This is a genomic window from Actinomycetospora sp. NBRC 106378, from assembly GCF_030269685.1.
Lineage (GTDB): Bacteria > Actinomycetota > Actinomycetes > Mycobacteriales > Pseudonocardiaceae > Actinomycetospora.
The window spans coordinates 285,906-342,930 of sequence record NZ_BSTT01000003.1 but is presented as its reverse complement, the minus strand read 5'-3'; the positions used below and the strand labels follow the sequence as shown (position 1 = coordinate 342,930).

The 57,025-nt window shown below is 74.2% G+C and carries 53 protein-coding genes (1 of these 53 running past the window's edge); 16 read left to right on the top strand and 37 right to left on the bottom strand.

Translation table 11 applies throughout. The features are described from left to right. Together QSK00_RS09995 and QSK00_RS09990 are read right to left on the bottom strand one after the other, a co-directional pair. Positions 1–1,507, bottom strand: the 5' portion of a protein-coding gene (locus QSK00_RS09995; protein WP_285590127.1) for a cytochrome c oxidase assembly protein. 335 nt of this gene lie to the left of the window's left edge; only the first 1,507 of its 1,842 coding nucleotides appear in the window; its start codon is at positions 1,505–1,507; its stop codon lies beyond the left edge, outside the window. Next, complete coding sequence (locus QSK00_RS09990) at positions 1,504–1,935, bottom strand: hypothetical protein (protein ID WP_285590126.1); 432 nt, start codon at positions 1,933–1,935, stop codon at positions 1,504–1,506. The genes QSK00_RS09995 and QSK00_RS09990 overlap by 4 nt, the downstream gene beginning before the upstream one ends. Positions 1,936–1,994: 59 nt before the next feature. Here QSK00_RS09990 and QSK00_RS09985 point away from each other — a divergent pair, with 59 nt between their 5' ends. Continuing rightward, complete coding sequence (locus QSK00_RS09985; RefSeq protein WP_285590123.1) at positions 1,995–4,199, top strand: heavy metal translocating P-type ATPase; 2,205 nt, start codon at positions 1,995–1,997, stop codon at positions 4,197–4,199. A 13-nt stretch (positions 4,200–4,212) separates the two neighbouring features. On the opposite strand, the gene QSK00_RS09980 is transcribed toward QSK00_RS09985, so the two are convergent. Next, positions 4,213–4,959, bottom strand: a complete 747-nt coding sequence (locus tag QSK00_RS09980) for an RDD family protein (RefSeq protein WP_285590121.1) — start codon at positions 4,957–4,959, stop codon at positions 4,213–4,215. Between the two features lie 35 nt (positions 4,960–4,994). On the opposite strand from QSK00_RS09980, the gene QSK00_RS09975 reads away from it, so the two are divergent. Then, the gene (locus tag QSK00_RS09975; RefSeq protein ID WP_285590119.1) at positions 4,995–5,960 is read left to right on the top strand and encodes a stage II sporulation protein M; all 966 of its coding nucleotides are present in this window, start codon (positions 4,995–4,997) and stop codon (positions 5,958–5,960) included. 69 nt (positions 5,961–6,029) lie between these two features. Here the strand turns inward: QSK00_RS09975 and QSK00_RS09970 are convergent, their stop codons facing one another. The 5 genes from QSK00_RS09970 to QSK00_RS09950 are packed head-to-tail and all read right to left on the bottom strand — an operon-like array spanning position 6,030 to position 11,132. Then, positions 6,030–7,352 (bottom strand): DUF58 domain-containing protein, encoded by a 1,323-nt coding sequence (locus tag QSK00_RS09970; RefSeq protein ID WP_285590117.1) that lies wholly within the window; start codon positions 7,350–7,352, stop codon positions 6,030–6,032. 13 nt (positions 7,353–7,365) lie between these two features. Next, positions 7,366–8,316: an AAA family ATPase gene (locus tag QSK00_RS09965; RefSeq protein ID WP_285590115.1), complete on the bottom strand. Its 951-nt coding sequence runs from the start codon at positions 8,314–8,316 to the stop codon at positions 7,366–7,368. After that, positions 8,313–9,386 carry a DUF4350 domain-containing protein gene (locus tag QSK00_RS09960; RefSeq protein ID WP_285590112.1) on the bottom strand — a complete coding sequence of 358 codons (1,074 nt, stop codon included), beginning with the start codon at positions 9,384–9,386 and terminating at the stop codon, positions 8,313–8,315. Before QSK00_RS09960 ends, QSK00_RS09965 begins: the two co-directional genes overlap by 4 nt. After that, positions 9,383–10,003 carry a DUF4129 domain-containing protein gene (locus QSK00_RS09955; RefSeq protein WP_285590111.1) on the bottom strand — a complete coding sequence of 207 codons (621 nt, stop codon included), beginning with the start codon at positions 10,001–10,003 and terminating at the stop codon, positions 9,383–9,385. The genes QSK00_RS09960 and QSK00_RS09955 overlap by 4 nt, the downstream gene beginning before the upstream one ends. A 7-nt stretch (positions 10,004–10,010) precedes the next feature. After that, a complete protein-coding gene (locus tag QSK00_RS09950; RefSeq protein WP_285590108.1) occupies positions 10,011–11,132 on the bottom strand; it encodes a hypothetical protein in 1,122 nt (373 codons plus the stop codon). Positions 11,133–11,203: 71 nt separating this feature from the next. Here QSK00_RS09950 and QSK00_RS09945 point away from each other — a divergent pair, with 71 nt between their 5' ends. Next, positions 11,204–11,815 carry a putative glycolipid-binding domain-containing protein gene (locus QSK00_RS09945; RefSeq protein ID WP_285590107.1) on the top strand — a complete coding sequence of 204 codons (612 nt, stop codon included), beginning with the start codon at positions 11,204–11,206 and terminating at the stop codon, positions 11,813–11,815. 44 nt (positions 11,816–11,859) lie between these two features. Continuing rightward, positions 11,860–12,519 carry a TVP38/TMEM64 family protein gene (locus QSK00_RS09940; RefSeq protein ID WP_285590104.1) on the top strand — a complete coding sequence of 220 codons (660 nt, stop codon included), beginning with the start codon at positions 11,860–11,862 and terminating at the stop codon, positions 12,517–12,519. A gap of 78 nt (positions 12,520–12,597) precedes the next feature. On the opposite strand, the gene QSK00_RS09935 is transcribed toward QSK00_RS09940, so the two are convergent. Then, the gene (locus QSK00_RS09935) at positions 12,598–12,915 is read right to left on the bottom strand and encodes a hypothetical protein (protein WP_285590102.1); all 318 of its coding nucleotides are present in this window, start codon (positions 12,913–12,915) and stop codon (positions 12,598–12,600) included. Between the two features lie 43 nt (positions 12,916–12,958). Further along, positions 12,959–14,467 (bottom strand): FAD-dependent oxidoreductase, encoded by a 1,509-nt coding sequence (locus tag QSK00_RS09930; protein ID WP_285590099.1) that lies wholly within the window; start codon positions 14,465–14,467, stop codon positions 12,959–12,961. A gap of 116 nt (positions 14,468–14,583) precedes the next feature. On the opposite strand from QSK00_RS09930, the gene QSK00_RS09925 reads away from it, so the two are divergent. Next, a complete protein-coding gene (locus tag QSK00_RS09925) occupies positions 14,584–16,035 on the top strand; it encodes an NAD-dependent succinate-semialdehyde dehydrogenase (RefSeq protein ID WP_285590097.1) in 1,452 nt (483 codons plus the stop codon). 69 nt (positions 16,036–16,104) lie between these two features. Then, the gene (locus tag QSK00_RS09920; protein ID WP_285590095.1) at positions 16,105–17,571 is read left to right on the top strand and encodes an NAD-dependent succinate-semialdehyde dehydrogenase; all 1,467 of its coding nucleotides are present in this window, start codon (positions 16,105–16,107) and stop codon (positions 17,569–17,571) included. 42 nt (positions 17,572–17,613) lie between these two features. Here the strand turns inward: QSK00_RS09920 and QSK00_RS09915 are convergent, their stop codons facing one another. Beyond that, a complete protein-coding gene (locus QSK00_RS09915; RefSeq protein WP_285590093.1) occupies positions 17,614–17,757 on the bottom strand; it encodes a hypothetical protein in 144 nt (47 codons plus the stop codon). On the opposite strand from QSK00_RS09915, the gene QSK00_RS09910 reads away from it, so the two are divergent. Together QSK00_RS09910 and QSK00_RS09905 are read left to right on the top strand one after the other, a co-directional pair. After that, positions 17,756–18,091, top strand: coding sequence for a hypothetical protein (locus QSK00_RS09910; RefSeq protein ID WP_285590091.1), 336 nt, complete (start codon positions 17,756–17,758; stop codon positions 18,089–18,091). The two genes, QSK00_RS09915 and QSK00_RS09910, sit on opposite strands and share 2 nt — an antisense overlap. A 191-nt stretch (positions 18,092–18,282) precedes the next feature. Next, complete coding sequence (locus QSK00_RS09905; RefSeq protein ID WP_285590089.1) at positions 18,283–19,011, top strand: TSUP family transporter; 729 nt, start codon at positions 18,283–18,285, stop codon at positions 19,009–19,011. Positions 19,012–19,500: 489 nt separating this feature from the next. Here QSK00_RS09905 and QSK00_RS09900 read toward each other — a convergent pair whose 3' ends face one another. From QSK00_RS09900 to QSK00_RS09870, 7 genes are read right to left on the bottom strand one after another with little or no spacing between them, the layout of a single operon-like run. Beyond that, positions 19,501–20,490, bottom strand: coding sequence for a DUF3616 domain-containing protein (locus QSK00_RS09900; protein ID WP_285590087.1), 990 nt, complete (start codon positions 20,488–20,490; stop codon positions 19,501–19,503). Continuing rightward, a complete protein-coding gene (locus tag QSK00_RS09895) occupies positions 20,487–22,013 on the bottom strand; it encodes a PH domain-containing protein (protein ID WP_285590085.1) in 1,527 nt (508 codons plus the stop codon). The genes QSK00_RS09900 and QSK00_RS09895 overlap by 4 nt, the downstream gene beginning before the upstream one ends. Beyond that, positions 22,010–22,501 carry a PH domain-containing protein gene (locus QSK00_RS09890; protein WP_285590083.1) on the bottom strand — a complete coding sequence of 164 codons (492 nt, stop codon included), beginning with the start codon at positions 22,499–22,501 and terminating at the stop codon, positions 22,010–22,012. Before QSK00_RS09890 ends, QSK00_RS09895 begins: the two co-directional genes overlap by 4 nt. Before the next feature lie 27 nt (positions 22,502–22,528). Next, positions 22,529–24,184: a glutamate--tRNA ligase gene (locus QSK00_RS09885; RefSeq protein WP_285590081.1), complete on the bottom strand. Its 1,656-nt coding sequence runs from the start codon at positions 24,182–24,184 to the stop codon at positions 22,529–22,531. Between the two features lie 10 nt (positions 24,185–24,194). After that, complete coding sequence (locus QSK00_RS09880) at positions 24,195–25,379, bottom strand: SPFH domain-containing protein (protein ID WP_285590079.1); 1,185 nt, start codon at positions 25,377–25,379, stop codon at positions 24,195–24,197. 2 nt (positions 25,380–25,381) lie between these two features. Next, positions 25,382–25,813, bottom strand: coding sequence for an NfeD family protein (locus tag QSK00_RS09875; protein WP_285590076.1), 432 nt, complete (start codon positions 25,811–25,813; stop codon positions 25,382–25,384). Between the two features lie 25 nt (positions 25,814–25,838). Next, the gene (locus tag QSK00_RS09870; RefSeq protein ID WP_285590620.1) at positions 25,839–26,630 is read right to left on the bottom strand and encodes a DUF3097 family protein; all 792 of its coding nucleotides are present in this window, start codon (positions 26,628–26,630) and stop codon (positions 25,839–25,841) included. A 244-nt stretch (positions 26,631–26,874) separates the two neighbouring features. On the opposite strand from QSK00_RS09870, the gene QSK00_RS09865 reads away from it, so the two are divergent. Further along, positions 26,875–27,666: an Rv1486c family protein gene (locus tag QSK00_RS09865; protein ID WP_285590073.1), complete on the top strand. Its 792-nt coding sequence runs from the start codon at positions 26,875–26,877 to the stop codon at positions 27,664–27,666. 69 nt (positions 27,667–27,735) lie between these two features. Here QSK00_RS09865 and QSK00_RS09860 read toward each other — a convergent pair whose 3' ends face one another. After that, positions 27,736–28,806 carry a ferrochelatase gene (locus QSK00_RS09860; RefSeq protein ID WP_285590068.1) on the bottom strand — a complete coding sequence of 357 codons (1,071 nt, stop codon included), beginning with the start codon at positions 28,804–28,806 and terminating at the stop codon, positions 27,736–27,738. A 145-nt stretch (positions 28,807–28,951) separates the two neighbouring features. Here QSK00_RS09860 and QSK00_RS09855 point away from each other — a divergent pair, with 145 nt between their 5' ends. Next, positions 28,952–29,659 carry a M50 family metallopeptidase gene (locus QSK00_RS09855; RefSeq protein WP_285590063.1) on the top strand — a complete coding sequence of 236 codons (708 nt, stop codon included), beginning with the start codon at positions 28,952–28,954 and terminating at the stop codon, positions 29,657–29,659. Positions 29,660–29,882: 223 nt separating this feature from the next. Here QSK00_RS09855 and fabI read toward each other — a convergent pair whose 3' ends face one another. From fabI to QSK00_RS09825, 6 genes are all read right to left on the bottom strand, one after another. Continuing rightward, positions 29,883–30,650, bottom strand: coding sequence for an enoyl-ACP reductase FabI (fabI, locus tag QSK00_RS09850; protein ID WP_285590061.1), 768 nt, complete (start codon positions 30,648–30,650; stop codon positions 29,883–29,885). A 30-nt stretch (positions 30,651–30,680) separates the two neighbouring features. Next, complete coding sequence (fabG, locus tag QSK00_RS09845) at positions 30,681–31,385, bottom strand: beta-ketoacyl-ACP reductase (RefSeq protein WP_285590058.1); 705 nt, start codon at positions 31,383–31,385, stop codon at positions 30,681–30,683. Positions 31,386–31,497: 112 nt separating this feature from the next. Then, complete coding sequence (locus tag QSK00_RS09840; protein WP_285590056.1) at positions 31,498–32,466, bottom strand: VWA domain-containing protein; 969 nt, start codon at positions 32,464–32,466, stop codon at positions 31,498–31,500. Next, the gene (locus QSK00_RS09835; protein ID WP_502872023.1) at positions 32,466–33,623 is read right to left on the bottom strand and encodes a DUF58 domain-containing protein; all 1,158 of its coding nucleotides are present in this window, start codon (positions 33,621–33,623) and stop codon (positions 32,466–32,468) included. The genes QSK00_RS09840 and QSK00_RS09835 overlap by 1 nt, the downstream gene beginning before the upstream one ends. Next, positions 33,620–34,708: an AAA family ATPase gene (locus QSK00_RS09830; protein ID WP_285590055.1), complete on the bottom strand. Its 1,089-nt coding sequence runs from the start codon at positions 34,706–34,708 to the stop codon at positions 33,620–33,622. The genes QSK00_RS09835 and QSK00_RS09830 overlap by 4 nt, the downstream gene beginning before the upstream one ends. A 52-nt stretch (positions 34,709–34,760) precedes the next feature. Continuing rightward, positions 34,761–36,083: an NlpC/P60 family protein gene (locus tag QSK00_RS09825; RefSeq protein ID WP_285590054.1), complete on the bottom strand. Its 1,323-nt coding sequence runs from the start codon at positions 36,081–36,083 to the stop codon at positions 34,761–34,763. A gap of 341 nt (positions 36,084–36,424) precedes the next feature. Between QSK00_RS09825 and QSK00_RS09820 the strand changes: the two genes are divergently transcribed. Beyond that, a complete protein-coding gene (locus QSK00_RS09820; RefSeq protein WP_285590053.1) occupies positions 36,425–39,259 on the top strand; it encodes an aconitate hydratase in 2,835 nt (944 codons plus the stop codon). Positions 39,260–39,316: 57 nt separating this feature from the next. Here the strand turns inward: QSK00_RS09820 and QSK00_RS09815 are convergent, their stop codons facing one another. Together QSK00_RS09815 and QSK00_RS09810 are read right to left on the bottom strand one after the other, a co-directional pair. Next, on the bottom strand, positions 39,317–40,027 hold the full coding sequence (locus tag QSK00_RS09815) for a hypothetical protein (RefSeq protein ID WP_285590052.1): 711 nt from the start codon (positions 40,025–40,027) through the stop codon (positions 39,317–39,319). A gap of 58 nt (positions 40,028–40,085) precedes the next feature. Then, a complete protein-coding gene (locus QSK00_RS09810) occupies positions 40,086–40,934 on the bottom strand; it encodes a siderophore-interacting protein (RefSeq protein WP_285590050.1) in 849 nt (282 codons plus the stop codon). A gap of 74 nt (positions 40,935–41,008) precedes the next feature. Here QSK00_RS09810 and QSK00_RS09805 point away from each other — a divergent pair, with 74 nt between their 5' ends. After that, complete coding sequence (locus QSK00_RS09805; RefSeq protein WP_285590048.1) at positions 41,009–41,458, top strand: hypothetical protein; 450 nt, start codon at positions 41,009–41,011, stop codon at positions 41,456–41,458. Positions 41,459–41,783: 325 nt separating this feature from the next. On the opposite strand, the gene QSK00_RS09800 is transcribed toward QSK00_RS09805, so the two are convergent. Genes QSK00_RS09800 through QSK00_RS09790 form a run of 3 tightly spaced genes read right to left on the bottom strand, consistent with a single transcriptional unit; the run spans position 41,784 to position 46,398 of the window. Further along, a complete protein-coding gene (locus tag QSK00_RS09800) occupies positions 41,784–43,352 on the bottom strand; it encodes a GMC family oxidoreductase (protein ID WP_285590046.1) in 1,569 nt (522 codons plus the stop codon). A gap of 5 nt (positions 43,353–43,357) precedes the next feature. Next, entirely contained in the window at positions 43,358–44,905 is a 1,548-nt protein-coding gene (locus tag QSK00_RS09795; protein WP_285590616.1) for an APC family permease, read from the bottom strand. A gap of 2 nt (positions 44,906–44,907) precedes the next feature. Continuing rightward, positions 44,908–46,398: an aldehyde dehydrogenase family protein gene (locus tag QSK00_RS09790; protein WP_285590614.1), complete on the bottom strand. Its 1,491-nt coding sequence runs from the start codon at positions 46,396–46,398 to the stop codon at positions 44,908–44,910. A 146-nt stretch (positions 46,399–46,544) separates the two neighbouring features. On the opposite strand from QSK00_RS09790, the gene QSK00_RS09785 reads away from it, so the two are divergent. The 4 genes from QSK00_RS09785 to QSK00_RS09770 all read left to right on the top strand — a co-directional run bounded on the left by QSK00_RS09785 (position 46,545) and on the right by QSK00_RS09770 (position 48,975). After that, positions 46,545–47,117: a TetR/AcrR family transcriptional regulator gene (locus QSK00_RS09785; protein ID WP_285590044.1), complete on the top strand. Its 573-nt coding sequence runs from the start codon at positions 46,545–46,547 to the stop codon at positions 47,115–47,117. 115 nt (positions 47,118–47,232) lie between these two features. After that, the gene (locus QSK00_RS09780; protein ID WP_285590042.1) at positions 47,233–47,400 is read left to right on the top strand and encodes a hypothetical protein; all 168 of its coding nucleotides are present in this window, start codon (positions 47,233–47,235) and stop codon (positions 47,398–47,400) included. Between the two features lie 35 nt (positions 47,401–47,435). Further along, on the top strand, positions 47,436–48,560 hold the full coding sequence (locus QSK00_RS09775; protein ID WP_285590040.1) for an FAD-dependent monooxygenase: 1,125 nt from the start codon (positions 47,436–47,438) through the stop codon (positions 48,558–48,560). A 25-nt stretch (positions 48,561–48,585) separates the two neighbouring features. Then, positions 48,586–48,975: a hypothetical protein gene (locus QSK00_RS09770; RefSeq protein ID WP_285590038.1), complete on the top strand. Its 390-nt coding sequence runs from the start codon at positions 48,586–48,588 to the stop codon at positions 48,973–48,975. Here QSK00_RS09770 and QSK00_RS09765 read toward each other — a convergent pair. From QSK00_RS09765 to QSK00_RS09735, 7 genes are all read right to left on the bottom strand, one after another. Further along, the gene (locus QSK00_RS09765; protein ID WP_285590035.1) at positions 48,956–49,912 is read right to left on the bottom strand and encodes a DMT family transporter; all 957 of its coding nucleotides are present in this window, start codon (positions 49,910–49,912) and stop codon (positions 48,956–48,958) included. The genes QSK00_RS09770 and QSK00_RS09765 overlap by 20 nt on opposite strands. After that, positions 49,881–50,402 carry a class I SAM-dependent methyltransferase gene (locus QSK00_RS09760; protein ID WP_285590033.1) on the bottom strand — a complete coding sequence of 174 codons (522 nt, stop codon included), beginning with the start codon at positions 50,400–50,402 and terminating at the stop codon, positions 49,881–49,883. The genes QSK00_RS09765 and QSK00_RS09760 overlap by 32 nt, the downstream gene beginning before the upstream one ends. Then, on the bottom strand, positions 50,402–51,385 hold the full coding sequence (gene egtD, locus QSK00_RS09755) for an L-histidine N(alpha)-methyltransferase (RefSeq protein ID WP_285590031.1): 984 nt from the start codon (positions 51,383–51,385) through the stop codon (positions 50,402–50,404). The genes QSK00_RS09760 and egtD overlap by 1 nt, the downstream gene beginning before the upstream one ends. Positions 51,386–51,542: 157 nt before the next feature. After that, entirely contained in the window at positions 51,543–52,301 is a 759-nt protein-coding gene (egtC, locus tag QSK00_RS09750; RefSeq protein WP_285590028.1) for an ergothioneine biosynthesis protein EgtC, read from the bottom strand. A 5-nt stretch (positions 52,302–52,306) separates the two neighbouring features. Further along, positions 52,307–53,641, bottom strand: a complete 1,335-nt coding sequence (egtB, locus tag QSK00_RS09745) for an ergothioneine biosynthesis protein EgtB (protein ID WP_285590025.1) — start codon at positions 53,639–53,641, stop codon at positions 52,307–52,309. Next, positions 53,638–55,014: an ergothioneine biosynthesis glutamate--cysteine ligase EgtA gene (egtA, locus tag QSK00_RS09740; RefSeq protein WP_285590024.1), complete on the bottom strand. Its 1,377-nt coding sequence runs from the start codon at positions 55,012–55,014 to the stop codon at positions 53,638–53,640. Before egtA ends, egtB begins: the two co-directional genes overlap by 4 nt. A 162-nt stretch (positions 55,015–55,176) precedes the next feature. Next, complete coding sequence (locus tag QSK00_RS09735) at positions 55,177–57,024, bottom strand: ABC transporter ATP-binding protein (protein WP_502872033.1); 1,848 nt, start codon at positions 57,022–57,024, stop codon at positions 55,177–55,179. Between the last annotated feature and the right edge of the window lies 1 nt (position 57,025).

Here is a 57,025-nt window from a genome sequence, read left to right as displayed (position 1 = left end):
GCGGCAGCTTCTGCCCGGGCGTCGGGTCGACGCCGACGACGACCCAGAAGAACAGGTAGCCCGCCGTCAGGAACCACGCGGAGATCGCCGGCATCAGCCAGCCCAGCGGCTGGAGCAGCGAGAACAGCGGGGTCAGGTAGAACGCGAACGGCGAGCCGACCAGGACGACGGCGGCGACGGCGGGGTGGGTCAGGAACCGCAGCAGCGGGGCGTCGAGCACGGCCTCGAGGCGGTCACGGGCGTCGCCCTCCTCGGGCAGCGCCCGACGGGCGAGCGAGACCGGCCCGCCCAGCACGAGCAGCACCGGGACCACGATGCTGACCAGCATGTGCTCGGCCACGTGCACGCTGAACAGGGCGTCGGCGTAGCGCCCGACCCCCGACGAGGTGGCCACCACCAGCAGCGCGCACCCCGCGAACCAGGACGCGGCCCGCCCGCGCGGCCAGCCGTCCACCCGTCGCAGCCACCGGGCGTAGACCACGACCAGCACCACCGCGAGCACCGCGAACCAGACGTCGAGCCGCCAGGCGCCGAGCAGCCGTCCGAGGGTCGGCGGGTCGGGGATGCCGAAGCCCAGCATCGCCTCCGTCGGGGTCGTGTGGAACGGCGCCTGCACCGGCGGGACCGCGCGGGTCATCGCCACCGACAGCCCGGTCACGACGGCGAGCAGCGCGAGTTCCGTGACCGCCAGGGTCCGCGCACCGCTGACCCGGCGGCGCACCAGCACGCCCAGCACCACGACCGTCACCGCGGCGGCAAGCAGCACGAGCACGCCGTACGCGGTCGCGAGTTCGCCCACCGACGGCACGAGCACGGCCGATGCGAGCACACCGCTCCCCACGGTCACCACAGCACACACCGTCGCCACGGCACCGCTGCGCGCGGGCGCGACCGGCGCCACCACCAGGGCCCCGAGGGTCCCCAGCCACACCGTCGCGGCGATCACGTGCAACGCGACCGCGGGCGTCCCGAGGTCCTTGCCGACCCCGTCGATCGCGTGCCCGGTCATCACCGGGCCGAGCAGCGTCAGGCACGCGAGCATCCCGGCGCCCAGCGTCGAGGACCACGTCCGCGCCTCGCGCACCCACACCGCGACGACCGCCGCGCCGACCGCGCACGCCAGCCATCCCACCGGCGCCGCGCGCACCACCATCCCGACGACGAGATCCGGCCCTGGGGCGACGAAGCCACCGGAGAGATCCGCGACGGTGAACACCGCCGTGCCCACCGCCAGGGCCGCCCAGGCCCACGCTGCACCCGAGGCGACACCCCGCGCCGTGGGCGAGAGCCCGGCGACACCCGGCGCCACCACCAGCCCGTGCACCAGCGCGCCGAGTGCGACCGCCGCCGCACCCGCCGTCAGGACCCGGAGCAGCGGCAGCCCGAGCTGGACGAGCTCGCCGGGGTCGGCGAGACCGAGGACCGGGTAGGCGGAGCGGCCGAGCAGCAGGGCGGCGACGAGGACCGTCACCAGCCCCGCGGCGCCCGCGGGCGCGACGCGCCTCACGGGTCGAGGCGGCCGGGGAACCGGGCCCGGTACTCGTCGAGGTGCTGGGACTTGCAGACGTGCTGTTCCTTCTCGTTGATCGCCTGGCGCATGCACTCGTCGAGCGTGCGGGCCTGCGAGGCGTGCAGGTAGGTCACGGCGGACTCGATGGTCGGCCACTCGATCGCCGTGCCGATCACCACGGCGATCAGGGCCACACCCAGCGCTGCCAGCGGCTTACCGCGACCTGACGCCCGACCGGACCGCACTCGCATGAGCGCGACGACGGCGGCCACCAGCGCGACGAGGCCCAGGGCCATCCCGCCCCAGCCGGTCCAGGCGCTGACCAGCGCCATCCCCGCCACGACCAGCGCGAACGTGGCCGCGCCCGTGGCACCGGCGCCGGTGTCGGTGGCAGCGTCCGGCGTGCTCTCGTCGGTGCTGGTCACGTCGACGATGGTGACACCAGGTGTGCACGCGCTCGCGCGGGGGGCGCATCATCGGGGGCATGACCGTCGCTGCACCCCGGGAGGACCAGAGCGAGGACTTCCTCCTCACGGGCATGACGTGCGCCGCGTGCGCGTCGCGGATCGAACGTCGGCTCAACAAGGTCGACGGCGTGATCGCGCAGGTGAACTACGCGACCGAGCGCGCGACGGTCACGCTGCGGCCCGACGTCGGGCGCTCCACGGTCGTCGACGTCGTCGCGAAGCTGGGGTACGGCGCGACGCCGCTCTCGGTTCCCGACGACGAGCTCGGTGACGTCACCGCCGCGCGCGACGACCGCGTGGCCGACCTGTGGCGCCGGCTCGTGGTCGCGGCCGTGCTGTTCATCCCGCTGGTCGATCTGCCGCTGGTCCTCTCGGTGCTGCCGCAGGCGCGGTTCCCGGGGTGGGAGTGGGTCGTGGTGGCGCTGGCGGCGCCCGTCGTCGGGTGGTCGGCCTGGCCGCTGCACCGCGCGGCGTTCGTCAACGCCCGGCACGGCGCCTCGTCGATGGACACGCTGATCTCGCTGGGCATCATCAGCGCGACCGTGTGGTCGTTGGGCTCGATCCTCACCGGGCACCTGCCCGACCCCGGCGCCGGTGCGCTCAGCGTCTTCCTCGACCCGGTCGGTCCGCTCTACCTCGAGGTCGCCGCCGCGGTGACGACGTTCGTGCTCGCAGGGCGCTACGTCGAGGCGCGGGCCAAGCGGTCGGCGGGCGACGCGTTGGCGTCGCTGGCCGCCCTCGCCGCGCGGGACGTCGCGGTGCTGCTGCCCGACGGGACCGAGGCGCGCATCCCGGCCTCCGCGCTCGCCGTCGGGACCCGCTTCGTCGTCCGGCCCGGGGAGAAGGTCGCGACCGACGGCACGGTGGAGAGCGGCGCCTCGGCGGTGGACCGGTCGATGCTCACCGGCGAGACCGTGCCGGTGGAGGTCGCCGCGGGCGACGCCGTGACCGGCGGCACCGTGGCGGTCTCCGGGCGGCTCGTCGTCACCGCCACGGCGGTCGGCGGCGCCACCCAGCTCGCCGGGATGATCCGGCTCGTCGAGTCCGCGCAGGCGTCGAAGGCGTCGGTGCAGCGGCTCGTCGACCGCATCTCGTCGGTGTTCGTGCCGATCGTGATCGGGCTGGCGGTGCTGACCGCGCTGGGCTGGTGGGTGGTCGGCGGTACCGCGGGTGACGTCTTCTCCGCCGCGCTCGCGGTGCTCGTCATCGCCTGCCCCTGCGCCCTGGGCCTCGCGACCCCGACCGCGATGCTGGTCGCGTCCGGCCGCGGCGCGCGCGAGGGCATCTTCCTCAAGAGCCACCAGGCGCTGGAGACCTCCCGTGTCGTCGACACGGTCGTGTTCGACAAGACCGGCACGGTGACGACGGGGGCGATGACCGTGCGCTCCGTCCACCTCGCCGAGGAGGATTCCCGACGGCGGGTGCTGGCCTCGGCGGGCGCGGTCGAGGACGCGTCGGAGCACGCCGTGGCACGGGCGGTCGTGGCGTGCGCCCGGGCGGAGGTGCCCTCGTTCCCGGCGGTCGAGGGCTTCGAGGCGCTGCCCGGTCTGGGCGCCCGGGGCGTCGTGGACGGGGTCGACGTCCGGCTGGGCAAACCGCTCGGGCCGCTGCCCTCCTGGGCCCCCGCGCCGGAGCCGGACTCGACGCTCGTCGTCGTGACCCTCGACGGGGTCGAGGCCGCCGTGCTCGAACTGGCCGACGAGGTGAAGCCATCGGCCGCGCCGGCGATCGCCCGCCTGCGGGCCGCCGGACTGCGGACGGTGCTGCTCTCGGGCGACCGCGCCGAGGCGGCGTCGGCGGTGGGCGCGGCCGTGGGCGTCGACGAGGTGATCGCCGACGTGCTGCCCGCCGGCAAGGTCGAGGCGTTGACGTCGCTGCAGTCCGGGGGGCGGCGGGTCGCGATGGTCGGCGACGGGATCAACGACGGGCCGGCTCTGGCGGCCGCGGACCTGGGGTTGGCGGTCGGAGCGGGCACGGACGTGGCCCTCGACGCGGCCGACGTGATCCTCGTGCGCGACGACCTGGGCGCCGTCCCGGACGCCCTGGACCTGGCCCGCCGCACCGCCACCACGATCCGTCGCAACCTCGTGTGGGCCTTCGGTTACAACGTCGCCGCCATCCCCCTGGCCGCGCTGGGCCTGCTGAGCCCGCTGATCGCGGGCCTCGCGATGGCGTTGTCGTCGGTGCTGGTGGTGACGTCGAGCGTGCGGCTGCGGAACTGAGTCCCCAGAATCCCTAGGCCCGGCGACGCCGCTCGGCCAGGACCGCCGTCAGGTAGGTCTCCGCGGTGATCCCCGACGGCGGGTCGGGCGCGACCCGGGCCGCGACGTCGGTCGCGAGGCGCTCGCCGAGCGTGCGGCGGACGTCGGGCGCGAGGTCGCCGGCTCGGGCGAGGAACTGCCGGGCGGCGAGCGCGAGGTCGTCGGGCAGGGCCGAGAGCTGCAGCGTCGACGCCCAGCCGGCGAGCGCGGGGTCGGGCTCGGGCAGGGTCGGGTGGCGCGTGGAGCGCGGGGCCCGGTCGCGCAGCACGATGGTCCCGGCGAGGAGGTCGCCGACCCGCTGGCCGCGCCGCGTGCACGCCGCCACCACGATCGCCACGACCCCGCCGGCCAGGCCGAAGTCGACGAACAGTCCGGCCAGGGCCCGGACGAGGGCCTGACGGAAGCGGATCGGCCCGCCGTCGTCGGAGACCGCCCGCAGCCCGAACGCCGCCTTCCCGGGCGTCCGGCCGCGGGTGAGCGTCTCCCAGGCCGTCGGCCACACGATGAAGGCGAGTACGGCGAGGACGACGCCGAGGGTGACCGCGAGCGCCTCGTCGACCTCGATCCCGGACACCACCACGCCGATCGTCACCGCGAGGAGCAGCGCCCCGACGATCACCAGGTCCAGGGCGAACGCGAGCGCGCGGCTCGGTAGCTTGGCGGGGGCGAGATCGAGTTCGACCGCCTCGCCGATCACGACGCCGGGGTCCGGTGGGGCCATGATCGGACATGCTGCCACCAGGAGGGGTACCGCGAGTGGACGTCGACGCCTACACCGACGCCCACCGCGCGGAGTGGGACCGCCTCGAGCGGCTGCTCCGGGGTCGGCGGCGGTGGAGCGCGGACGAGGCCGACGAGGCCCTGGACCTGTACCGCCGCACGGCCACGCACCTGTCGGTGGTGCGGTCCTCCTCCCCCGACCCGGCCCTGGTCTCGCGGCTCTCCTCGCTGGTCGCCCGTGCCCGGTCGGCGGTGCTGGGCACGAGGCCGTGGAGCTGGGCGACGGTGCGGCGGTTCGTCACCGAGGAGTTCCCGGCCGCCCTCGCCGCGTCCGCGCGGTGGTGGGTGCCGACGGCGCTGCTCTCGCTGGTCGTCATGGTGGTGGTCGGTGCCTGGGTGGCGGGGAACCCCGACGTCGCGGGCGCGATCGCCTCGCCGGAGGAGACCCGTCGTCTGGTCGACGAGGAGTTCGCCGCCTACTACTCGTCCGACCCCGCCACCTCGTTCGCCGCCCGCGTGTGGACCAACAACGCGCTCGTCGCCGCCACGTGCCTCGTCACCGGGGTGCTGGTGCTGCCGGTGCTGTGGGTGCTGTTCCAGAACGTCGTGAACGTCGGCATCTCCGGCGGCATCCTCGCCGCCAACGGCCGGCTCGACCTGTTCCTCGGGCTCATCACCCCGCACGGCCTGCTCGAGCTGACCGCCGTGTTCGTCGCGGCCGGGGCGGGGCTGAAGCTCGGGTGGTCGTGGATCGACCCGGGCCCGCTCACCCGCGCCGCGTCGCTCGCCCGGCAGGCCCGCACCACGGTGGGGATCGCGCTCGGGCTGGTCGGGGTGCTGCTGGTGTCGGGGGTCATCGAGGCGTTCGTGACCCCCTCCGGGCTCCCGACCTGGGCCCGCATCGGCATCGGGGTCCTGGCGTGGCTGCTGTTCGTCGCCTACGTGCTGCACGGGCGGCGGGTGCTGCGGACCCGCGTCGGCGTGCTCGACGGCGGGGTGTAGCGCTCGGACCTCGTGGGCGCGTCGATGGGGCCTTTCCTGCGTCCGGTGCACGCTGTGACGCAGTGCTGGCTAGAGCCGACCGCGCGCCTTCAACGCCAGGTACCGGTCCGCGACGGCGGGCGCGAGCTCGTCGGGCAGGGCGTCGACCACCTCGACCCCGCGGCGCTGCAACCGCCCCACGACGGCCCGCCGCTCCTCGGCCGCCACCGTGGCCGCCGCGGCCCCGTACACCGCCTCCCCCGAGCCCCGGCCGGCGGCGAGGGAGGCCACCACGGGGTCGGCCACGCCCGCCACGACCAGCGTGTGCCGGCGCAGCAGCGGCCCGAGCACGGGCTCCAGGCCCTCGGCCACCGCGGCGTCGTCGAGCCCGGTGAACAGGACGACGAGCGAGCGCCGGGACGCCCGGGTCAGCACGGTGGCGGCCAGCAGCCGCATGTCGGTCTCGACGAGCACCGGCTCCACGGACGCCAGCGCCGCCGTCATCGCGGGCAGCGGGTCCCGCGCGCCGACCACCGAGGCCCGCACGGCCCGGTCCACGGCGAGCAGGTCCACCCGGTCCCCGCCCCGGTGCGCCAGGGCCGCCAGCAGCAGGGCGGCGTCCAGTGCGGCGTCGAGCCGCGGCGCCTCGGTGCCGTCCTCCCCCGTCGCCGCGCCCGCCCCCACGAGCCCGGCGGAGGTCCGCCCCGTGTCCAGGACGACGAGCACGTGCCGGTCCCGCTCCGGGCGCCACGTCCGCACCACCGGCGACGACGACCGCGCCGAGGCCCGCCAGTCGATCGAGCGCACGTCGTCGCCGTCGACGTACTCGCGCAGGGAGTCGAACTCGGTCCCGGCGCCCCGGACCTGCACGGCACGGCGCCCGTCGAGCTCCCGCAGCCGCGCCAGCCGGGACGGCAGGTGCCGCCGCGACGCGAACTCCGGCAACACCCGCACCCGCCCGACCACGGCGCGGGACCCCTGCCGCGCCGCCAGGCCCAGCGGGCCCCACGCGCGGACGGTCACCACGGCGGACGCGTGCTCGCCCCGGCGCCCGGGCACCAGCGTCGTCGTGATCCGCCGCCGCTGTCGCGCGGGCACGTCGAGCGCCTGCCGGTCGGGGCGGGCCCCGCACGACGGCGGCCAGGCGTCGCGCACGACCCCCGTGACCCGTCGTCGGGAAGGGTTGACGACGACGAGCGTGGTCGCGACCTCCTCGCCCAGCCGCACCTGCACCAGGTCCTCGGCCCGCTCGAGCCGCAGCGCGGCGGGCGAGCCGGCCCGCGTCACGTCGATCACGACGGCGACGAGCAGCGCCGCCACGATCCCGAGCGCTCCCGCGAGCGACGGCACCAGCAGCGCGACGACGAGGGCGCCCGCCACGACCGCCAGCACGAACCGCCCGGAGACGGCCATCAGCCCCGGCCCGTCACCGCGGGACGGCCACCGAGTCGAGCACGCCGGTGACCACGCCGTCGGTGGTGACGCCCTCGAGCTCGGCCTCGGGACGCAGCGCGAGGCGGTGGCGCAGGACGGGGAGCGCCCAGGCCTTGACGTCGTCGGGGGTCACGTAGTCGCGACCGGCGAGCCACGCCCAGGCCCGCGCCGCCACCAGCAGCGCCGTCGCGCCGCGCGGGGACGCGCCGAGCGCGACCGACGGCGAGGTGCGGGTCGCCCGGCACACGTCGACGACGTACGCGAGCACCTCCGGGCGGGCCGCCACCTGTCCGACCGCCGTGCGCGCGGCGGTGAGGTGCTCCGCCCCGGCGACGGGGCGCACCATCGTCAGGTTCCGGGGGTCGAACCCGCCGGCGTGCCGCTCGAGCACCGCGATCTCGTCGTCGCGGCCCGGCAGGTCGAGCACGAGCTTGAACAGGAACCGGTCGAGCTGGGCCTCGGGCAGCGGGTAGGTGCCCTCGTACTCGACGGGGTTCTGCGTGGCGGCGACGACGAACGGGTCGGGCAGCGGGCGGGGCGTCCCGTCCACCGAGACCTGGAACTCCTCCATCGCCTCGAGCAGCGACGCCTGCGTCTTCGGCGGCGTCCGGTTGATCTCGTCGGCGAGGAGGAGGTTGGTGAACACCGGGCCGGCGCGGAAGTCGAACGCCGAGGTGCCGGCGTCGTAGACCAGCGACCCGGTGACGTCGCCGGGCATGAGGTCGGGGGTGAACTGCACGCGTCGGTTCTCCAGCGAGCAGGCGGCGGCGACCGCCCGGACCAGCAGCGTCTTCGCCACCCCCGGCACGCCCTCGAGCAGCACGTGCCGCCGGGAGAGCAGCGCGATCACCAGGCCGGTGACGGCGGCGTCGTGCCCCACCACCGCCTTGGCGACCTCGCCCCGCAGCGCGGTCAGGGCCTCGCGGGCCTCGTCGGGGGTCACGGGGTGCTCCTCAGCAGTTCGTCGAGATCGTCGGCCAGCCGGACGAGGGCGGCGTCGTCGGCCGGGTCCGGGCCGTCCAGGAGATCCTTCCCGACGTCGGGTGCGAGAGCTTCCGTGGGGGCGTCGGGCGGGAGGCCGCGCCGGGCCGCGAGCCGGCGCCGGGCGTCGGCGCGCAGCACCGCGGCGGCCCGCCCGCGGGCCCCGAGCCGCCGGTAGAGGGCGGCGCGGCCCCGGGTGGTCTCGGCGGCCGCGACCCGCACCGGCAGGCGTTCCGCCACGACGGGCCCCAGCCGCCGCCCCCGCCAGAGCGCCGCCGCGAGCCCGGCGAGCAGCAGCATCACCGTGCCCCACACGACGCCGCGCGGGACCAGGTCGGCGAGCGGGGCGTCACCCCCCGCACCCGGGTCGGGCAGGTACCAGAGCACCCGCGGGTGGGCGCCGAGCAGCGTCAGGGAGAGCGCGGCGTTGCCGTCGCGGTCGAGGGCGTCGTTGGTGAACGGCGTCGCGTCGCCCACCACGACGGTATGGCCGCTGACCGCGACCGGCGCGACCCCGTCGACCGGGTAACACCCGACGGCGGGCGGGTCCACCTCGTACACGGCACCGTCGAGGGTGAGCGGGCCGGCGGCGACCGCGGCGGGCAGGGGGCAGGCCGGGGCGGGGACGACGCCGGTGGTGAGCAGGTCCGGCGAGGGTCGGGTGACGCGGACGCCGGGCGCCAGGGCCTCGAGGGTGGGCGCGTCCGGGGCGACGAGCACGACGTCGGAGCCCGCGTGCGCCAGCGCCACCCGACCCGCCGTCCCCAGCCGCGCGGGGAACGCGACCAGCACCGTCGTGTCCGGGCCGGCGTCGACGACGTCCTCGGGCCGGGTCGCGACGTCCACCCGCACCCCCTGCTCGCGCAGCACCGTGACCAGCGCGCCGCTGCCCTCGGGGTCCACGCCGTCGGGTTCCAGCAGCCCCTGCCCGGCGCGGGCGCCGGCGATCGCGAGGACGACCGCCGCCAGGACCACGAGTGCGCCCACGACGACCGGACCGCGGGCCCGGCGCACCGGTCGGAGGAGGGTCACCCGGCGACCACCGGAACGTCGCGCACCGTGCGGTCGGCCGCCCGCATCCGGTCGACCGCCGCCGGGTCGCCCGGACGGCCGCCGTAGACGGTCTCGTCGAAGCAGCGGGCCGCGTCGGAGAGCGCCGCCGAGGCGGAGGGCAGCACCGCCGAGGCCTCGCGGGCCGCCTCGCCGGCCGTGCGACCCGGGCGTGCGGCGAGCACGTCGCGCTCCTCCAGGTCCCGGACGAGGGCACGCATCCACTCGCGGACCGCCTCGTCGTACCGGCCGGCCTCCGCGTGCTCCTCGGCACGCCCCCGGTGGTCGGCGGCGCTGCGCCCCGTGGCGTCCAGCGACACCGAGGCCGCGCGGGCCGCCCGCGACGACCGCCCGAGCCGCCATCGCACCACGACCACGACCAGCGCCAGCACGGCCACGACCAGCAGCACGCCGCCGGCACCCCCGAGCCGGTCGGCGGTGAGCAGGGAGACCAGGTCGTCGAGCCGCTCGAGCAGCCAGCGGCCGACCTGCTCGAGCAGCCCCGGCTCGCGCTCCCGGTACGCGGCCTTCGCGAGCTCGCGCGCCGCCAGCTCCCGCGCCTGGTCGGCGGTGGGCGTGAGCGGCGGCGGCGGGTTCACGACCCGCTCACGTCAGACCGTGCGCGGCCCGCTGCAGCTCGATGTCGAAGCCCTCGCGGCGCATGCGCTGGTCGATGTAGAGCAGACCCGTCACACCGGCCTGGAACGGGGAGGTCAGCGCGGTGCCGATGACGCTGCCGATCGAGGAGATCAGCAGCGGTACGAAGGCGTAGGGGCTCGTGCCCATCGCGCCCGCGACCGCGGCCGCACCGCCGGTGAACGGCACCCCGACGATGCCCGCGATGATCAGGACGATGACGTAGGTGAGCAGGAGCGTGCCGAGGATCGGCCAGAACCGGCCCGTGACCAGGTGCCGCGACCGGCCGAGCGCCGCGACCACGCCGGTGCCCTCGAGGACGTAGGCGGGCGCGGCGAGCGCGAGCAGGACACTCACGACGAGGGTCGCGACGGCGCCGACCAGCATCCCCAGGACGAGCAGGCCCGCGGCGAGGGTGGTCGCGCCGGCGAGGTACGCCACGCCCGCGGGGAGGAGGACGACGACGAAGGCGAGCAGGCTGACGAGCGCCACGAGCACGACGACGCCCAGCAGCCCGGGCAGCCGGGGTCGGGCGGCGTTCCAGCACTCGCGGGCGTCCACGGGGGCGCCGAGCACCGAGCGCGACAGCACCACGACGAGCAGACCGGTCAGCACGGTGTTCGCGAGCAGCCCGACGACGGCACTCGCGCCGAGCAGCGCCGAGGCGCCGCCGATGACGCCCGAGAGCCGGGCCAGGTCGGGCGTCGTGCCGGCCGGGCCGACGAACGCCTCGAGGGACTGCCCGTAGATCGCCTGGAACGGGGCCTGGATGAGCGTGGTGACGACCGCGACCACGGCGGAGACGCCGAGCACGACCTTCGGGTGCGCGCGGATGTACTGGAACGCCCCGTCGAGCAGCTCGCCGAGCGCGAGCGGGCGCAGCGGCACGATCCCCGGCCGCGGCGAGGGGACCGGCCCGCCGAAGCCCCAGGGGTCGCCGGCGGGCGGCGGGGTGCGGGGCGCGGCCGCGGGCGGTGGGGTCGGTCCGGTGGGGCTCTGCCAGCCGCCCGACGGTTGGTCGCCGGAGCGCGCAGGGTCCCAGGGCGGGACCGACCCGTCGTCCGCACGGCCACGGTCCTGCGGCTCGCTCACGGCGTTCCCTCCCCGTCCGAACGATCGACCTGATCGACTTCGTCCCCTCCCGATCGTGCCACGATGTCGCGATGCCCCTGGGGACCGCACTCTGGCGACGCCTCGACGAGCCGCACGGACTGGTGCACGGCGTCGTCTCGGAGATGGACCCGACCCCCGAGCAGCCGGACGCCGCGTTCCTCCTCGACGGTGCGGCCCTCGGGGCGGACTCCCCCGACGACACCGGCCCGATCGGCGAGCAGGCCGCCCCGCGCCCGTGGTCCACGCGGTTCTCGGTGGTGGTCGACGCCCGGTGGCAGACGCGGGCCTGCTTCCTCGAGGCGCTCGGGGGCGACGGGTTGGACCGGGTCACGCTCGGCGCCGACGCCCTGGGGCACTGGACGCTCGACGGGCGCACCTGGCCGGAGCTCGAGGGTTGCCACGACGTCGACGTCTCGGTGAGCCCGCTGACCAACACCCTCGTGGTCCGGCGGCTCGGCCTCGCGGTCGGCGAGGAGCGCACGGTCGACGTCGCCTGGGTCGACGTCCCGTCGCTCGCCGTCCGGCGGGTCGCGCAGACCTACCGCCGGGAGGCCGCGGACCGCTGGATCTACGCCGACCCGCTGTACGGGTCGTTCGCCTTCACCGTCGACGGGCTGGGGCTGGTCCGCGAGTACCAGGGGCTGTTCGCGCGCGTCGGCTGAGTAGTCTGAGGTCCCGTCGGGGGCCGCCGAGGGAGAGGACGGGCGTGCGCAACCGGACGCGGGGCCTGCTCGCACTCGGCCTGCTCGTCGTCGCCGTGGTGGTGGCGGTGGTCGTGCCGTTGCCGAGCCCGTCCGAACTGCGCGAGTGGGTGCTCGCCGTCGGCCCCACGGCGCCGCTGATCTTCTTCCTCGTGCACGCGATCATCACGACGACGCCCATCCCCCGCACCGCGTTCACGCTCGCCGCGGGGCTGATGTTCGGCCCGTTCTGGGGCATCACGCTCGCCGTGGCCGCGTCGATGGTGTCCGCGCTGGTCGGGTTCTGGATCGCGCGCCGGCTCGGGGGCCGGGCGATCGCCCGTCTGGGCCCTGCGCGCGTCCGGGCGCTCGAGGCCCGGCTCTGCGAGCGGGAACTGCTGACCGTCACCTCGTCGCGGCTGGTCGGCATCCCGTTCGCGCCGCTGAACTACACGCTCGGCGTGACCAGCGTCCGCTGGCACGCGTACCTGATCGGCACGCTGGTCGGACTCATCCCGGGCACGGCGGCGGTCGTCTTCCTCGGCGACGCGGTCAGCGGCGGGATCTCGCCGCAGTCCTTCATCGCGTTCGGGATCTCCGGCACCCTCGGCCTGATCGGGATCCTCGTCTCGGCCCGCGGTCGTCGGCGTCCTGCCGCCGTTCCCGACGACGACGGGTCCGCGTAGGCCGCGACCCCCCGTGGCAGGAAAGCGTCGTTGCTGTCGCCGGGCGACAACAACGACGCTTTCCTGCCCGAAGGGGTGCTAGCTGCCCGGAGCCGGGGCGGGCGCGCTGGTCGGACGCGGCTCGGTCTCGGAGGTCTGGGGCGCCGGGGTCGGCTGCACGCCCTCCGGGCCGGTGGACGGGCGCGGCGAGTCCGCCGGGGCCGGCGGGGCGACCGGGCCGGGCGTGATCTGCCCGGGCACCGGGGCGGGGCCGGGCGCCGGGAAGCCCTCGGTGGAGAACACGTTGGGGTTGGGCGGCGAGCCCGGCGCGGGCTCGGCGTCGTACACGCACCCCGACAGCACGGCCACCGAGGCCGCCGCGATGACCAGCAAGGACGCCACCCGTCGGGTCTGCACGCTGTCCCTCTCCTCGAGCTGTGAACGCCTGACGCGCCGCACCCTATCGCCTACGCCCCGCGAGGACGCCGCGTGGAGTGATCGACCGGACGGGCTCGGGCGCGAGTCCCTCCTCGCGCAGGATGTCGTTGGCGGCGAGCACGCCCGTCACCGCGGCGCGCTCCATGAGGGCCGACGGGACGTCGGTGGCCACCCAGTCCCCCGCCAGGCGCAGGCCGCGGGCGTCGGTGACGACGCCGGGCCGGCGCGCGTGATAGCCGGGGTCGAAGCCGGGCGCGTTCGCGTAGAGGTGGGCGTCGACGTCGAGCACCTCGAGGTCGGCGAACTCCGGCCACAGCCCCTCCAGCTCGCGGCGCATCTCGGCGACCAGCTCGTCGCGCGAGGCCTCGTGCGGGCAGGCGTAGGAGTGCAGCTCGATGACCGAGCCGCCGGTGCGCGACGCCCAGGCCGCCGACTCGGCCTCGATGCGGTGGAACAGCGTGACCGAGTCGAGGATGCGCTCGCGGGTCACGCCGGTGAAGTCGGCGTGGCGGGCGTCGACGTCGCCCCGGCACCACAGGCGGGCGACGACGTAGGGCTCGCCGCCCGGCAGCTCGGCCACCTGCCCGGCGAGCCGTGGCGCCGTCATCGCGAAGCCGGGTGAGCGGGCGAGCAGCGTGCGGGTGCCGGGGACGTCGGTGGCGACGACGAGGTGACGGGCGGTGCGCGACGGCCCGCCCTCCACGCCGACCGACCAGCCGCCGGGCCCGTCGACGACGACGGTGGCCCGCGCGTCGGTCGTCACCGTGGCGCCGTGCTTCTCCAGCAGCGCCGCGAAGGGGGACCAGATCGTGGCGTCGTAGTGGTCGGTCGGAACGTCCATCCCGAGGCCCTCGGGGTTGCCCGTGAAGTAGAAGTGGCACATCGCGAGGAACTCGGCGGCCGAGTAGCGCTGCTCGGTGTTGAAGAACGAGTGCGCGAAGACCTCGAAGAGCATCGCCCGGCCGCGCTCGGAGAAGCCGAAGGCGTCGAGCAGCTCGGCGGTGGTGCGGTGGTCGTGCTCGGCGAAGGTGCGCACCGGGTCGTAGCGCAGCATCGCGAGGGCCTCGCGGCCGTCGACCTTGCGCAGGTCGCGCAGCCGGAAGCTCGGCGACTTCCAGACCAGCGCCGCGAGGTTGGCCAGCGGCGTGGTGGGCAGGTCGGTGAAGTCCTCGGACTCCCACTCCCGGCTCTCCACCGGGTACCCGCCGACGTCGCGGAGGAAGGAGAGGTCCGGGTCGACGCGGCGCAGGACGTCGCGCAGCGTGTAGTACTGCCGGAAGAACCCGTGGTAGCCGTGCTCGACGGTGACCTCGGTCCCGTCGGGCAGCGTGCGCGGCCAGGTCCCGAGCCGGCCGCCGAGCCGGGGCGCCGCCTCGAGCAGCTCGACCGACATCCCCCGTTCGGCGAGGACCGTCGCGGCCGTCACGCCCGCAAGACCGCCGCCGACCACGACGACCGCACCACCCCCGCCGTCAGGAAGGCGCTGGGGAAGGTCCGGGCGGGGAGCGACCACGACGTGCGGAGCGAACACCTCGCCGAGGGTAGGGATCCCGGCGTACTCCCGCCGTCGCTGGCGGTTGTGGTCTCCCTCCCCGGGGCACTGCTGATCGGGGAAGGCGTAGCCGGGAGACGAGAGCAGGAGCGCCCGTGCAGGACAACGAGAAGGCCATCGTCGGAGCCGTCGGGACCGGGCTGCGGATCGGCGGGAAGTCGCAGGACACCGGCCGGACCTTCGGGGTGGAGGACCCCTCCACGGGCGAGACGATCGCGCAGGTCTCCGACGCCGGGCCCGAGGAGGGCCGTGCAGCTCTCGACGCTGCCGTGGCGGCCTCCGGGGAATGGGCGGCCACCCCGCCGCGCGAGCGCTCCGAGATCCTGCGCCGCGCCTACGACCTGCTCATCGAGCGCCGGGACGAGCTCGCCGTCCTGATGACGCTGGAGATGGGCAAGTCGGTCACCGAGTCGACGGCCGAGGTCACCTACGCCGCGGAGTTCTTCCGCTGGTTCTCCGAGGAGGCCGTGCGGATCTCCGGGGACTTCGCGACCGACCCCGCCGGCAACCGCATGCTCGTGATGCGCCGCCCGGTGGGCCCGTGCCTGCTCATCACGCCCTGGAACATGCCGCTGTCGATGGGCACCCGCAAGATCGGCCCGGCGATCGCCGCCGGCTGCACGATGGTGGTCAAGCCCGCCGACCTGACGCCGCTGACGATGCTCTACCTCGCGGACGTGCTCGCCGAGGCCGGGCTCCCCGCGGGCGTGCTCAACGTCGTGACGACCACCGACCCCGGCGGTGTCGTCGAGCCGCTCCTGCACGACCCGCGGCTGCGCAAGCTCTCCTTCACCGGCTCGACCGCGGTCGGGCGGAAGCTCCTGGCCCAGGCGGCCGACACGGTGCTGCGGACCTCGATGGAGCTCGGCGGCAACGCGCCGTTCATCGTCTGCGCGGACGCCGACGTCGACAAGGCCGTCGACGGCGCGATGGTGGCGAAGATGCGGATCATCGGCGAGGCGTGCGTGGCGGCCAACCGCTTCTACGTCCACGCGGACGTCGCCGAGGAGTTCACCGCGAAGATGACCGAGCGGATGGGCGCGCAGAAGGTCGGCCGCGGGACCGAGGAGGGCGTCCAGGTCGGGCCCCTCATCTCGGGCGTGCAGCGCGACAAGGTCGACGGGCTGGTGTCCGAGGCCGTGGCGGACGGCGCCACGGTGCGGCTCGGGGGCGAGGTGCCGGACGGGGAGGGCTACTACTACCCGCCCACGGTGCTCGCCGACGTCCCGCCGTCGACCCGGCTGGCGCACGAGGAGATCTTCGGTCCGGTGGCGCCGATCTTCACCTTCACCGACGACGACGAGGCGATTGGCCTGGCCAACGACACCGAGTACGGGCTGGTCGCGTTCCTCTACACCCAGGACCTGCGGAAGGCCTTCGAGCTCTCCGAGCGGCTCGAAGCGGGCATGGTCGGGTTGAACCAGGGCATGGTGTCCAACCCCGCGGCGCCCTTCGGCGGCGTGAAGCAGTCCGGTCTCGGTCGCGAGGGTGGCCGCGTCGGGATCGACGAGTACCTGGAGACGAAGTACGTCGCCGTGACGTTGTGAGTAGCGGACCGACGCGGCGGGCATCTGTGCCTGACCGAACGAGCACGAACGAGGAGATGAGCTCTTCAGATGAGCGACGCCGACCGTGAGCGACGGGTCATCGAGGACGTTCCGAAGAAGCTGCTGATCGGCGGCCGCGAGCGGGACGCCGCGGAGGGGAAGACCTTCCCCGTCGAGGACCCCTCCACCGGCGAGATCCTGTGCGAGGTCGCCGACGCCTCCCCCGAGGACGGCATGGCGGCGCTCGACGCCGCCGCGAAGAAGCAGGCCGAGTGGGCGGCCACCGCGCCCCGGGAGCGCGGCGAGATCCTGCGCCGCGCCTTCGAGATGATCACCGAGCAGGTCGACGACATCGCCATGCTCATGACCCTCGAGATGGGCAAGCCGCTCGCCGAGTCCAAGGCCGAGATCAGCTACGCCGCCGAGTTCTTCCGCTGGTTCTCCGAGGAGACCGTGCGGATCCAGGGCGAGTGGAAGGTCAACGCGACCGGCGCCGGCCGCGTGCTGGTCATGCGCCAGCCGATCGGCCCGTGCCTGCTGATCACGCCGTGGAACTTCCCGCTCGCCATGGGCACCCGCAAGATCGGCCCGGCGATCGCGGCGGGCTGCACGATGGTGATCAAGCCGGCCTCGCTGACCCCGCTGACCATCCTCAAGCTGGCCGACATCCTGGCGAAGGCGGGCCTGCCCGAGGGCGTGCTCAACGTCGTCACCACCAAGTCGACCGGCAAGGTGATGGGCCCGCTGATCGAGGACGGCCGGATCCGGAAGCTGTCGTTCACCGGGTCGACCGAGGTCGGGCAGAAGCTCATCGAGCAGTCGGCGAAGCAGGTGCTCAAGACCTCGATGGAGCTCGGCGGCAACGCCCCGTTCGTGGTCTGCGCCGACGCCGACGTCGACGCGGCGGTCGAGGGCGCCATGCTCGCGAAGATGCGCAACATCGGCGAGGCCTGCACCGCGGCCAACCGGTTCTACGTGCACGCCGACGTCGCGGAGGAGTTCACGAAGAAGCTGGTCGATCGCATGGGGTCGATGACCATCGGCCGCGGCACCGAGGACGGCGTCGAGGTCGGCCCGCTCGTCGAGGCCGACCAGCGCGACAAGGTCGCCGAGCTCGTCGACGACGCCGTGCAGAAGGGCGCGAAGGTCCGCACCGGCGGGGAGATCCCCAACGGCGCGGGCTACTTCTACCCGCCGACCGTGCTCGCCGACGTGCCGACCTCGGCGCGGCTGGTGAAGGAGGAGATCTTCGGCCCGGTGGCCCCGATCTTCACCTTCACCGACGACGACGAGGCCATCCGCGCGGCCAACGACACCGAGTTCGGGCTGGTCAGCTACCTCTACACCCGCGACCTGCAGCGCGCGATCCGGCTCTCCGAGCGCCTCGAGGCCGGCATGGTCGGCCTCAACCAGGGCATGGTCTCCAACGCCGGCGCCCCCTTCGGCGGGGTGAAGCAGTCCGGGCTCGGCCGCGAGGGCGGCGACGTCGGGATCGACGAGTACCTGGAGATCAAGTACGTCGCGATGAACGTGTGAGCACAGGTGAGCACTTCTCCGTGTCCTGGCACGGAGAAGTGCTCACCACGTGAACACGGCCGTCCGTCCGTCGGACGGCTCGACGCGGACGAGCGCGTCGTCCTCGGCGAAGACCTGGCCCACGGCGATGCGCTGTACGCCGTGCTCGTCGATCTCGACCCAGCCCGGCCCGATCGCCCGCACCATGAAGTCCACCTCGTCGCGGTCGCGCGTGGTGCGGGTGGTGGTGCTGCGGGTCGTGGGCCGCGTCGTGGGCTTCGACGGGCTGGACCTCGAGGTCGTCGGCTTCGGGCGGCTCGTCGACGTCCCGGCGATCAGGGCCATCGACCCCGCTCTCGACGGCTCGGACACCTCGATCGGCGTCCCGGTCACCACCGCCCGGCAGTGGCCGGCCGAGCAGCGGACGTCCGCGCTGCCCCCACCGCTGCCGCAGGCACCGAGGAGCAGCAGCCCCGCCACCCCGACGGCGAGCGCCGGCCGCCGGCCCGGCGGCGCACCGCGGTGCGGGGCGTGGGGTTGACCACCCTGCTGCTCACGGTCCGCGCTCTCCTTCCCGACGTCGGGTCGGGTCGACTGGGCTGAACGAATGGCCACGGCGCGCCTTCTCTCACCCTCGGTGTTGACTGCGCCCGAATGATGCCTCGATCCGCCGAGTGCGCACCAGATCCCAGTCACGCAACGTGCCGACCACGGAGTGCGAGGATGCCGGGCATGAGCCCCGTCGTGGTGGCCCTCCTCGTGGGGGTGCCGGTGATGGCGGGCGCGACCCTGCAGCGCACCACCGGCCTCGGGCTGGCCCTGGTGGGGGCGCCGTTCCTGGTCGCCGTGCTCGGGCCACGCGACGGGGTGTCGTTCGGCAACGCGCTGCAGAGCGTGCTCTGCACGTTGGTGCTGGTGCAGACGTGGCGGGACGCGCGCTGGTCGGCGGTCGGGCTGCTGCTGCTGGGCGCGGCGGTCGGGGTCCCGACGGGTGCGCTGGTGGCGACGACCCTGCCGGAGGCGCCACTGCTGGTGGTGGTCGGACTGCTGGCACTGCTCGGGGTCGGGCTGTCGGTGGTCCCGGCGGCCGGCGCGGCGCTGCGGGGGCCGGCCGGAGCCGTGGGCTCCGGCGTCGCGGCGGGCTTCGTCAATGCCACGGCCGGTGTCGGCGGGCCGCTGATCTCGGCCTACGGGACGTCCCAGCGGATCGAGCCGCGGGTGTTCGTGCCGACCGCGCAGGCGGTGCTGCTCGCCGTCAACCTGACCGCCCTGCTCGTCAAGGGCGTCCCCGCCCTGGCCACGACGACCTGGGTGGCCGGCCTCGTCGCCATCACCGCCGGGGTACTGCTGGGCGGGCCCGTGCAGCGGCGGCTCGACCCGGTGCTCGGGCGGCGCCTCATGCTGGCCGTCGCCGCGGTGGGCGCGGCGGCGACCGTGGTGCGGGGCCTGCTGGAGCTCTGAGGGCACGTCCCCGGCCACGAGGCGGCTCTGGCCGGCCGACGAGACGTCCCCTGTCGGGCCGCCCGTGGCCGCTCGGTGAGGCGGACAGGTGAGGCCTCGACCGGGCGCACTTCGCGAGTGGCCGGCGAGACGTCATCGGTCGGGCCGGGAGGCCCTCGGCCGACCGATGGGTGACACCTCGGGCGCGCGAGCGCAGGGGTGGGTCGCGCCCTGCGCGGGGCGCACACATCCGGCGGGGCCGAGTACTCGACGTCGCCGACCCTGACGCGGGACGCACACATCCGTGCCGGGCACGACGCGGCGTCGGGTCCGGCTGCGGTGTGTGCGGGACGCGCAGGGGTCACCGCATCCGGGCCGAGGTCCGGCCGCGGTGTGTGCGGGACGCGCAGGGGTCACCGCATCCGGGTCGAGGTCCCAGCGCAGTGTGTGCGGGACGCGCAGGCTGCCACCCGGCCACACCACCGACCACCCAGCCATCCGAGCGCGGGCTCAGGCCCCGCCGACGTCCAGCCCGCGCAGCACGTCCCCGGCCACGGTGTGCTCCCCGAGCCGGTCGGCGGACGGGCTGTCGTGCAGCACCAGCAGCGACCCCGGACCGAGCACGGCGATCGCCTCGGGGTGGTCCTCGCCGTCTCCGGTCACGAGCTCGCACACGGTCTCGACGTCCCCGGCCGGCACGGCGTCGGGCAGTCCCCGGGCTCCCCCGCGGATGCGCAGCACCCGCGCCGGACGGGACAGCACCATCGTCGGGCCGGCCAGGACGAGCAGGTCCGCGCCGTCGCGGAGCAGGTCGCGCACCCCGAGGCCGCGCAGGTCCAGGAAGTGCTTCCGGACGCCGAGCAGCGTCAGCTCGCCGTCGCCGTCCCCGAGGGTCAGTTCCAGGACCACGGCCCAGCCCCGGAGAACCGGGCCCCGCAGGCCGAGCAGGACCCGGTCCGGCGCGAGTACGGCGAGCCCCTCGACGTCGAACCCGTTGTCCTTGCCCGGGATGCCGACGAACGGCCCGAGGTGCTCGTCGTCGGCGAGCATCCCGAACAGACCGCGACGCCCCGACGGCAACCGGACCCCACCCGCCGTCGGGAACCCCTCGGGGCCCAGCGGGAGGCGCGCCAGCACCCGGCGCGACTTCTCCCCCGACACGCGGGCGAGCCGGGCCGCCACCTCCGTCGGCGGGGTCCCCTGCCTGACCCGCCTGCGCTTCGCCGAGAACGAGCCGGTGACCCAGACGTGGGAGTCGGTCACGTCGATGCCCTCGACGTCCACCTCGTCGCCGGGATCGCCCGGGAGGTCGACGAGGTCCCCGAGAGGCAACTCCACCGGGTCGCCCCAGTCCTCCTCAGAGTGGCGGGTGAGCCCGAGGAGCGCCGCTCCCTCGTCGGGGGCGAGGAGCATCCGGTCACCGCGCACCGCGAGCCCCGACAGCGAGAGGCCGTAGGTGTGCGTGTGCTCGTGGAGGTGGAGCACCGCGCGGGCCGTCACGCCACCACCCTGGTCTCGGCGAGGTACGGGGTGAAGCGGTCCCCGAGGGTCTCCGCGGCGAGGGTCATGGCCTGCTCGACGCCGAGGTCGTACACGCCGTACGCGCCCTCCCCCGCGGCCGTGGTGAACCACAGCGTGACCAGCCCCGCCCGCCGCTGGAACGGCGTGCGGGTGAGGGTCCAGGTCAGGATGCCGTCGCGGCGCAGCGCGACCGTCCGCCGCCCGGGCGCCCCGTGCCGGGTCACCACGTAGCGACCGACGAGCCCGTGGCCGAGGTTGCGGTAGGCCAGCCGACCCAGCCAGGTCCCGACGGCCAGCCCCAGGAGGACGAGCACCAGCGCCGGGAGCCACAGCCCGTGTGCGTCCGCCGCCAGCCCGACGAGCGCCAGCGCGACCGCCGGGAGCAGGCAGACCGCCGACGCCCACCGGACCCGCCGCGTGCGCGCCGCGGGCGGGTGGGCCTGCAGCACGACCTGCGTGGTGGGCGCCGCCGGCTCGCGCAGCACCTCGGCCACCACCCGGTCGACCACGGCGGCCGGCGCGACCGGGAGCAGCCCCCGGGGATCGGACCGCTGCTCCTGGCCGCGCGACAGGCCGGTCGCCACGGCGTCGACCCGGGCGGCCCCGAACCAGCGCACCGCGGCCGGCTCCACGACCGCCACCCCGCGCAGGCGGTCCTCCTCCAGCGTCGTCGACCGCCGGGTCAGCAGGCCCCGCCGCACGTGCAGCGCCCCGGTGCGCGGCTCGCGCGTCAGCCGGTAGCCCCACCACGACTCGACGAACACCGCGAGCGACGCCACGGTCCCGACCGCCGCGACCACCAGCACCGCCACGACCAGCGACACCGCGACCCCCAGCACCAGCGCGAGACGGGCGGCGTCGTCCAGCACGGTCCGCTGCAGCCCGAACCAGTCCGAGCCCTGCAGCAGCGCCCCGAACCCCGCGACGCCGAGGGCGGGGGTGAGCGCGGAGAGCGGCGCGAACCGGATCCATCCGGGGTCGAGCACGGCGAGGGTCTCGTCGCGGGGTGGCACGTCGGCCGGATCCGGAGGGGCGGGCCGCTCCAGCAGCTCCCGACGCAGCGCCTCGGCGTCGGGACGGCGCAGCGCGCGGAGCTCGAGCGGCTTGTCGGACGCCGAGGCCTTCTGCCCGGTGCCGATCCGGACCGTCGCGAGCCCGAGCACCCGCAGCACCGGGTCGGCGGTCACCTCGACCGACCGGACCCGTTCCCGCGCGAGCCCCGTGCGGGCCCGCACGAGGATCCCGCTGTGCACCTCGACGCGCTCCGGGCCCACCCGGAAGCGGGTCCGCGCCAGGCGGACGTACTCGATGACCGCGGCCGCCCCGACGAGCAGGACGACGCCCGTGCCGATGAACCCCAGGGTGAAGGCGAATGTGTCCCGGCCGCGCTGGCCGAGCAGGACGGGCACCCCGGCGGCCAGGCAGGCGCCCAGCGCCAGGACCGCCGAGGCGAGGACCGTGCGCGCGTCCAGCCGCCGCCACCCGTCCTCGGGCGAGCTCACGTGGCGTCCCCCGGCACGGCCTGCGTGGCCCGGGTGAGCGTCTCGGCGATCTCCGCCGCCCGAGCGTGGTCCAGGCCCGCGACCGTCACCGCCCCCTTCGCCGACGCCGTCGTGACGACGAGCGTGGCCAGCCCGAGCGCCTGCTGCAACGGCCCCCGGGTGGTGTCGACGGTCTGGATCCGCGACAGCGGCGCCGCCCGCCACTCCTGCCACACGAACCCCGACCGGGTGTACACCGCGTCGTGCGTCAGCTCCCAGCGGTGCACCCGGTACCAGTAGGCCGGGAACAGCAGCGCCACCAGCAGCCCGACCACCGCCACCGCGCCGGCCAGCGGCAGGAACCAGCCGATCGCGGGGATCAGCAGGCCGAGCACCGCCAGCACGACGGCGAGCAGCAGCGGCCACACGAGCCCGTGCACCCGCCACCACGACCGGACGCGCGGGTCGAGGGACTCACGCGGCGGTCGGAGCGGGACGTCGGTGGACACGGGCCCACCCTGGGGCAGAAACCGACCTCAGGCCACCGCGCGGATCCGGCGCACCACCTCGTCGGCGCCCAGCACACGGGTCACCTCGTACAGGTCGGGGCTGCGCTGCGCTCCCGTGACGAGCACCCGGATCACGTTCGCCGCGTCGCGCAGCATGCCCGGGTAGGAGTCCGGGTCCTTCTTGTACGTCTTCGGGTTCGGCGCGAAGCCGTGCCGCCCGGCGAGGTCGCGGATCTGCTGGAACCAGGTCGGCTGGTCGCCCTCGTGCTCGTAGCGCGCCGCGAGGTCCTCGGCGAGCCGGGACACCAGGGCCGGGTCGAGACCGCCGAAGCGCTCGTCGGCGGGGTCGGTGACGTCGGTGAACAGCTCCGGGAAGAAGAAGCCGTAGGCAGCCCGGAACCCCGACCAGCACGAGAGGTCCTTGCGCGGGTTCTCGACCCCGACCCGCTCGACGTCGATGGCCGCCAGCGCCAGCTTCTCGTTCTCCTCCAGTACCTCGACCAGCGTCGAGTCGTACTCGCGGGCCCACCCGAGCACGCCCGCGAGCACCTCGGGGGCGGGGAGGGTCGCGATGTGGTCGGCGCAGATGTCGGCCAGCTTGACCATGTCGACCAGCGGGCCGGCCGACTGGAACCGGTCGAGCTGCAGCGGCGTGGCCAGCGCCTCGGCGAGCGGGACCTCGGCCAGTGGCGAGTTCGCGAGCCCGCGCAGGTAGTAGAGCACCGCGTCCGTCGGGTAGCCGGCCTGCAGGTAGAAGTCGACCGACGCCTCGTCGTCCTTGCGCTTCGAGAGCTTGCGACGCGAGCTGCCCTCCTGCTTCATCAGCGGTGCGAGGTGGGCGTACTCGACCTGCGGGAAGCCGAGCGCGGCGAACAGCTGCAGGTGGGTGGGCACCGAGGACAGCCACTCGTCGCCGCGGACCACCAGCGAGGTCCGCATCAGGTGGTCGTCGACCACGTGCGCGAAGTGGTACGTGGGCAGCCGCGGCTCGGTCGCCGACGTCTTGAGGATGACGACGTCGTTGTGGTTGTCCTCGGCCTCGACCCGGCCGCGCAGCCGGTCGGTGAACGCGACCCGCTCCCCGACCTTGCCCTCGGAGCGGAACCGCACCACGTACGGATCCCCGGCTTCGAGACGACGGGTGACCTCGCCCTCGTCGGCGTCGCGCCACGGCGCCCACCGGCCGTAGTAGCCCGTCGGCAGCTTCAGCTTCCGCTGCGCGTCGGAGATCTCGGCGAGCTCCTCCTTCGTCGCGAAGTCCGGGTACGCGAGCCCGCGGCGCAGCAGCTCGCGCACGTAGCTCAGGTAGATCTCGCCGCGCTGCGACTGCCGGTACGGGCCGTAGGGACCGTCGTCCTCGTGGCCCGAGAGCGGGCCCTCGTCGGGCCGCAGGTCGAAGGCGTCGAACGCCCGGGCGAACTGGACGTCCGCGCCCGCCACCTCGCGCGCCTGGTCGGTGTCCTCGATCCGCAGGAAGTACGTGCCGCCGGTCGAGTGCGCGAGGTCGCGCGACACCATCGCGGTGTAGATGCCGCCGATGTGGACGAAGCCCGTCGGGCTCGGCCCGAAACGTGTGACGAGGGCATCCTGCGGCACGTCGCGCGGCGGGTACCGCCGCTCCCACTCCTCGGTCTCGGGCAGGTCGGCCGGGAAGAGGGAGTCGACGGTCGCGCGATCCAGCATGGTCCCCAGGCTAGTGGTCGGCCACGGCCGGTCCTCCGTTCGACCCGGGGCTGCCCGGCAGGGTCGAGGTCCGTTCCGCCCCGTCTCCCGCCACACCCTGCGTGGCGATCGCCTCGGCCTTCGCGACGGCGGCCGCGATCTCGGGATCCGTGCGGGTGTCGAACCAGTCCGCGACGTCCTCGTCGTGATCGCCCGCCCGCTTCGCCACGGTCTCGTCGTCGACCGGCGAGGGCTGGAACCGGAACACGCCGTCCTCGCCGGGCGCCCCGAGCATGCGGGTGAAGCCCTCCAGGGCCCTGCCGAAGTCGCTCGGCACCACCCACATCTTGTTGGCGTCGCCCTGCGCCATCTGCGGCAGGGTCTGCAGGTACTGGTAGGCGAGCAGCTCCGGCGTCGGTTTCCCGGCCTTGATCGCCGCGAAGACCTTCTCGATCGCCTTCGCCTGGCCCTGCGCCTGGTAGAAGCGCGCCGCCCGCTCGCCCTGCGCGCGCAGCATCCGGGACTGCCGGTCGGCCTCCGCCTCGAGGATCGCGGACTGCTTGGCGCCCTCGGCGTTGAGGATCGCGGCCTGCTTGTTGCCCTGCGCCTCGGTCACCGACGCCTCACGGTGCCCCTCGGCGGTGAGGATCATGGCGCGCTTCTCCCGATCCGCGCGCATCTGCTTCTCCATGGAGTCCTGGATCGACGGCGGCGGGTCGATCGCCTTGAGCTCCACGCGGACCACCCGCAGGCCCCACGGGCCGGTGGCGTCGTCGAGGGCCCGACGCAGGCCGGTGTTGATCGTCTCCCGGGAGGTCAGGGCCTCCTCCAGGCTCATCCCGCCGACCACGTCGCGCAGGGTCGTCGTCGTCAGCTGCTGGACGCCGTTGATGTAGTCGCTGATCTCGTAGACGGCGTTGCGCGGCTCGGTGACCTGGTAGTAGACGACGGTGTCGATCGACACCGTCAGGTTGTCGCGGGTGATCACCGGCTGCGGCGGGAACGAGACGACCTGCTCCCACAGGGCCACCCGCTCGCGGATGCGGTCGATGAACGGCACCAGGAAGGTCAGACCCGGTTCGGCGGTGCGCTGGTAACGGCCGAGGCGTTCGATGACGGCGGCCTCGGCCTGGCGGACGACGGTCACGCTCTTGGCGACCGTGGTGATCACGAGGATCACCACGAGCACCAGGAACACGAGCAGGACGGTTCCCATCCCTAGCTCCTTCCGTGGGGGGTGACGACGGCCGTCGCCCCCGAGATCTCGACGACGACGACCGCGGTCCCGGCCGCGAGCTCGTCGTCGTGCAGGGCGCGCGCCGACCAGAGCGAGCCGCGCAGCCGCACCGTCCCGCTCTCGGCGGTGATCGGTTCGACCACCTCGCCCTCGGCGCCGAGCAGCGCGCGGGTGCCGGTGTTGACGGGGTCGTGCACCCGGAGCCGGCGGTTCACCGCGGGCCGCACGAGCAGCACGAGCAGGGCCGCGAGCACGGCGAAGACCGCCACGTCGGGGCCGAGGGGCACGCCGAGCGCCGAGGCGCCGGCCGCGCCGAGGGCGGCGGCGCCGAGCATGACCAGTACGAGTTCGCCGGAGAGCACTTCGGCGACGACGAGTACGACCCCCGCGATCGCCCAGATGAGCGGGATCACACGTCCAGTGTGCCCCGGATCCTCCTCACGTGGTGACGAAGTCGATCAGCTGTTCCATCGCGGTGATCAGGGGGGTCTGCAGGTCGTTCCAGTCCGACACCGCACCCAGGACCCGGCGGGCCCCGTCGCGCTCGTCGCCCCAGCCCAGCACGTCGCAGACGCCCTTCTTCCACTCGATGCCGCGCGGGATCGTCGGCCACTCCCGGATCCCGACGACGGAGGGCTTCACGGCCTCCCAGATGTCGATGTAGGGGTGGCCGAGCACCTGGACGTACTGCGCGGCGGGCCCGAGATCCCGGCGCAGCCCCTCGGCGATCCGGGACTCCTTCGACCCGGTCACGAGGTGGTCGACGAGCACGCCGAGCTTGCGCTGCGGCCCGGGGCCGAACTCGCGGGCGGCCTCGACCAGCACGTCCGCGCCGTGCAGCGGCTCGACCACCACGCCCTCGACGCGCAGGTCGTGGCCCCACACCCGCTCGACGATGGCGGCGTCGTGCAGACCCTCCACCCAGATGCGGTGCGGGAGGGCCACCTTCGCGCGCCGGTCGTCGCCGCGCACCGACCCGGACGCCGACCGCTGCGCCTCGGGCGACTGCCGCGGGCGCGGCGGGGTCAGCGTGGCCAGTCGGCCCTCGTAGAGGAACGACGCGGGCTTCATCGGGAACAGCCGCCGTCGGCCCTCCCGGTCCTCCAGCACGACCTCGCGGACGTCGGCGCGGATCACCGCCCCGCAGAAGCTGCCGGTGGCGTCCTCGACGACCAGCCCGGGCTCGGCCTCCAGGGTGAGGATCTCGACCTTGGGCTTGTGGCTCGCCATGCCGGGGAGCTGGGTCGAGCTCCGCGCTCCGTCTCCCGGGAGACCGCCGCTGCGTCCCTTTCCCGACGACGGGCCACCCGCCTTCGGGCCCATCGGGGCCCGGCCGGCACCACCCGTCGTCCGGAAGGCGTTGTCGCCGCCCGATCCGTGCATGCCCCGGCCCTGCGTCCTCGCCACGGGCGTTGACGGTAGGTGCTCGGACGTCGTCGCCCGGCGACCGACACGCGTGCTTACCCTGGTCGGCATGCCTGCTGCGAGCGCGTCCCTGGCGGTCTGGAGCGCGGCCTGGATCGCCGGTGCCGTGGCCGCCGACGACGTCCTCGACGCCCTGACCCCGTGGTCGGAGGCGCACGACGTGGTGGCGGCCGACATCGGGGTCGCCGTCGCCACCGACCTGCCGACCCCCGACCACGCCGGCGCCGGACTCGGCGCCCTCCTCGTCCTGCTGCGGCAGCGCTGCGGCCCGCTCGGGCTCGACGCGCGGGTGGTGCTGCCGGCGCCCGGCGACGTGCGGGGGCTGCCCGGACCCGACGGTCTGCGCGCGGCGGCCCTGGAGGTCGGCGAGTGCGCGGTGTTCGCCGGCGCGGGGCTCGCCGTCGTGCCCTCGACCGTGGCCGACGGCGTGCTGCGGTGGACCGCCCACGAGGTCGACGCGGTGCCGCCGCAGGCCCACCCGTCGCTCGCCGACGCCGAGGCCGACCTGCGCTCCGGGGTGCGCGACGCGGCGTCCACGCTGGCCGAGATGGATGTGGCCCGCCCCCGCGCCGGCGTGCGCGAGGAGATCGCGGCGCGGCTACGCGGCCGACCGCAGGCGTCGTGGCCCACGGGGACCCCCGGCCGGCCGCTGCGGGTGCTCCAGCACGCTGACGAGGTGGAGGCGATCCTGGTCGCGGCCTCCGGGGACGACCCGGGCGGCGCGCTGACCTCCGGCGCGGCCCTGGCGCGCACCGATGCGTTGCGGCCGCTCGCGACGGCCGTGCGCGCGGCGCGGGTGGCCGCCGTGGCGGAGACGGTGCGGGTGCTCAGCGCGGCCTGATCGCCGCCCCACCTCGAACGAACGGCACTCTCGCAGTTTCTATGTGCGCGAGAGTGCCGCTCGCTCGTCTCAGGAGGCGGCCGGACGACGTCGGGCGGGCGGCTCGCAGCACCCGGGCGCGCAGAGGGCGCCGTTGCAGCCCACCCCCGCCCGGGGCACGATCCCCAGCGTGCGCGGCGTCGTGTCGCCGACCTGCTCGGTGATCAGCTCGACGACCATCTTCACGAAGCGCGGGTCCGACCCGGCGCTCGCGGCCCGGACGAAGCCCATGCCGATCTCCTCGGCGTGTTCGGAGGCCTCGTTGTCGAGGTCCCACACGACCTCGAGGTGGTCGGACACGAAGCCGACCGGGCTCACGATCACGGCGGGCACGCCCTTCTCGTGCAGCGTGTCGAGGTGGTCGACGATGTCCGGCTCGAGCCACGGGACCTGGGGCGGGCCGGAGCGGGACTGCCAGACCAGGTCGTGGTCCCCGGCGCCGACCGCATCGGCGACGAGCTGTGCGGCCTCCGCCATCTGCCGGGAGTAGCGGTGGCCGCCCTCCCCGGGCGACCCGGACGTCTCGTCGGCCGAGATCGGGATCGAGTGGGCCGTGAAGACGAGCCGCGCCTCGTGCCCGGCGTCGAGCGTCTCGCGGGCCGCCCGCACGCCGTCGGCCACGGCGCCCACGAACAGCGGATGGTCGTAGAAGTGGCGCAGCTTCGTCAGGTCCGGGGCGCCGCCGGTGCGCTCGGTCGCCGCCTCGCGGGCCCGGGCGATGTCCTCGTGGTACTGCCGGCACGCCGAGTACCCGCCGTACGCGCTGGTGGCGAACACCAGGGCGTTGCGGACCTCGTCCTGGGCCATCTCGGTGACGGTGTCCTCGGCGAAGGGATGCCAGTTGCGGTTGCCGAAGTACACCGGCAGGTCGAGGCCCGCCTCGGCGAGCTCGCGGCGCAGGGCCGCCACCAGCTCCCGGTTCAGGGCGTTGATCGGGCTGACGCCGCCGAAGTGCTGGTAGTGCTCCTCGACCGCGTCCAGCCGCTCGGGCGGGACACCGCGTCCACGGGTCACGTTCTCCAGGAACGGTCGGACCTCGTCGGGAGCCTCGGGGCCGCCGAAGGACAGGACGAGGACGGCGTCGTACGGGGTGGTGCTCACATCTCCATCGTTCCCCGTCCGCCCCGTCCTGCCACCTGTGATGCGCGCCCGCCCGTTCGGCCTATCTCCACGAACGGGTGAGTGGACCTATCTTCTGACCACGCACGGCGAGGGGGGCTCGCCGAACGGGTCGCCGGGGGGCGTCGTGGACGAGCTGATCGACGTGCCGATCGTGGGCCAACCGGTGGTCTACGAGGCTGCGCTCATCGTGTTGTTACTCGTGGTCTTCACCGGTGACTGGGCCGGATCGCTGGTCACCGTGGCCCACGAGGGCGGGCACATGATCATGTCCGTGGTGACACTGAGGGGGTTCAGTCACTTCACCATGGACGACGGCGACAACGCCGGCACCTATGTGACGAAGACCGGCTGGGGCGTCGGGGAACTCCTGACCCGGTCCGCGGGCTACTTCACACCGCCCCTTCTCGGACTGGGCGGCGCGGCCGTTCTCGCGAACGGCAACGCGTGGGGCGTCCTCGCCGTGGCGGCCTTCCTCCTGTTCGCCGCTTTTCTCTACGCCCGGAAGGGACTGGCGAACGTGGTCACCCTGTTCGCCGTCGTCGGGATCGTCGTCGCCCTGTGGCTCGGATCGACGATGCTGCAGATGGTCGTCGCCGTCGGTCTCGTCTGGCTCATGCTCCTGGGCGGCGTCCGCAGTTCCGTCGGGATGAGTCGCGGAGCCGGGGCGGATGCCTGGTGGATGGCGCGGAACACCTGGATCCCGGCGATCGTGTGGCAGGGCATCTGGGTCACGACGGCGCTCGTCTGTCTCTACGCCGGCGGACGGCTGCTGTTCGTGGGCGACGCGTGGCCGGACGGGGTGTGGCCGTTCGACGTCCCGGCAGAGGCGTGATCCAGTCGGCGGGACGTCCATGGCTGTCCCGGGCCCCCGCCGGCAGCCACGACCGTCCCGCCGACATGATCACGTCGAGTGGACGGCCGGTGCGGCTGGACGCATGGCCCGAGAGCCCGACGGTCCCGTCGACATGATCATGGAGCGGGCCGACCGAGCGTGTCCCGGTCCGGACGTCCACCGTCAGTCGTGGCACACGGCTGACACGCGGGACCGGGAGAGCTCAGACGCCGACCGCGTGGAACCCGCCGTCGGCGTGGACCATCTCGCCGGTCGTGGTTGGCATGTAGTCCGAGAGCAGCGCACAGGCCGTCTTCGCGACCGGGGTCGGGTCGGACAGGTCCCAGCCCAGGGGCGCACGGTCGGTCCAGGCCTGCTCGAACGACGCGAAGCCCGGGATCGACTTCGCGGCCATCGTCTTGAGCGGACCGGCGGCGACCAGGTTCACCCGGATGCCGTCGGGGCCGAGGTCGCGGGCGAGGTAGCGCGTGGTCGACTCGAGGGCGGACTTCGCGACCCCCATCCAGTCGTAGGCGGGCCACGCGACGCGGTTGTCGAAGTCCATCCCGACGATGCTCGACCCGCGCCCCATCAGCGGCTTGCACGCCACCGCGAGGGACTTGAGCGAGTAGGCCGACACCTCGATGGCGGTCGCGACGTCCGACCACGGGGCGTTGAGGAACGCCCCCTCCCCCAGCGCGGACGCCGGGGCGAATCCGATGGAGTGCAGCACCCCGTCGAGGCCGTCCACGTGCTCGCGCACGGCGTCGGCGAGCCCGTCGAGGTGCTCCTGGTTCTGGACGTCGAGCTCGATCACCGGGGCGGGCTCCGGCAGGCGCTGGGCGATGCGCTTGACCAGCGAGACCCGGCCGAAGGCGGTCACGACGACCGTCGCCCCCGCCTCCTGCGCCGCCTTCGCGACGTGGAACGCGATCGACGCGTCGGTGATGATCCCGGTGATCAGGATGCGCTTGCCGTCGAGCAGACCCACGAAAGCTCCTTCTCGGTTCTGGTGGCGGTTCTAGTGGCCCATGCCGACGCCACCGTCGACCGGGAGGACCGCGCCGGTGATGTACGCGGCGTCGTCGGAGGCGAGGAAGGCGACGGCCTTGGCGATCTCCTCGGCCTGGGCGGTCCGCCCGAGCGGGATCGCCGCCATCATCTCCTCGCGCCGCTTGTCGGTGAGGTCGGCGGTCATGTCGGTGTCGACGTACCCGGGCGCGACCACGTTGGCGGTGATGCCCCGCCCGCCGAGCTCCCGCGCGACCGACCGCGCCATGCCGACCAGACCTGCCTTGGACGCCGCGTAGTTGACCTGCCCGGGAGCGCCGGTGAGACCGACGACGCTGGAGATGTAGATCAGCCGGCCGAAGCGGGCCTTCATCATCCCGCGGGTCGCCCGCTGGGTGACCCGCCAGGCGCCGGTGAGGTTCGCGTCGAGCACGCCGGTGAAGGCGTCCTCGGGCATGCGCATGAGCAGGCCGTCCTGCGTGATCCCCGCGTTCGCGACGACGACCTCGACCGGACCGTGCTCGGACTCCACCTGCGAGAACGCGGCGTCGACCGCGGCGGAGTCGGTGACGTCGCAGACCACCCCGTGCAGGCCCTCCGGCGGTTCGCCGCTGCGGTGGGTGACGACGACGGTGTCACCGCGTGCTGCGAGCTCCTTTGCGATCGCGAGGCCGATGCCCCGGTTGCCTCCGGTCACGAGCACGACCCGGCTCACGCATGTCCTCCCACGGTCATCGGCGACGCCGGGAGACGGAGCGCAGCGGAGCTCGACCCCCTCGGCGCGGGAACGCTATCGGCTACCCCTCGGTAGGGGCGACCGCTGTGAGTCAGGGCAACCGGGCACCCAGCGCGAAGGCCGTCCCGAGACCGATCACCACGAGGATCGCGCCGGCCAACAGCCAGTCGCCCCCGGTGTCGACCTCCTGGGACTCGTAGCCGATCTGCTCGCGCAACGTGTCGTAGGTGGCCCGCAGGTCCTGCTGCGTCGCGGCCTTGGAGAAGTCGCCGCCGGAGCGGCGGGCGATCTCCTGCATGTCGGAGTCGGCCACCGGCACCGGGACCGGGCGGCCCTCGATCTCGATCTCGCCGTAGTCGGTGCCGAACGAGATCGCCGAGATCGGCACGCTCTGCTGCTTCGCCTGGTCGGCCGCGGTGAACGCACCCCGCGGCGCCTCGAGGTCCGACGGGATCGTCTGCTTGCCGTCCGAGAGCAGGATGATCCGGCCGGGCGGCGGCTCCTCCGGCCCCTGGATCTGGCTGGCCACCGACCGGATCGAGGCCAGCGACGCCTGGATCGCCTCACCGGTCGCCGTGGACTCCGCGAGCTGCAGCGTCGAGATCGCGCGCTTCACGGTCTCCCGGTCCCGGGTCGGGGACACCAGCACCGTCGCGGTCCCGGCGAAGGACACCAGGCCGAGATTGATGCCCGGCGGCAGCTGGTCGACGAACTCGGTGGCGGCCTGCTGCGCGGTCTGCAGCCGGCTCGGGCTGACGTCGGTGGCGCGCATCGAGAGCGACACGTCGATCGCGAGCATCACCGTGGCGCGGTTGCGCGGCACCTGCTCGGTGGCGAGCGGGCCGGCGAGGGCGACGACGAGGCAGGTCAGCGCCACCAGCACCAGGGCGACGGGGGCGTGCCGCAGCCGTCCGGGCCGCTTCGGCGCGATCTTCTCGAGCACGCCGAGGTTGGTGAACCGCATCGTGTTGCGGCGGCGACGCCGCTCGTTGACCACGTACGCGGCGGTGAGCGCGGCGACGACGACCAGCGCGAGCAGCCACCAGGGGTGCGAGAACATCAGCCGCGACCCCCGCCGGCCGGGTCGAGCTCCGCTCCGCTGCGTCTCCCGCCGATCGCCGTCGTCCCCTGCCCCGACCAGCCCCGCTTGCGCGCGACCACGAACCGGACCACGTCGGCGATCCAGTCCCGGTCGGTGCGCAGCCGCAGGTGCCCCGCCCCGGCGGCGCGGATCGCCGTGGCGACCCGGTCCCGGTGCGCGGCCGCCTCCGCGGCGAACCGGCGGCGCAGCGTCGGGGTGGTGGTCACCTCGCGGGAGTGCCCCGACTCCGGGTCGGCGAGCACGACCGTCCCGACGTCGGGCAGCTCCTCGTCGCGGAGGTCGCCCACCTCGATCGCGAGCACGTCGTGGCGCACGGCCAGCGCCCGCAGCGCCCGGCTCCAGTCGGGGTCGCCGAGGAAGTCCGAGATCACGACGACGAGCCCGCGCCGACGGGGCGGGTTGCGCAGCGCCTCGAGCGCACCGACGAGGTCGCCGCGCGTGCCCTCCGGCGCCCGCGGGGTGCCTGCGATGCGCCGCATCAGGCCGTGCGCGTGGGCGGTACCGCCCCGCGCGGGCAGCCGCACCAGGCCGGTGCCGTTGGCGACGACCGCGCCGATCCGGTTCCCCCCGCCCTGCGTCAGGTGCACCACGGCGGCGCAGGCGGCGACGGCCAGGTCACGCTTCTCGCACCCGCCCGTGCCGAAGTCGAGGCTCGGGGAGAGGTCGACGACGAGCCAGGTCTCCAGCTCGCGGTCGGCGATCGTCTCGCGGATGTGCGGTTCGGACGTACGGGCCGTGACCGACCAGTCCATGCGTCGCACGTCGTCGCCGGGCTGGTAGACCCGGGCGTCCCCGGCCTCCGACCCGGGCCCCGGGACCAGCCCGAGGTGGTTGCCCTGCAGCAGCCCGTCGAGCCGCCGCCGCACGGTCAGCTCGAGCGTGCGCAGCGCCGCCTGGAGGTGGGTGCCGTCGGGAGCGAGCGACGGCGGGTGCGGCTCGGCGCCCGCGCCCTCGCGACGTCCCGGACGCCCGGGATCGTCGGCCGGCTCGCCGGCCGGCGCCGACCCGGCGTCGGGAACGCCCGCTCCTTCCTCCTCCGGTGCCACCCCGAGCCGGCCGAGCAGCCGCGGCCACCACGAGGGCCCGGAGCGCGACGGGGACTCCGCCGAGCTCACGAGCCGGCCGCCGCCTGCGGCGCCTGACCCTGCTGCGGGGCCTGCGCGGCCGGGCCGGTGACGGCCACCGGCCGGGCGCTGACCTGTGGCAGCGGCACGGTCTGCAGCAGCCGCGTGACCACGTGGTCGACCGGCACCCCGTCGGCGAGGGCGTCGTAGGACAGGACGAGACGGTGGCGCAGCACGTCGGGGGCGATATCGACGACGTCCTGCGGCAGCACGTAGTCGCGTCCGCGGACGAGGGCGAGCGCCCGGGAGGCCGAGATGATGCCGAGCGAGGCACGCGGGGAGGCGCCGTAGGCCACCCACCCGGCGACGTCGGACATGCCGTGCTCCGCGGGCGACCGGGTGGCGACGACGAGGCGCACGACGTAGTCGACGAGGGCGTGGTGCACGAAGACCTGGGCGGCGACGTCCTGCAGCCGGCGCAGCTCCGCCGGGTCGAGCACCGCGTGCGGCGTCGGCGGGCGCACGCCCATCCGGTAGACGATCTCGCGCTCCTCCTCGGCGGTGGGGTACTCGACGAGGATCTTGAACAGGAACCGGTCGCGCTGGGCCTCGGGCAGGGGGTAGACGCCCTCGTTCTCGATCGGGTTCTGCGTGGCGAGCACGAGGAAGGGATCGGGCATCGGGTGGCTGACGCCGCCGATCGAGACCTTCCGCTCGGCCATCACCTCGAGCATCGCCGACTGCACCTTGGCGGGCGCGCGGTTGATCTCGTCGGCGAGGACGAAGTTCGACACGACCGGTCCGAGCTCGACGTCGAACGCCTCGCGACCCTGCCGGTAGATGCGGGTGCCGAGGATGTCGGAGGGCACGAGGTCCGGCGTGAACTGGATGCGGGCGAAGCTGCCGCCCACCACCGTCGCGAACGTCTCCACCGCGAGCGTCTTCGCCACGCCCGGGACGCCCTCGAGCAGCAGGTGGCCCTTGGCGAGGAGGCCGACGAGCATCCGCTCGACCAGGCGCTCCTGGCCGACGATCACCCGCTTGACCTCGACCATCGTGCGCTCGAGCTGCTCGGCGTCGTGCGCGGGGGTCGCCGGGTTCTCCGCAGCAGACACACGCTCTCCCTCGTCAGACATCGGGCGTGACGGTACCCACCCCCACCGACAACGTGGGGTGAGGTGGCGGGCTTCAGAGCAGACGGGTCACGGTCGGCACGATCTCGTCGTCGAACCGCACGGGGGTCACCCGCACGACCTTCCCCGACTCCGGGGCCTCCACCATCATGTCGTCGCCCAGGTAGAGCGCGACGTGGTGGATGCCGTCACCGTCGGCCCAGAAGAGCATGTCGCCGGGGCGACGCTGGTCGAGCGGGAACTTCGGCCCGGCGTCGGCCTGGTAGCCGGAGTAGTGCGGGAGCTGCTTCCCGACGCCGGCGAAGGCGTAGACCATCAGCCCGGAGCAGTCGAAGCCCGTCCGGTCGAAGTCGCCGAAGGCGTCCGCGACGCCGCCGTCCCGGACGCCCTTCGTCGGGCCCTGGCCGTTCCCGCCGCCCCACGCGTAGGTGGTGCCGAGCTCCGAGAGGGCCCGGTCAATGACGATCTCGACGGGGTCGGCGGGTGCGGGAGGCGCTGTCGGAGCCGGAGCCGTTCCCGACGGGGGCCGTGGGTCCGGCGTGGTCACGGCGGGTCGGGGGGCGGCGCGGGCGAGCCGCTGCTGCGCGGCCGCCCGGCGGGCGGCGTCGTCGGCACTCTGCGCCTGGTCCCGAGCTGCCTGCGCGGCCTCGGCGCGCCGTCGTTGGGCGGCCAGGGCCGCGTCGGAGGCCTCGAGCGTGGCGAGCCGGGCCTGGGCGGCCGCCCGTTGCGCGGTGACCGCGGCGATGCGCTGCTGCTGGGAGGCCACGGCGGACTGGGCGGCGGCGAGCTGGTCCCGCGCCGCGTCGGCGGCCGACCGTGCCCCGTCCGCCGCGGCCTGCGCGTCGGCCGCGGCCCTCCGGGCCCGCGAGTCGGCGTTGGCCGCGTCGACCCGCATCCGCTCGTAGCCGTCGAGGGCCTGGGTCTGTTCGGCGGCGACGAGGCCCTGCAGCTGCAGGCGCTCGGCCACGTCGTCCGGACCGTTCGTGCCGGCCAGCGCGGCGAGCACGCTCGCGGAGTCGGCCTGCTGGAACTGGGCGGCCACCCAGGCGTCCACCTGCGACCGGGCCTGCTCGGCCTCCGCGGCGACCCGGTCGGCCTCCTGCCGGGCGGTCGTGGCGTCGGCCCGGGCCTGCGCGACGCGTGCCTGCGCGGCGCTCTCGTCGGCGACCGCCCGGTTCGCGAGCTCGCGGCGGTGTCCGGCGGTCGCGGCGAGGTCGTCGAGCTGCGACTGCAGGGTCGAGAGCTGGCCGACCAGCCGCCCCACCTCGGACGCGGCGTCCGCGCTCCCGCCGGGCGGCGGGGGCGGCGGGGTCTGCGCGAGGGCCGGGGCGGCGAGCGCGAGCAGCAGGACGCCGGTCAGGACGACCGCTCGCACCACCTGTCCACCCCCTGGCCCGTCCACCGGCGGCCGTAGTGGATCAGCTCGGGTCCGCGGCGCGGCGCCACCACGCGCCCGTGGGCGTGTCGCAGGGCACCCGGCCCGCCCGGCGTGATCGTCGTAACCTGGTCGCAGCAGGTCCGGGGGTGCGGGTGCGCCGTCCGGGGGCGTGCGACAGACTCCCCGCGAGAGGGGTTCGGCGCGGCCCTCGAGCCGCCCACCCCATCGCCGACCAGGACTGACCGGCCGCGGCGCTGGGCACCACATCCGCAGACCGGCCGCGAGAGCAGCCAGCACCGACGGGTCCCCACCACGGGCCGTCGGGAACGAGGAGGAGACGCGTGAGCGAAGAGGCCAGCGGGAGCGTCGACAGTTTCGGCGCCAAGGGGACCCTCGAGGTCGACGGCACCTCGTACGAGATCTTCCGCCTGAGCGCGGTCGAGGGGTACGAGCGGCTGCCGTTCAGCCTCAAGGTGCTCCTGGAGAACCTGCTCCGGACCGAGGACGGCCTGGTCACCACCCAGGACTCGATCAACGCCCTCGCGCACTGGGACCCGCAGGCCGAGCCGGACACCGAGATCCAGTACGTGCCGGGCCGCGTCGTGATGCAGGACTTCACCGGCGTCCCCTGCATCGTCGACCTCGCCACCATGCGGGAGGCCGTGACGGAGCTGGGCGGCGACGCGTCGAGCGTCAACCCGCTCGCCCCGGCCGAGCTGGTGATCGACCACTCGGTCGTCGCGGACCTCTTCGGCACCCCGGACGCGTTCGAGAAGAACGTGGAGCTGGAGTACGAGCGCAACGAGGAGCGCTACAAGTTCCTGCGCTGGGGCCAGACGGCGTTCAACGAGTTCAAGGTCGTCCCGCCCGGCACCGGCATCGTCCACCAGGTCAACATCGAGCACCTGGCGCGCGTGGTCATGGTCCGGGGCGGTCAGGCCTACCCCGACACGCTGGTCGGCACCGACTCGCACACCACGATGGTCAACGGGCTGGGTGTCCTGGGCTGGGGCGTCGGCGGCATCGAGGCCGAGGCGGCCATGCTCGGCCAGCCGGTGTCGATGCTCATCCCGAAGGTCGTGGGCTTCCAGCTCTCCGGTGAGCTGCCCGCGGGCGCCACCGCCACCGACCTGGTGCTGACGATCACCGAGATGCTGCGCGAGCACGGCGTCGTCGGGAAGTTCGTCGAGTTCTACGGCGAGGGCGTCGGCGCGGTGCCGCTGGCCAACCGCGCCACCATCGGCAACATGAGCCCCGAGTTCGGCTCCACCTGCGCGATCTTCCCGATCGACAACGAGACGCTGAACTACCTGCGCTTCACCGGGCGCGACGAGGAGCAGGTCAAGCTCGTCGAGGCCTACACCAAGGAGCAGGGCCTCTGGCACGACCCGTCGCACGAGGCCGACTACTCCGAGACGCTGTCGCTGGACCTGTCGACGGTCGTGCCGAGCATCGCCGGCCCGAAGCGCCCGCAGGACCGCATCCAGCTCGACGCCGCGAAGGACTCCTTCCGCGCGTCGCTGCCCGACTACGTCGACGACGACGGGGCCGCGACGTCGCAGTCCGAGGAGTCCGACGTCGAGTCGTTCCCGGCCTCCGACCCGCCCGCCGAGCACCCCAACGGCGAGGACGACAAGCCGTCGGTGCACCGCCAGCCGGTCGACCCGGGCGGCCGCGCGTCGAACCCGGTGCCGGTGACGCTGGAGGACGGCACGCAGCTCGAGCTCGACCACGGCGCCGTCACCATCGCCGCGATCACCTCGTGCACCAACACCTCGAACCCGTCGGTGATGATCGGCGCGGCCCTGCTCGCGCGCAACGCCGTCGACAAGGGCCTCGAGCGTCGGCCGTGGGTGAAGACCTCCCTCGCGCCCGGGTCCAAGGTCGTCATGGACTACTACGAGCGTTCGGGGCTCCTGCCCTACCTGGAGAAGCTTGGCTTCAACCTCGTCGGGTACGGCTGCACCACCTGCATCGGCAACTCGGGCCCGCTGCCCGAGGAGATCAGCGAGGCGATCAACGACAACGACCTCGCCGTCACCGCGGTCCTCTCCGGCAACCGGAACTTCGAGGGCCGCATCAACCCCGACGTCAAGATGAACTACCTGGCCAGCCCGCCGCTGGTGGTGGCCTACGCGCTCGCCGGGACGATGGACCTCGACCTGTCGACCGAGCCGCTCGGCCACGACGCGCAGGGCAACCCGGTGACGCTGGCCGACATCTGGCCCTCGCCGCAGGAGATCCAGGAGGTCATCGAGTCCTCGCTGTCCGCCGAGCAGTTCACCTCGCGCTACGCCGAGGTGTTCGCCGGCGACGAGCGCTGGACCTCGCTGCCCACCCCCGAGGGCGAGACCTTCACCTGGGACGACGAGTCCACCTACGTCCGCAAGCCCCCGTACTTCGAGGGCATGGACCGCGAGCCGTCGGCGGTGTCGGACATCTCCGGCGCCCGCGTGCTGCTGAAGCTGGGCGACTCGGTCACCACCGACCACATCTCGCCCGCCGGGTCGATCAAGGCGGACTCCCCCGCCGGTCGCTACCTGCAGGAGCACGGCGTCGACCGCAAGGACTTCAACTCCTACGGCTCCCGGCGCGGGAACCACGAGGTGATGATTCGCGGGACGTTCGCCAACATCCGGCTGCGCAACCTGCTGCCCACCGAGGACGGCGGGTCACTGGACCAGGGCGGCTACACCGCCGACTACACCGACGGCGGCAAGCAGGCCGCGGTGTACGACGCGGCGCAGCACTACGCCGAGCAGGGCACCCCGCTGGTGGTCCTCGCGGGCAAGGAGTACGGCTCCGGCTCCTCGCGGGACTGGGCGGCGAAGGGCACGACGCTCCTCGGCGTCAAGGCCGTCATCGCCGAGTCCTACGAGCGCATCCACCGCTCCAACCTGGTCGGCATGGGCGTGCTCCCGCTGCAGTTCCCGCAGGGCGAGAACGCGGACTCGCTGGGCCTGACCGGCACCGAGACCTTCGAGATCACCGGCGTCGAGAAGCTCAACGAGGGCGGCGTGCCCGAGACGGTGCACGTGAAGGCCACCGGCGACGGCTCGGACGACGCCAGCCCGGTCGAGTTCGACGCGCGCCTGCGCATCGACACGCCCGGCGAGGCGCAGTACTACCTCAACGGCGGCATCCTGCCGTTCGTGCTCCGCAAGATGCTGGGCTAGGCACGACCCCTGCCACGGGCGGTGCTCCTCGACGAGGAGCGCCGCCCGTCGGCGTCTCTAGGCCGTTCCCGACGTCGGGTCGGTGCGGGCTGCGTGCTCGTCGAGCCGCTCCCGCGCCTCGTCGGGCAGCTCCTCGAGGCCGCACTCGGAGAGCATCCAGGCCACCTCGCCGTCGTCGAGCGGGCCCTCGCGCTCGGCCAGGGTCTCGTCGAGCCAGGCGGTGAACTCCGCGGCGGCGTCGTGCTCCGCGGTCTCCAGACCCGTCGTCAGGACCTCGCCGAGGTCGGCGTGCGCCTCGACGGCCTGCAGCGGCAGCGCGATGACCGTGCCGCTCTCCCCCAGGACCACCTGGGGGTAGGCCTGCACGCTGTCGGCGTCGGCCGCCCACCGGGCACCCTCACGGGCCTCGACGAGCCGGCGGCCGAGGAGCAGCCCGAGGTCGAGCGCGAGCGACGGCGTGACGGCGTCCGGCTCGCGGGCGGCGAACCAGGCACCGACCGCGCGCCAGGCCTCGTCGTCGGGACCGTGCCCGAACCCGAGCCGGTCGAGCAGCGCCGCGGCCTCGGCCACCCGCTCGGGTTCCGCGGCCAGGATGCGGGCGTACACACGGCGGGACCGGGTGTCGTCGACCGTGGCCCCGGGGAGTTCGTGGTCCCCCGCGTACGGGCGGTACCCGGGCAGGTCGGCGGGGGCCTCCACCGTGCGGTACGACGGCGTGCCGGGAATCCGGGCCCAGGGCAGGAAGGTCGACCAGAGCAGCTCGCGCACGGGGCTCACCTTGACACGCGCCTCACTCGGCGAGTTCCTCGCCCCGCTCGGCGGCCGCTCAATCGTCCTCCCCGGTCGCTCCGCTCGCCGCCATGGCCTCCGCCGCGGCCTGGTCCTCGCTCTTCCCACGGCGCCAGTAGCCGCAGAACTGGATGTCCTTCCGGTCGACGCCGCGCTCCCGGACGAGGTGGCGCCGGAGCTCCCGGACGGTGCCGGCCTCGCCGGCGAGCCAGACGTAGGGCCGCTCCCCGGGCAGGTCGGTCTGCGTGACGACCTCGAGCAGCGTCGGGCCGCCGTGGACCCAGCTCACCCCGACCTCGCCCGCCGTCGTGAAGCTCGTGACCTCGGCGCCCGAGGAGACCGCGGCCACGACCTCCGCCCGCGTGCCCGTGGGGAGGGACTCGACGATCGCGCCCATGGCCGGCACGGCCGTCTCGTCGCCGACGAGCAGGACCGAGTCGTGCTCGGCGCGGGGGCCGTACAGGCCGTAGGGGCCGGTGAAGGCGACCCGGTCGCCGGCGGCGGCGTCCCGGGCCCACGTCGAGCCCGGGCCGTCGCCGTGCAGGACGAGGTCGACGTCGATCTCGACGCCGCCGGGGTGGTCGCGGCGGCGACGGAGGGTGTAGGTGCGCATCGGCGGCCGCTCGGCGTCGGGCATCGCGAGGTAGGTGCGGTACCAGCGGCCGATGTCGCCGTCGGCCGGGACCTCCGGGAGGGTCGGGACCTCCCCGCGCAGACGCGGGAAGAACAGCTTGAGGTAGCCGTCGGGCGCCGCGTGCGGGAGGTCGACGAGGTCGGGCCCGCCGAGCGTCACGCGCACCGTCCCGGGCGTGATCCGTCGGGTGTCCAGCACCTCGGCGTGGCGGAGTGCGTACGGCGTGCTGGTCCGGGTGGCCTCGGTGGTCATGCCCCTCCTCGTTCGGCGAGGTGAGGCTACCCTAACTAGTGCAGATCGGACGAGACCTGGACAGGATCGCTGCCGTGTCCCGGCTCCTGGTCGTCGCGGTCCTGGCGCTCGTCGTCCTCGGGGCGTGCGCGCCGGACGCGGAACGGATCGAGGTGCTGCGGGTGCCCGCGCCCGACGGGGTGGTCGACGCCGTCGGGGTGCAGAGCTCGGCGGGGGCGGGCAGTCCGTTCGGCTCCGCGCTGGCCCTGACGCCGGCCGGCTGTCCCGCCGACGGCGACCCGGTCCTGCGCGTCGTGGGTGCGACGCGGTCGGCGGCGGCCGCGGGGGTGGCGGTGTCGTGGGTGGGTCCGCGGACGGTGCGCGTGGCCTGGCTGGAGGCGCGCTTCCGGGACCCGGACGTGGACCTGCTGGTGGCGCCGACGCCCGGGGGGCCGGTCACCGTGGTGTCCGGGGGCGGGGAGGCGGACCCGAGGGCGCCGGCGGGCGGGATGCCGCCGCTCGCCGGGCCGCCCCGATCGTGCTGATCCGTGACTGTCGGGGGGTCCCACCAGTCTCCGCGGCATGGACGAACTGGTGTTCGACGAGGCCGCAGTGGTGATCGTGGGGTCGACGCTGCAGGCCGACCACGAAGGTGACCGGCCGGTCGAACGCGAGTCCGCCCGCCGCGCGGAGCGCCCGGACCACCGGCAGGTCCCACGGATACCCCGCCGAACCGTCGTCGGGATCGAGCCGCACCTGCGAGACGAACAGGTCCCCGGTCCCGGGCGGCAGCGTCTCGTCGGCGCTGCGCACCCGGGTCCGGCCGGGACCGCGTCGCGGGCTCACGCCCGCAGTCTCACACCCGGGCCGTCAGACCCCGCGCTTGATGAAGTCCGCGCAGCGCTCGCCGATCATCATCGTGGTGATGCAGGGGTTGACGGTGATGAGGTCCGGCATCACCGAACCGTCCGCCACCCGCAGCCCGTCCACGCCCTTGACCTGCAACGTCGGGGTCACCGGCGCCATCGGGTCGTCCTCGGCGCCCATCTTCACGGTGCACGAGGGGTGGTAGACGGTGTTGTGGGTCTTGCGGATGTACTCGAAGAGCTCCTCGTCGGTCGAGTCCTGCTCCCCGGGCGCGAGCTCCTTGCCCACCCACTCCTGCAGCGCCGGCGCCGCCGCGATCTCCCGGGCCACGCGGATGCCGCGGATCATCACCTCGCGGTCGTGCTCGTGGGTGAAGTAGCGCGGGTCCACCTTCGGCTTGTCGTGGAAGTCGCGCGAGGCCAGCCGCACGGTGCCCTTCGACTGCGCCCCCGTGACGTTGGGGGTGAGGCAGAAGGTGTTCTCCGAGGTCGGGTAGCCGTACCGGACGATGTTGAGGTCGAACGGCACCGAGCCGTAGTGGAACATCAGGTCCGGGGTGGTCCGGCCCTCGGAGCCCGCGAAGATGCCGATCTGCCACCACTGGGTGGACGCAGTCGGCATCGGCTGCAGGGCCTCCCACTGCACGAGGCCCTCGGGGTGGTCCTGCAGGTTCTCCCCCACGCCCGGCGCGTCGACCAGCACGTCGATCCCGACCTCGCGCAGGTGCTCGGCCGGCCCGATGCCGGAGAGCATGAGCAGCTTCGGGCCGTCGATCGCGCCGGCCGACAGCACGGTCTCCCGGCGGGCGGTCACCTCGACCGCCCGGCGCGTGTCCGGGGTGCGCAGACGGGCGCCGGTGACCCGCGGGCGGGGCCCGGAGGTGTCGACGGTGAGCTTCTCCGCCCGGTAACCGGTGAGCACCGTGAGGTTCGGCCGGTCGAGGTTCGGGTGGATGTAGGCGGTCGAGGCCGAGGAGCGGGTGCCGTCCGGCTTCGCGTTGACCTGGAACCAGTTGGCTCCGCGCACCACGGTGCGGCCGGTGTTGAACGGCGTGGTCGGCAGCCCGACCTGGTCGCAGGCCCGCAGCAGGGCCTCGCCGCAGGGGTCGAGGTCGCCCACGGTGCGGATGGTGACCGGCCCGTCCGTGCCCCGTCCGGGCGCCTCGGCCTCGTCGAGGGTGTCCAGCGCGGTCTCGAGCTTGCGGTAGAAGGGGTAGCACTCCTCGGCCGACCATCCGGTGGCACCCGACGCCGCCCAGTCGTCGAGGTTCTCCCGCGGCGCCCAGAACGCGATCGCGGAGTTGTGCGACGAGCAGCCGCCCAGCACCTTCGCGCGGGCGTGGCGCATCCAGGAGTTGCCCGACTCCTGCGGCTCGATCGGGTAGTCCCAGTCGTAGCCCGACTCGAGCAGCTCCATCCAGCGCGAGAGGTCGAGGATCGCGTCGTCGCCCACGTCGGAGGGCCCGGCCTCGATCAGCGCGACGCTGACGTCGGCGTCCTCGGACAGCCGCGCGGCCACGGCGCAGCCGGCGGTGCCCCCGCCGACGATCACGTAGTCGAACTCGGTCTCCACAGGAATCAGGCCTCCCCGACGACGGGCGTGGTGGTCTCCGGGGTGGTCTCGCGCGCGTGCGCGGCGACGACCCCGGTCTTGTGACGCTGGACGGTCCAGTAGTAGGCGAAGCCGACCCCGAGGATCACCCCGGGCAGCAGGACACCGCCCCACTGCAGGTACCAGTGGAAGGGCTCGGTGGCGTTGTAGACCTCGTTGCGCGGCCAGGCGAGGTTCACCGTCATGAACCCGCCCCATGCCACGGCGAGCACGTTGACCGGGATGCCCCAGCGGCCGAGGGAGAAGGCGCCCTCGCGCGGCTCCCACTGACCCCGGATCCGCTTGATCAGCAGCGGGACGGTCACCAGCAGGTAGGCGGTGTAGATCATGATGATCGCGATCGAGGTGACCACGGTGTAGATCTGCGGGCTGAAGGTGACGAACAGCAGCACGACCGCGACGACGCCGATCGCCACCGAGGCGACCACCGGGGTGCCGAAACGCGGCGAGATCGTGCACAGCGTCGACCCGGCCGGCAGGTTGTTGTCCCGGCTCATCGCGAACGCCAGCCGGATCGCGGCGGCGTGCACCGCGAGCGCGCAGACCACGACGGCGATGACCACCGCGACGAGGATGACCGAGCCGCCCACGGGTCCGAGCACGGCGAGGATCAGCGACTGGAGGCCGCCGAGCGAGCTGAACGCGGGGTCGGCGAGGTCGGGGGCGCTCATCAGCGCGAAGAGCAGGATCAGGCCACCGAGCAGGAAGGAGAAGAAGAGGGCCCGCAGGATCGCCTTCGGGGCGTTGCGGCGCGGGTCGTGCGACTCCTCGGCCAGCGAGGAGGCGGTGTCGAACCCGTACATGACGTAGAGCGAGGCGAACATCGCGACGAGGAAGGCGCCGGCGTAGCCGAGCGGCCGCCCCGAGGCGTCGATGCCGCCGGTGTCGAACACGATCTGCGGGCCGCGCACGATGTTGATCGCCAGCAGGACGATGAGCAGCACGGCGGCGACCAGCTCGATGAACACCCCGGCCGCGTTGATCTGCGCCATGAGCTTGGTGCCGAACGCGTTCACCGCGGTCGTGAAGACGATGAGCAGGGCCGCGAGGATGACGCCGTTGAGTGCCTGGGCGCCGGTGTCGTCGTCGCCCGCCATCGGGATGAACTGGAAGCCCGACCACAGCTCGGGCAGCGTCGCCTGCAGGGCGAGCGCCACGGCGGCGATCGAGACGATGGAGGCGGTCAGCATCGTCCAGCCCGCGAGCCACGCGGTGTGCGGGCTGGAGAGGCGCTTGGTCCAGTTGTAGATCGAGCCGGCCACCGGGAAGCGCGCGGCGAGCTCGCAGAAGCACAGCGCCACCATGAGCTGGCCGAGGAAGACCAGTGGCCACGACCACCAGTACGCCGGCCCCCCGGACCCCAGCCCGAAGTAGAACAGCTGGAACGTGCCGGTGAGGATCGAGATGTAGCTGATCCCCGCGGCGAACGTGTGGAAACTGCCCAACGAGCGGACGAGGCTCGGCTTGTAGCCGAACTCGTCGATGTCCTGGCTGTCGGAGCTGTCCTTCGAGATCGTCACGAGCCACTCCCGGGTGTGGAAGAGGGGAACCACCCGGTCGGCCCTGGCCGGGTGTTGGTCCAGATGTGCTTGGCCTCCTGGTACTCGGCGAGACCGGCACGGCCGAGCTCACGCCCGACGCCGGAGTGCCCGAAGCCGCCCCACTCGGCGGCGGGCACGTAGGGGCCGAAATCGTTGATCCACACGGTGCCGTGCCGCAGCCGACCCGCGACCTCCTCGCACACGCCGTGGTCGGCGGAGAACACCGCACCGGCCAACCCGTACTCGGTGTCGTTGGCGATGCGCACGGCGTCGTCGAGGTCGGTGAAGGTCTCGACGGTGAGCACCGGTCCGAACGACTCGTCGTGCACCACCGACATGTCCTGGGTGCACCCGTCGAGGATGGTGGGCGGGTAGTAGAAGCCGTCGGCGAGGCGCTCGTCGGTCGGGCGGGAGCCGCCGCAGCGCAGGACCGCGCCCTCCTCGACTCCCCGGGCGACGTAGGCCTCGACCTTCTCGCGGTGCGCCGCGGAGATCAGCGGACCGGTCTCGGTGCCCGGGTCGTCGGGTCCCCCGAGCACGATGCGCTGCGCGCGCTCGACGAGGTCGTCGACGATCCGGTCGTGCGCGGACTCCTCGACCACCAGCCGGGCGCCTGCGGAGCAGACCTGGCCGGAGTGCAGGAAGATCCCCGTGAGGATGTTGTCGACGGCGGTGTCGTGGTCGGCGTCGGCGAAGCAGACGAACGGGTTCTTGCCGCCGAGCTCCAGCGCCACCTTCTTCACGGTCGCGGCGGCGTTGGCCATGATCGTGCGTCCGGTCGCGAGGCCGCCGGTGAAGCTGACCATGTCGATGCGCGGGTCCGTCGAGAGCGGACCGCCCGCGGTGGCGCCCGCCCCGAGGACGAGGTTGGCCACGCCGTCGGGCAGTCCGGCCTCGGCGAGCAGCTCCATGAGGATGATCGAGGTGTGCGGGGTCAGCTCGCTCGGCTTGAGGACGAACGTGCACCCCGCCCCGATCGCCGGCGCGACCTTCCACGCCGTCTGCAGCAGCGGGTAGTTCCAGGGCGTGATCAGCCCGCAGACCCCGACGGGCTCGTGGACGACCTTGCTCCGCGCGTTCGGCACGCCGGTGTCCACCAGGCGGCCGTCGTCGGTCGCGGCGAGGTGGCCGAACCAGCGGAAGCAGTTCGTGATGTCGTCCATGTCGATCTCGGACTCGGCCACGCGCTTGCCGGTGTCGAGGGTCTCCGCCCGGGCCAGCCGGTCCTTGTCGCGCTGCAGCAGGTCCGCGACCCGCAGCAGCAGGGCGCCGCGCTCGGCGGGCGGGACGGTCGACCAGCGCCCGTCGTCGAAGGCGGTCCGGGCGGCGCCGACGGCGAGCTCGGTGTCCTTCGCGGTCGCCTCGCTCACCTCGCCGACGAGTCGGCCGTCCGCCGGGCACCGGATCTCCCGGACACCACCCTCCGCGGCGTCGGTCCACGTACCGTCGATGTAGAGCTGGCCCACCTGGGCGGCCTCCTCGGTCTGTGCTGCGGGCACTCGCGCCCGACGACGGGTGCGCGCGCAGGCCGGCCGACGGGGGCGGTGTGGGCACCCGGTGAATTCGTACAGGTGTACACGGAACGCGGACAGGTGTCCATATACTGTGCGGCGTGGGCACCCCGGGGGTACGACGCGGCCGCGCGACCGATCCGGACCGGCGGGAGCGCATCGCCCGGGCGGCGATGACCGTGATCTCGCGCAGCGGGGTCGACGGGCTGACCCACCGCGCGGTGGCCGCGGAGGCCGACGTGCCGCTGGGTTCGACCACCTACCACTTCGCGACCCTGGACGATCTGCTCGCGGTCGCCCTCCAGCGCGCGGCCGACGACAACATCCGCCTCGTCCGCACCTGGGCCAGCGGACTGCCGGTCGACGCCGACCTCGCCTCGGCGCTGGCCGACCTCGTCGTCGAACACCTCAACGACCAGCGCCCGCACACCGTCGTCGAGTACGACCTCTACATCGCCGCGCTGCACCGGCCGTCCCTGCGCGCACTCAGCAACGCCTGGGACGAGGCGCTGATCGAGATCTTCAGCGCGCGGACCGACGCGGTGACCGGGCGCGTCCTGGCCGCGATGTTCTGCGGGCTGCTGATGCAGGGAGCGATCGCCGACCCGCCGCTGACCGTCGACGGGTTCCGCGGGATGTTCCGCCGGGTCCTCGACGGCCCCGGCCCAGCCTGACCCACCTTGTGGACGTTTGTACAAGTGCGGCGTACATTCGTCCACACCGGTCGGCGGGCGTCGCTCCCCCCGCGGCGCCCACCGGCCGGCCCCACGCGGAGGGACCCCCAGGCCCATGGACCACGACGAGATCCCGGTCGACGAGCTGCACGTCCCGGCGGACCTCGAGGGCGCGCTCGCCGTCGCCGACCGGTTGGCCGTGCACGGGTCGGACTGCGTCTGTCCCCCGTGCGCCGGTCGGCTCCCGGGACTGCTCGCGGAACTCGCCCGCCGGCTCGGCTGAGGTTGTGACCCCGCGGAGCCGGGGATGCGGGTCCCGTGGGACGCAGCGCGGTGGTCGTCGGCGGCGGCATCGGTGGCCTGGCGGCCGCGCGGGGGCTCGTCCTCGCGGGCTGGGACGTCGAGGTCCTCGAGCGGCTGGCCGACGGGAGCGGTGACGAGGACGGGTCCGCGAGCCGGCTCGGCGGCGGTATCTCGATCTGGCCGAACGCGCTGCGGGCCCTCGACGCACTCGGGCTCGGCGACACCGTCCGCGCGGAGGGGCTGGTGCAGGCCGCGGGCGGCATCCGGGACCGGCGCGGGCGCTGGATCGTGCACAGCGACAACCGGCGGATGATCGCCCGCCACGGCGACGGGATCACCGTCCTGCGCCGCGCCCGCCTGCTCGCGATCCTGCGCGACGCGCTCCCGCCCGGCCTCGTCCGGACCTCCGCGCCGGTGGAGCGCCCGGGCGAGATCGACGCCGACCTCGTCGTCGGGGCGGACGGGATCGGCTCGGTCGTGCGGCGTCTGGTCGCGCCGGACGCCCGGCCGCGCGACACGGGCACCGTCGCGTGGCGGCTCGCCGCGCAGGTCACCGACCCGCCGTCGGAGGGCGGCGAGACCTGGGGCGACGGGTGCTACGCGGGGGTGGCGCCGCTCCGGGACGGTCGGGTGAACCTGTGGGCCGTGGTGCGGGCGGGTGAGCCGGCCGCGACCGACCTCGCGGCGCTCCGCCGTCGCTTCGCCGACTTCCACGCCCCGATCCCGGAACTCCTCGACGCGGCCGATCCGGAGTCCGCGCACGTCACGGGCCTGGCCTGGCTGCCCCCACTGCCCTCCTTCGTGCGCGGGAACCGTGTCCTGGTCGGCGACGCCGCGCACGCCATGACGCCCAACCTCGGCCAGGGCGGCTGCCTGGCGCTCGAGGACGCCGCCGTGCTGTCCCGGTGCGCCGACGACCTCGCCCGCTACGACCACCTCCGCCGTCCGCGCACGGCACGTCTCACCCGCCGGGCCCGGCTGGCGGGCCTCGTCGCGGGCCTGTCCGGCGCCGTCCCGACGGCGGGTCGCGACGCCCTGGGCCGTCTGGTCCCGGCGGCGGTCACCGTGCGTGCCCTCGACGGCGTGCTCGGGTGGACGCCACCGGGCGTGTCCGCCGCGCGTCGGCGCGCCACCGAATAGGCTGCCGCCCTCACCGAGGAGGATCATGGCAGGCACGAGGTGGAGCCGGGTGGCGGCAACGCTGCTCGGAGCGTCGGTGGTGCTGGTCGGCGCGGGCGCATGCTCGTCGGAGCCGCCGCCGCCCGCGCGGCAGTACACCGTCCAGTTCTCGGTCACCGGCACCGCGGGCGGGAACGTCTTCGGTCGGTACGTGACCGTGGGCGAGCTGGGGAGCACGGCGGAGACCAACTTCTCCGGCGTGCCCTACGAGCTCACGCTCACGACGCCCTACCCGCCGGCGCCGAAGCTCCAGGCGGGGGCCGTCGGTGTCCCGCCCGGATCCCGGCTCTCGTGCCGGATCAGCGTCGACGGGCAGACCGTGGCGTCCCAGACGATCTCCGTGCCCGGCCAGGACGTCATCTGCCGCGCGAGCTGACCGTCTCCCCGGGAGCATCCCCGGCCGCCACCACCGGTCGTCGGGACCGTTCCCGCAGGCCCAGCGCCGTCACCGACACCGCGACGACGACGAGGCCCACCACCTGGGTCGCGGTGAGCGTGCCACCGAGCAGCGTGACCCCGAGGACGGTGGCGGTGAGGGGGAAGGCCAGCTCGGCGAGCGTCGCCCGCGCCGCGGGTGTGCGGCGCAGCCCGGGGTAGTACAGGGCGAGCCCGAGCAGACCCGGAACCAGCGCGAGGGCGACCAGCGGTGGGAGCTGACCGACCGTCACCGCGAGCGGGCCGGCGTCCACGAGCAGCACCACCAGCGCGGCCGGGAGTCCGATCGCGAAGCGCAGCACGGTGATCTCCCACGGCGTGGCGTCCGACCCCGCGCCCACGTACCGGCCCAGGACCGTGCCCGCCGCCCACAGGACGGCCGCGCCGGCCGCGAGCGCGGCGGCGACCACGGCCTGCACGTGGACGTCGAACGGATCGGCGAAGGCCAGCAACCACGCCCCGACCAGGGCGGGCACGGCGTAGGCCCAGTAGCCGCGGTGCAGCCGCTCCCCCAGCAGCCAGGCGGCCCCGAGCGCGGCGACGAGGGGCTGGATCTTCTGCAGGACCAGGGGCGTGATCGGGTCGCCCAGGGTCAGGGCCTCGGTGAAGAGCACGGTGGCCAGCGCCGACGAGCCCGCGCCGATCACCCCCATCGCGACCCGGGACGGCGCCGGCATGCGCCGGAACGCCCGCCACGCCCGCGGCAGCCACGGCGCGAGCACCACCACGATGATGAGGTGCTCCCAGAGCACGATGCTCGCCGCGGGCAGGGCGCCGGCGAGGGGCGCACGGAGCAGGGCGTCCGTGCCCCACAGCGCCGCGCCGAGCGCGACCAGCCAGGTCAGGTCACCGGAGCCGCGCCACGAGGTGGGCCTCACCGTCCGCCTCCTCGTCGACCAGCACGTCGAGGTGGTCGAACGCCGCCCGCAGTTCGCCCGGGGCGGCGCGGAAGCGACCACCGGTGTCGCCGACCGTCGACAGCACCGTCATGACCAACAACCCGCCCGGCGTCAGCAGTCCCGCGAACGTCGGGTAGAGCAGCGGGTCGCGGAAGCGCTGGCAGACCAGGACGTCGTACCTCCCGGAGACCGTGACCGGCAGGCCGTCGTCGAGATCGGCCTCGATCCAGCGGACCGACACGCCCTCGGCCCCGGCGAGCTCGCGGCCGAGCGCGAGCCCGGCCGGAGCCGCGTCGACCGCGTCGACGGCGAGGCCGCGGGCGGCGAGCCACACCGCGACCGTGCCGCGTCCGCAGGCCACGTCGAGTGCGCGACCGCTCGTCGGGACCAGGTCCTCGCGCCCGACGAGGACCGACGGCGGACCGGGGCGCCCGACCGTCGAGGCGGCGAAGCGGTCGTTCCAGTCCACTACCGGCGGCGTGCCAGGGTCAGCCCGAACCGCTCGCCGGGGTCGGGCAGCCACCCGACCGCGTCGAAGCCGGCGGCGTCGAGCTCCGCGGCGATGCCCTGGCGGGTGAACTTGGTGGAGATCTCGGTGCGCATCTCCTCGCCCTCGGCGAACTCGACGGTGAGGTCGAGGGCCGGGACGTGGACCGTCATCGGGCGGCGGGCCTTCACCCGCATCTCGATCCGGCTCGACTGCGGCACCCAGGCCGCGACGTAGGAGAACCCGTCGACGTCGAAGTCGGCGCCCAGCACCCGGTTGAGCACGGTGAGTGCGTTGAGCTCGAAGGCGGCGGTGACGCCCGCGCGGTCGTCGTACGCGGCGACCAGCGTCTCCTCGTCCTTGATCAGGTCCGTGCCCACGAGGAAGTGCTCGCCGGAGGTGAGCGTGTCGGAGAGCGCGGTGAGGAAGGCGCGGCGGTCCTCGGGCTCGAAGTTGCCGATGGTGCCGCCGAGCAGCACCACGAGGCGGCGTCCGACCGCGGGGATGCTGCGCAGGTCCGCGATGAAGTCGCCGACGACCCCGTGCACGTCGAGGTCGGGGTAGCCCGCGACCAGGCCCGGGACGGCCTCCTCGAGGGCCGCCGCGGACACGTCGACCGGGACGTAGTGACGCAGGAGCCCGGTCCGCGACATGGCGTCGAGGAGCAGGGTGCTCTTCGTCGACGAACCCGACCCGAGCTCGACGAACGTGTCGGCCGCGGCCGTCCGGGCGATCTCGTCGGCGTGGGCCGCGAGGGCCTCGCGCTCGGCGACGAAGGGGTAGTACTCGGGCTGCGCGGTGATCTGCTCGAACAGCTCGGACCCGCGGGCGTCGTAGAGCCACTGCGGGCGCAGGACCTTCGGCGTCGAGGTCAGACCGCGCAGCGCGTCGGCGCGCAGCGCGGCGTCGGCGTCCGCCTCGGTGAGGTGGACGTCGACGGTGGGGAGAGTGCCATGGGGGGTCACGGCGGAGGTTCACGTCCGATCGGTCGCGGCCCACTCCGGGCGGGGAGGGCCTGGTTCACGGCGTCGGGAAGCAGGGGCGAGCGAAGCGACGGGGAAGGAGGGTCAGGGGCGAGCGAAGCGACGGGGAAGGAGGGTCAGGGGCGAGGAGTGCGGGTCGCTACAGGGCGGTGACCTCGACGGTGGCGAGGTCCCGCACCACGAGCAGGCGCAGGTCGTCGACGGGCGTCCAGTCGTGGTCGTCGAGGGGCTCGGAGGCGACGGTCACGCCGGTGGCGTCGGACCGCCACGACAGCGCGTGGTCCACGGCGGTGGCCACGAGCGTCGGCCTGCCGTCGGGCCCCTCGGTCAGCAGCATCAGGTTCAGTCGCGAGCCGGGCGCTGCGGCGAGCGCGCGGGTGACGACGTCGGCGACCGCGTCGGCCGGGTCCTTGCCGGCGTCGAGTCGACGGCGGACGAGCGCCCACAGGACCGCCGAGTCGGTGGGCGCCTCGAGGGTCATCAGGGTCTCCGGGTCGAGCTCGGCCGCCAGGTCCCGCAGGGAGCCCGGCCAGCCGCGGACGACGCCGTTGTGGCTGAAGATCCGCGTGCCGTCCCGGAACGGCGCGCACGCGCCGGTCGACACCGGCATGCCGACCGTGGCCGAACGCACGGCCGCGACGAAGGCGGTCGAGGACACGGCGGTGGCGAGGTCGAGGAACGAGGCGTCGGTCCACATCGGCACCGGTTGCCGGTAGGAGTGCGCGGAGCCGGCGTCCGCGCCGTACCAGCCGACGCCGAAGCCGTCCGCGTTGACGGTGCCGCCACCGCGCATGTCGGCCGGGGCGTAGGACTGCACGAGCAGCGAGTGCGGCGGTTCGGTCACCCGCGAGGCGAGGGTGACCGGGCGCGGGCCCACGTGGCCCAGGTGTCGGCACATGCGGGTCAGGCCCTCCGGGCGAGGCGGAAGCCCGAGAAGATCTGGCGCCGGATCGGCAGGTCCCAGTTGCGGAACGTGGTGCGCGCGTTGATCGCGCCCACCCCGAAGGAGGAGCCGCGCAGCATCCGGAAGTCCCCGCCGAAGAACACCTCGGAGTACTCCTTGTACGGGAACGGGGCGAAACCGGGGTACCCCTCGAAGCCGGAGTCCAGCCACTCCCAGACGTCGCCGACGAGCTGGTGCACCCCGAGCGGCGAGGCGCCCTGCGGGTAGGCGCCGATGGGTGCGGGCTGCAGATGGCGCTGGTCGAGGTTCGCGCGCTCGGGGGTCGGGTCGTCGTCGCCCCAGGGGAAGCGCCGGGTCTCGCCCGACGCCGGGTCGAACCGGGCGGCGTACTCCCACTCGACCTCGGTGGGCAGACGCTTCCCGGCCCACCGGGCGTACGCGTCCGCCTCGTGGAAGCAGACGTGCAGGACCGGCTGGTCGGCGACGTCGGCGATCGCCTGCCGCTCGCCGAAGCTCGTCCGGTGCCAGGCCCCGTCGACCTTCTCCCAGGTCATCGGCGCGGACCAGCCGTCGGCGGTGATCTGCTCCCAGCCGGCGTCGGACCACAGCTCGCGGCGCGTGTAGCCGCCGTCGTCGAGGAACCGGACGTACTCGCCGTTGGTCACGGGCGCGGCGCCGAGGAAGAAGGGCTCGACGTCGACCGGGTGGGCCGGGCGTTCGTTGTCCAGCGCATAGACGTCGGCGCCGGTCGCGTCGACGCCCATCGTGAAGCGGCCGCCGGGATGGAACACCTCCGCGCCGCGCAGCTCGTCCGCCAAGCCGGAAGCGGGCGGCGCCGGGGCGTGGAGCGCCTTCGGGCCCACCCGGAGCTGGTGGGTGGCGAGCATGGTCTCCACGTGCTGTTGCTCGTGCTGGGCGATCATGCCGTAGACGAAGCCGTCCTCGAGCAACGCGCGGCCGTCGGATCCGGCCTCGTCGAGGATCTCCAGGGTGCGCTCGCGCACGGTGGCGCCGTAGGCCCGCGCCTCGACGGGGTCGAGCAGCGGCAGTTGCGGACGCCCCGCCCGGGGATTGGTGAAGGCGTCGTAGAGGTGGTCGACGTCCTCCCGGACGCCCGGCGTGACACCGTCCCCCGGCGTGGCCCGGCGGACCAGCCAGAAGTCCTCCATGTTCGCGATGTGCGCCACGTCCCAGTGCAGTGGGGACATCAGCGGCGAGTGCTGGCGCGTCAGCTCGACGTCGTCGACGGCGTCGGTGAGCGCCTGGGTGCGGCGGCGGGCCGTGGCCAGCTCCTCGGCCAGGCGGGCGCGCAGGTCGTCGGGGTAGCGGGTCATGCTCGATCGCCTCCGGGGAGGACCGGTTCGTCCGGGTCACGCGGGTACGGGTACGGGTTCTCGACGGCGGGTCCGAGCTCGCCCTCGCCGGGCTCGACGGTGGGGTCGTCGGCCGGGCAGCGGCCGCGCAGCGTCCGTCGCTCGGCGACGTCGGCGAGCAGGTCGGCGAGCTCGGGGTCGGTGGGGCGCAGGCTCGCGTGCGCGAGGTCGACCAGGCGGGCGGCGGCCCGCGCCAGCTCGGCGTCGTCGAGCCCGTGGCGGGCGGCGGCGACCCACCGCCGCGTCACCGGGGCGACCGCCTCCCGGGCCCGGTCGAGGGTCACCGGGTCGGCGAGCAGACCGGTGAGCAGGGCGAGCGGGGCCGCCCACTCCCCGCCGGGCTGCTGGTCGACGTAGCGGACCTCGACGTGGCCGTGCGGGCGGACCGGCGGGAAGAGCGTGGTCAGGTGGTAGGCCAGGTCGTCCCACGTCGGGGCGATGTCCAACCCGCCCCGACCCTCGATCCAGTCACCGAACGTCACCGCCGGCGGGGCGTTCCAGTGGCCGTGCCGGCGGACGCAGAGCAGCTGCGTGCCGAGGGCGCGCTCGGCCCACTCGACCGCCGGGTCCTCCCCGAGCAGCTCCGGCGGGCGGGTGCGCTCGGGGTCGAGCGAGAGCCACGCCGCCATCCGCGAGGACTTCCAGCCGGTGCGCCGCCCGTGCGCGGCGGGCGAGTTCGCGAACATCGCGACCAGCGTCGGACCGACCTCGTGCAGCGCCCGCCACCGCGCCGCGACCTGCTCGCCCTCCCCCGCGTCCAGGCAGAGCTGGACCGCCGAGGTGGACGACATCATCGTGCGGCCGTGGGGGCCGACGCGGTCGAACGCGGCCTCCATGGCGGCGTAGCGCGGCACGCGGAGGATGCGACGGGGTGGTCGCAGCGGGTCGGCCGCGCGGTCGACGAGGGTCAGTCCCTCGGTGGCCAGGCGCTCGCGGATGGCGGCGGCATCGGTGTGCACCGCCCTGACCAGCGCAGACAGGCTCTCCAGGGGCGGCGTGGCGATCTCGACCTGGCCGCCGGGCTCGACGGTGACGGTGCTCCCCGCGGGGAGCGGCAACGGAGCCGGGGGGACCAGGGGCGACGGCGGGGCGCCCGTGACGGTGGGGACGGAGGTGCGCAGCGTGCCCGGGGCGTGGGGCCCGAGCACCCGCAGCAGCTGGGCGGGGTCGATCGGGTCGGCGGGGCGCCAGGCGGAGCGGACGAGCCACTCCAGTTCGGCTCCCAGCAGGCGCGGCGGCCCGTGCTTGAAGCAGACCGAGGCGACGTACGCGGCAGCGGCGGCGCGGTCCGGGACCGGCGCGGCCGGATCGAGCTCGATCGCGGGGGCGGCCATGGGTCTCACTCTCCCCTCGGTGCTCACGGGGTGGATCACGTCGAGCCCCACGAGTCCCGTGAGGCACGGCGAACGACGCTACACGCGGGCACCGACCGGTGCAGGGGTTCGACCGCTGGTGTCCGGCGTATCACGCACCCCCGACAACATCACCCTCGGTGATCATGCGGCCCCGGCGAACTGGGTGTGGTGGAGGTCCGCGTACCGGCCCGCGCGAGCGAGCAGGACCTCGTGCGGGCCCTGCTCGACGACCCGCCCGTTCTCCACGACGGCGATGGTGTCGGCGCTGCGGATCGTGGAGAGGCGGTGGGCGATCACGATCGCCGTGCGCCCGACCAACGCCTCCGTGAGGGCCTCCTGCACGGCCACCTCGGACTCCGAGTCCAGGTGCGCGGTCGCCTCGTCGAGGATGACCACCCGCGGGGCCGCGAGCAGCAGCCGCGCGATGGTCAGCCGCTGGCGCTCGCCGCCGGAGAGCCGGTAGCCGCGCTCGCCGACCACGGTCGCCAACCCGTCGGGCAGGTCGGCCAGCAGGTCGCCGAGCCGGGCCCGCCGCAGCGCGGTGACCAGCTCCGCGTCGGTGGCCTCCGGCTTGGCGTAGCGCAGGTTGCCGGCGATCGTGTCGTGGAAGAGGTGGCCGTCCTGGGTGACCACGCCGATCGCACCGCGCAGGTCGGCGAACGAGGTGTCCCGGATGTCGGTCCACGCCCCGGGGCGCCCGACCTCGACCGCGCCCGAGTCCACGTCGTAGAGCCGCGGTACCAGGGAGGCGATCGTCGACTTCCCCGCCCCGGACGGTCCGACGAGCGCCAGCATCCGCCCCGGCGCCACCTCGAGGTCGACGCCGTGGAGGACCTCGTGGTTCTCGGTGTGCTCGAGCGTCGCGACCTCCTCCAGGCTCGCGAGCGAGATGGTCGAGGCGTCGGGGTAGGTGAAGCGCACGTCGCGCAGCCGGACGCCGAGGGGCGTGGCGGGCAGCGGGACCGGGTCGGGCCGCTCGGTCAGCGACGGCTGCAGGTCCAGCACCTCGAAGACCCGCTCGAAGCTGACCAGAGCGCTCATGACGTCGACGCGGGCGTTCGCGAGCTGGGTCAGCGGCCCGTAGAGGCGGGTGAGCAGCAGGGCGAGGCTGACCACGGTGCCGGCCTCGATGCGCCCGGTGAAGGCGAGCCAGCCACCGACGCCGTAGACCATCGCCTGGGCCAGGGCGCTGACGAGCGTCAGGCTCGTCATGAACACGCGGTTGGCCATCGCGGTCCGCACCCCGATCTGGCGCACGCGGTCCGCCCGGTCGCCGAACTCCTCGGCCTCGGCCCGCGGCCGCCCGAAGAGCTTGACCAGCGTGGCGCCGCCGGCGGAGAACCGCTCGGTCATCTGCCCGGTCATCGCGGCGTTGAGGTTCGCCGACTCGCGCTGCAGCGCCGCGATCGTCCGGCCCATCCGCCGGGCGGGGAGGATGAAGATCGGCAGCAGCACGAGCGCCAGCAGGGTCACCTGCCAGGCGAGGGTGATCATCACCGCGACCGTGAGCACGAGCTGGATCACGTTGGTGACCAGCCCGGAGAGCGTCGAGGTGAACGCCCGCTGGGCACCGATGACGTCGTTGTTGAGCCGGCTGACGAGCGACCCGGTACGGGTGCGGGTGAAGAACGCGACCGGCATCGACTGCACGTGGCCGAAGACGGCGCGGCGCAGGTCGTAGATGAGGCCCTCGCCGATCCGCGAGCTCATCCACCGCTCGGCGAGCCCGAACAGGGCGTCCACCACGGCCAGCCCCGCGATCGCGACGGCGACCCACACGACGGTCGAGAGCCCGGTGCGGTTGACGATCGCGTCGACCGCACGCCCGGCCAGGACCGGCACCGCGACGGCGATCACGGCCGAGACCGTGGTCAGCGCGAGGAAGGCGTACAGCATCCGGTGGTGCGCCGCGGCGAACCGCCAGATGCGCCCCAGCGTGCCCTTGGGCACCGATCTCGGCAGCTTCTCGCTGCGCGACATCGACATCATC

Coding starts and splice junctions, on each gene's coding strand:
- QSK00_RS09810 (WP_285590050.1), bottom strand. CDS start 40,934: ATGACCACCGAGGCCACCCGGACCAGCACGCCGTACGCACTCCGCCAC.
- QSK00_RS09770 (WP_285590038.1), top strand. CDS start 48,586: ATGGCAGGCACGAGGTGGAGCCGGGTGGCGGCAACGCTGCTCGGAGCG.
- QSK00_RS09980 (WP_285590121.1), bottom strand. CDS start 4,959: ATGGCCCCACCGGACCCCGGCGTCGTGATCGGCGAGGCGGTCGAACTC.
- QSK00_RS09970 (WP_285590117.1), bottom strand. CDS start 7,352: ATGGCCGTCTCCGGGCGGTTCGTGCTGGCGGTCGTGGCGGGCGCCCTC.
- QSK00_RS09870 (WP_285590620.1), bottom strand. CDS start 26,630: ATGGCGAGCCACAAGCCCAAGGTCGAGATCCTCACCCTGGAGGCCGAG.
- QSK00_RS09830 (WP_285590055.1), bottom strand. CDS start 34,708: ATGTCTGACGAGGGAGAGCGTGTGTCTGCTGCGGAGAACCCGGCGACC.
- QSK00_RS09735 (WP_502872033.1), bottom strand. CDS start 57,024: ATGATGTCGATGTCGCGCAGCGAGAAGCTGCCGAGATCGGTGCCCAAG.
- egtC (WP_285590028.1), bottom strand. CDS start 52,301: ATGTGCCGACACCTGGGCCACGTGGGCCCGCGCCCGGTCACCCTCGCC.
- QSK00_RS09885 (WP_285590081.1), bottom strand. CDS start 24,184: ATGCTGGATCGCGCGACCGTCGACTCCCTCTTCCCGGCCGACCTGCCC.
- QSK00_RS09780 (WP_285590042.1), top strand. CDS start 47,233: ATGGACCACGACGAGATCCCGGTCGACGAGCTGCACGTCCCGGCGGAC.
- QSK00_RS09945 (WP_285590107.1), top strand. CDS start 11,204: ATGCCCCTGGGGACCGCACTCTGGCGACGCCTCGACGAGCCGCACGGA.
- QSK00_RS09910 (WP_285590091.1), top strand. CDS start 17,756: ATGAAGTCCACCTCGTCGCGGTCGCGCGTGGTGCGGGTGGTGGTGCTG.
- egtA (WP_285590024.1), bottom strand. CDS start 55,014: ATGGCCGCCCCCGCGATCGAGCTCGATCCGGCCGCGCCGGTCCCGGAC.
- QSK00_RS09905 (WP_285590089.1), top strand. CDS start 18,283: ATGAGCCCCGTCGTGGTGGCCCTCCTCGTGGGGGTGCCGGTGATGGCG.
- QSK00_RS09840 (WP_285590056.1), bottom strand. CDS start 32,466: ATGTTCTCGCACCCCTGGTGGCTGCTCGCGCTGGTCGTCGTCGCCGCG.
- QSK00_RS09880 (WP_285590079.1), bottom strand. CDS start 25,379: ATGGGAACCGTCCTGCTCGTGTTCCTGGTGCTCGTGGTGATCCTCGTG.
- QSK00_RS09865 (WP_285590073.1), top strand. CDS start 26,875: ATGCCTGCTGCGAGCGCGTCCCTGGCGGTCTGGAGCGCGGCCTGGATC.
- QSK00_RS09920 (WP_285590095.1), top strand. CDS start 16,105: ATGAGCGACGCCGACCGTGAGCGACGGGTCATCGAGGACGTTCCGAAG.
- egtB (WP_285590025.1), bottom strand. CDS start 53,641: ATGACCCGCTACCCCGACGACCTGCGCGCCCGCCTGGCCGAGGAGCTG.
- QSK00_RS09915 (WP_285590093.1), bottom strand. CDS start 17,757: ATGGTGCGGGCGATCGGGCCGGGCTGGGTCGAGATCGACGAGCACGGC.
- QSK00_RS09985 (WP_285590123.1), top strand. CDS start 1,995: ATGACCGTCGCTGCACCCCGGGAGGACCAGAGCGAGGACTTCCTCCTC.